Genomic DNA, 56,788 nt, shown 5'->3' on the forward strand with positions numbered 1-56,788 from the left:
GCGCACGGCGATCTCGGTCTCCCGCAGGACGTCGTCGGACGCGGGCCGCAGCACCGGCGGCACGGTCAACGGCGCGCTGTAGGGCGTCAGTTCGCCGGGCGCGGTGGTGGCGCGGTCCGGTGTGCGGGTCGTCGTGCGGTCGGATATCCCGATGGTGCCAGTGGTGCCAGTGGTGCCAGTGGTGGCAGTAGTGCCAGTGGTCTCAGTGGTCTCGGTCATGGAAAGAACACCCCCGTGTGTTCTCGTGGAGTCCCCCGGTCTTACGGCCGGTCAGTGGCCGTCTCGCCCTGTAAGACCGCGGACGGCCCGGCAAAGTTCCCTGAATCCGTCATTCCGGACGCGGAGATCCGGAAACCGGATCCGGTGCCCGGTGTCAGGAGCGGGACGGGCGAGGCGGGGATCCGGTCCGGCAGGAAGCCGTGGGCGCGGGACGCGAGGTGCTCCGCGCGGTAGCGGTCCACCTTCCGGTGCCAGTGGAGGATGCCGGCCAGCCAGTTCCGCAGCTGTCCGACGTAGCCGTCGATGGCGTCGCGCGCCGGGCCGTCGAGGCGGAAGTCCTCGTACAGGACGGGGAGTTCGTGCGCGACCACGTGTTCGAACTGCTGGAGGCGCTGGGTCATCAGGTCGTGCACGATGTGCAGGGCCGTGGGGTAGTCGACGCCGAAGAAGGTCTGCACGACGAGGATCGCGTTGTGCAGCTCGCCCTCGTACTCGATCTCCTTCTGGTACGAGAAGACGTCGTTGATCAGGCAGGCGTAGTCGACCGCCGCGTTCTCCAGGGAGCGGACGGGTCCGCTGCGGTACACCTCGGGCGGCACGGCCGGGCCGTGGCCGAGCCGGCACAGGCCCATGGTGAGGTCGGAGCCGAAGGTGGCGCGGCGCATCTCCAGGTAGTCGACGGGGTCGGGGACGCGGTGCTGCATCTGGTTGGCCAGCTCCCACAGCCAGCTCTCCGTCATCACCTCGACGGCCGCCTTCAGGGTGCGCCGCTGGTCGGCGCTCATCCCGCCGGCCGTGCGCGCCCACAGGTCGACCAGGCCGCGCTCCATGGCGTTGACCGGCGGCGGCGCCGGTTCGCCGTCGATCGTCATGCAGGCCGAGAGGCGCTCGGTGCAGAGCTTCGCGGCGGCCATGTCGCGCCGGTTGCCGAAGACGAGGGGGTAGTAGTCGTCCCCGTACGTCCCCCAGGTGAGCCAGGCCGCGTTGAGGTCGAGCGCCTCGGGGGTGCCGTCCGGGTCGATGCCCGCCGAGCACAGCGGGAGGTCGGCCGCGGCGAGCCGGTCCTCGTCCCAGACGCCCTCCGCGAGGATGCCCATGCGGCGCGCCCACGGCACGAGCCGGGCGCGCGCGCCGTCGAGCCCGGGGTTGAGCCGCAGTTCGAACGGCAGGGCGAGGTCGGGGATCAGTGAGGGGCCGACCTTCTGGAACGGCACGTGGGTGTACGCCCGCAGCCGCTCGACGCCGAGGGCGTCGAACAGCGCCCGCACGTCGGTGCCCCTGGTCCCGACGCCGGTGGGGCCGTCGAGCGGGCCCCGCTCGCGCACCGCACCCTTGTTCATGTAGCGGCTGGAGCGCAGGTGCCACTCGTGCCCGCCGGACTGCCAGTCCTGGAGGCCCCGGGTGTACGCGGCGACGGCCGCGATCTGGTCGGGGGTCAGCCCCTGCGCGGCGGCGAGCGCGGGCACCTCGGTGAACGCGGTGTGCTCGAACTGGTGCAGCCGGGACGTGAGGACGTCGTTGACGGCCTCCGCCGCCTCCTGCGTGGTGCAGCCGAAGAAGGTCTCCAGGACCAGCACGCCGTTGGAGAGCTCCCCCTCGTCCCGGACCTCGCGCTCGTACGAGAAGAGGTCGTTGCGCAGGTGGACGCCGTCGGAGAAGGTCTCCATCAGCACGCGCAGCGGCCTCGACCGGGCGACCGGCGCGGGGACCTCCGCGGTGGCGTACTCGACGAGCCCGGCCGACCAGGGGGCGCCGCCCACCTTGCGGCGCATCTCGATGTACTCGACGGGGTTGGCGATGCGGCCCTCGTCGATGTTGGACAGTTCCCACATCGACTCGTTGAGGAGGTGTTCGGTGGACTCGGCGAAGCGGCGGCGCCAGTCCAGGGACATGGCGGGCACGGTGCGCCGCCACAGGTCGGCGAGCCCGGCCTCGACCGGGTTCTCCGGCTCGGGCATCGGGGTGGCCGGGTCCTCCAGGTCCATGGGCATGAACAGGGGCAGGCGTTCGAGGTGGGCCTTGCCGGACGCGCGGTCGTTGGTGCGCTTGAACATGTCCAGGAAGTGGTCGTCGAAGAAGAAGACCCACACGTACCAGTCGGTGATCAGCGACAGCGCGGGACCGTCGCAGTCGGGGTGCGTGTACGCGCACAACAGTCCGTAGTCGTGGGCGTCCAGGTCGCCGCGGTCCCACACGCCGGAGCCCGCCAGCATGCCCATCTCCTCGGCCCAGCCGGCGGAATGGGCGCGGGCCTCGTCGAGGTGGGGGTTGAGGCGTGCCGTGTACGGCATGTAGAAGCGCGGCAACTGGAAGGGCTGCGAGGCCGCGTCGAGGGACTGCTCAGTCATGTGCGCGGCACTACCCGCGAGTTCCGACGGGCATCCGCCCGGGGCGAGATGATCGCACTATCGCGTGAACGAGGAGTGATCCGGCCCCGGACGGGGAACGCGCCCGGATCAGCCGCCCGCGCGCTCCCGCGAGGCGCTCCAGTGGCCGGGGCGTTCCAGCTCGGCCGGGAGGCGGGTGGCCGTGTCCCCGCGCGCCGCGTTCAGCTGGGCCTGGGTGAGGAAGAGCGCGCCGCGCAGGTCGGCGCCCCCGATCCGGGCGTCGCGCAGGTCGGCGCCGATGAGGTCCGCGGTGCGCAGGTCGGCGCCGGTCAGGTCGGCGGCGACGAGCAGGGCGCCGCGCAGATTGGCGCCGCGCAGGTCGGTCCCGCGCAGGCGGGCGCCCATCAGGTCGGCGCCGCGGTGGTTCTTCTTGCGGCCCGGAACGGCGGCACGTTCCAGTTCGCTCGCCTTCAGGAGCAGGGTGTTGACCTCGGCGCGGACGGTGGGGACGTCGGCGGCGAGGAGTTCGGCGGCGGACGCGCGCGTGAGCAGGTCGATGTCCTCGCGGGCGCGGCGCGCGTCCCGGTGCACGGGGGCGGCGCGCGGCAGTTCCAGCACGTCGGTCAAGTAGCGCAGCAGTTCTTGCAGTTGACGCATGACGGGGAAGACCTCGTACATGGTCCGCGCGGTCTTCGGCCGCTCGCGCCAGCCGATGCCCTCGAAGGTGACCTGCGAGACCTTCTGTCCGGCGCCGAAGCAGTCGAAGACCGTGCAGCCCCGGTAGCCCTCGTCGCGCAGCGTCGCGTGGATACCGCAGCGGAAGTCCTCCTGGAGGTTGCGGCAGGGCGTGCCGGCGTTCTTGTCCGCCGCGAAGTCCTGGGACCTGGCGAAGGGCAGCGCCACGCAGCACAGGCCGAAGCAGCTGCCGCAGTCCGCGCGCAGCTCGGTGCGTGCGTACGGGTCGGGATCGGTGTGCGGGTCGCCGGGCGGAGTGGAGCGGGAGGAGGCGGGCTCGGGGGCGGAGCCGGACTCGGGGGCGGAGCCGGAGGAGATCACGCCCCCATTGTCACCGATCGGCGGTGTACGCCCCCTTGTGGGGGGCCCGGGCGCGCGCGACCGTGGACGCGACCGGCACCGCCCCCGTCCCCCAGGAGTCGACGTGGCCCCCTCCCGCTCGCCCCTGTTCCCGTCGTCGTCCCCGTCGCCGGGCTCGTTCCACCTGCCTCACGAGCTGCACGGCGACGGGCCGCACAAGGTGATCGCGGTGCACGGCTGGTTCGCCGACCGTGCCGCGTTCGCGCCGGTCGTGCCCGACCTGGACCGCGCGGCGTTCCAGTACGCGTTCGTGGACCTGCGGGGCTACGGCGAGGCGCGGGACGTGCCGGGCGCGTACACGACGGCCGAGGGCGCGGCGGACGTGCTCGACCTCGCGGACCGGCTCGGCTGGCACCGGTTCTCGCTGCTCGGGCACTCGATGGGCGGCAGCGTGGCGCAGCGCGTGGTGGCCTCGGCCGAGGAGCGGGTGCGCCGGCTCGTGGGCGTCTCCCCGGTCCCCGCGTCGGGCCTGCCGCTGCCGCCCGAGCAGTGGGAGCTGTTCTCGACGGCGGACACCCGGCCCGAGCACCGGCGCGCGATCCTCGACGTCACCACGGGCGGCGTGCGCCCGGGTGCGTGGCTGGACCGCATGGTGGCCCGCTCGCTGGCATGCAGCGACGCGAAGGCGTTCCGCAGCTGGCTGGACTCGTGGTCCGGGGACGACTTCCACGACGGCCTGGAGGGCTCGACGGTCCCGGCGCTCGCGGTGACCGGCCAGCTCGACCCGGCGCTGTCGGCGGACCTGATGCGGGCGACGTGGCTGCGCTGGTTCGTCCGCGGCGAGCTGGTCGACCTGCCGGTGTGCGGGCACTACGCCATGGACGAGGCGCCGCTGGCGCTGATCCGGGTCGCGGAGGACTTCCTGCGGGCGGACGCCGACTGACGACTGCCGACCCCTGGCCCCTGACCCCTGGCCCCTGGCCCCTGACCGACGGCTGCCGGGTGCCGGGTGCCGGGTGCCGACCACCGGGTGCCCGTTCCGGTAAAGCCCGGTTGCCGAACGGTCGTCTTCGGGCGAACACGGGCAAGATGCGCGAGTCCCGCTCGCCCGCCCCTCGTGCGTCCTAGATTGGCCGCTCGGTCCGCGCACGACGGCGGACCGCGGGGGAATCGGGGGACACACCATGGATTCGGTGACGGCTGTCGCCGCCGCGAGCGCCGCGCTCGTGGCCGGCGGGGCACTGGAGAGCGCCGCCCAGGAGGCGGGGCGCGCGGGCTGGGCCGGGGGCGTCCGGCTCGTGGAGCGCATCCGCGCGCGGTTCCGCGGCGACCACGTCGCCGAGGCCGCCCTCGCCGGGGTGACCCGGGCGCCCGACGACGCGGACGCCCGAGCGGACCTGGAGCGCCTGCTCGCCGTGCACATGCTGCGCGACCGCGCCTTCGCGGACGAGCTGCGCCGCGCCGTCGACGAGGCCGCGACCGCGACCGCCCGGGGCACGGGCCCGCAGGTCAGCGCCGCGCTCATCAAGAACGCCACGGTGTTCCACGACAAGGTCGAGATCCAGGGCGACTGGAACGTCTCCTAGCCCTCCCCCGCCGTCCGCATTCCGCATTCCGCATTCCGCATTCCGACCCGCCCGCCGCCGGGCGCGCCCACGACGCGCGCCCGGGCGGGACCGGTGCCACGCCACGGAAGACCAGAACCCTTGGACGAGGAAGCAGCAGCAGAATCCCGGCCGGCCGGCGGCAGTGCCGCCGACGGCGCCCCGGCCGACGCCGCCCCGGCGGCGCGGGAGGCCCCGGAAGCGGCGCCCCGCCCCTTCGACGAGGAGCGCGACGGGCCCGTCAGCGAGGAGGAGGCGCTGCGCTCGCTCGCCGCGGGCGCCGGGGCCGACGCGGCGGAACGCTCCGAGGCGCGGCGCGCCTCGGCCATCGCCGACCTGATCGCGGCCCGGCTCGGCGACGACGCGGCGGGGACCCGGATCGGCACGCTCGCCCTGTTCAACGACTCCGTCAGCTTCGGCGGCGGCTTCCACCCCGGCGGCGGGCGCGGCCCCGGACCGGCCCGGGGCACCGGCGCTTCCGTGGCCCTCGACGCCACCGAACTCGCCGACCACACCGCCCTGTTCGTGCAGCCCGAGGGGTACGACACCGCCCTGGACGAGCTGTGCGAGCAGGCGCTGCTCGTGCTGACCGGGCCGCCCGGCAGCGGACGCGCGGCCACCGCCGTGAACCTGCTGTCCGAGTCCATGGCGCTCGGCGGGTCCGGGGGCGGCGGCTGCCACCGGCTGCTCGATCCGGCGGTGCCCGCCGATCCCGGCTGGGAGCCGCCCGCGAAGGACCGCGGCTATCTCGTGGAGGTCGACGAGGGCCCGTCGGGCGCCGGACCGTTCGGGGTGCGGCGGCTGACGTCGCTCGCCGCCACGCTGCGCGCGTCCGGCTGCCGGCTCGTGCTGACCGGCGGCCACGACCTGGCGCGCGCCGCCGCCGGGGAGGCGGGCGCCGCGCCGTACGCCCGGTTCGCGCTCGCGCCGCCCGACCCGCTGGCCGTGCTGGAGCGGCGGGTGCTCGGCCACGGCCCCGACCTGCGGGCGCGGTCCCGGCTGCGCGCCCTCCTGGACACCTGCGGCGCCACCCGCGCGCTGCGCGAGCAGCCCGCCGCCCGGCACGCGGTGCGGCTGGCCTCGGTGATCACCGCCGACGGCGACCTGGCCGCGGCCGTCGCGGCGCTGCGCGATCCGAGCGAGCAGGTCAGGGGCTGGTTCCAGCAGCACCGGGCACCCGCCCCGGTGGCGTTCGCGCTCGCCGCGGCCGTGCTGGAGGGCAGCGGCTATCTGACGGTCGCCGAGGCGGCGGTCGCCCTGCACACCGCGCTGGCCCCGCCCGAACCGGCCCCGGCCGACCTGCGGTTCACCGACCGGCTCGGCCACGAGCAGCAGTGGCTCAAGGTCGACACCGCGGCGGACGGCCCGCCCCGGGTGCGGTTCCGCAGCCCGCTGCTGGGCCGGGCGGTCCTGGTGCACGCGTGGAGCACTTTGGACGGGCGGCGGGACGCCGTCCTCGACTGGCTGCGGCGGCTGCTCGGCCACCGTGACCTGGAGGTGCGGGCCCGCGCCTCGGTCGCCGCCGGGGTGCTCGCGTGGGCCGACCACCACTACGCGGTGCACCGGTTCCTCACCGCGTGGGCGGGCAGCACGTCCTGGCCGCAGCGGCAGGGCGCGGCGACCGCGCTCGGTGTGGCGGGCAGCCGTCCCGGGTCCGCCGACGCCGTCTGGGAGCTGCTGGACTCCTGGGCGCGCGGCGGGAGTTCGGCGTACGAGCGACGGCTCGCGGGAACCGCGGCCGACGCCGTGGGCACCCTCCTCGGCCGCACCGCGCCGGACCGCGCCGTCGGCGTGCTGCGCGCGGCGCTCGACCGCGGCGACGACTGGGGCACGCTGCCGTACGTGGCCTGGGGCGGCGTCCACCTCGTGCACCAGGGGCAGGCCGCCTCGCTGCTGTCGGCGCAGCTGGAGTGGTCCGCGCCGCAGGACCACTCCCCCATGGTCAACAAGACGCTCTCGGCGTTCGTCTTCGCGGTGTCCCGGCCGTACGAGCGTCCGGCCGGCGTCGCGGAGACGGTCAAGGGGATTCCGGGTGTCCCGGTGCTGCTCAGCCGGTTCTCCTCGTACAGCGAGCAGTTGACCGAGCTGTGGGCGCGGGCGCTGGCCCGCCGCCCGGTGCAGGACGCGGCGCTGCCCGCGCTGCGGGAGTGGATCGACACCTTCGCGCCGCTGTGCCCGGGCGCGCTCGACCACATCGCGGAGCTGCTGCGCGGGGTGGCCCGCAGACCGGGCAAGCACCGCGAGCGGCTGCGCTGGTGGCTGGAGAAGTGGGCGGACGACCCCGACCGGCCGTCGGCGGGCGCGGCCGTGCTGCGCCACCACGTCTGAGCCGCGTAAACCGACCGTCCCGCCTGCGCGCGGGCCACACGAAAGACATGCAAGACGCGAGAGACGCGAGAGACGCGAGAGAGAGGGAGGTGGCGGACCGACCGTGCGGGAACAGACCTACGACCCCGTCCTGGAGGTCACCGAGCTGTCCAGATGGCGTCTGACGAGCCCGCTGCGCCCGCCCGACCCCGGCCGGGCGCTGGTCCTGGTGCGCGACAGCGGCCCGTCGCTGACGGTCCGCTGCGGCGAGGACGTCCCGTCGGCGCGGTACGGCGCCTACCGTTCGGTGCACACCGTCGACGTCGGCGAGCACCGGCTCGTCCTGGACATCCCGCTGCTCAGCCGGGACCCGGCCTTCTCCTTCCGCAGCCGCGTCGACCTGGTCTGCGCGGTCGTGGACCCGGCGGAGATCGTGGCCCGCGGCATCCGGGACATGAGCGGCGCCCTGTACGCGTTCCTGCGCACGGCGTTGCGCGAGGTGGCCCGGGACTACGACATCGCAGAGTTCCACCGGGCGGAGCGGGCGCTGAACGACGCGATGGCGGTGTTCGGCGGGGACGACGCTGTGCGACTGCGTTCGGTGCACGTCGAGTTGCTGGTCGACGAGGACGAGATCGCCACCAGCGGGCGGGAGTTCCGGAAGGTCGAGCGGGAGACCCGGCTCGCGCGCATGCGGCGCACCCGGCACGTCGAGATGATCCGCGAGGAGGGCGTCGACGGCCTGATCGCGGAGATCGTGGAGAAGGAGGGGCCGCGCGCCGCGCTCGCCTGGATCGAGAAGAGCGACGCGGAACAGCGCGAGGTCGAGCGCGAGGTCATGCGGATGGTCCTGGAGCGCGGCGACGCCGACCGGGAGCCGTTCGAGCAGACCGAGCTGGAGCGCGCCGTCCTGGACCGGGTACTGCGCGGCGGCGGGGACGGCCTGTTCGGGGCGGCGTCCCGGCGCGGCCGGCTCACCGGCTCGCTCTCCCGTGCCCTGGAGCCGGGCGCCGGAGATCCGCCCGACGCGCCCGCGCCCGCTCCCGACCCCGCCGCGCTCAGGGGCGAGGTGCTGCGGGACGGGCCCCGGCCGCGCGGCACCGGCCGCCGCCCGGCGCCGGACGCCCCACCGGAGGACGAACCGCTGCCGCCGCCCGACGGCACCCCGCCTCCCCCGCACCGGCCTGGACAGGCCCCGGCCGAGCCGTCGGCGCCGCGGGTGAGCCGGGTGCGCGGCACCGCCACCCGCCGGCCCACCGACCCCGGCAGGGAGCCCCGATGAACCAGCCCGCCACGCACCGCCCTGCGGCGAGTCGGCCCGCCACGGACCAGTCCGCCGTGGGCCAGTCCGCCATGCACCGCCCTGCCGTGGACCAGTCCGCTATGGACCAGCCCGCCACGCACCGGCCCGCCGTAGACCAGCCCGCCATGCGCCGCCCCGCCATGGACCAGCCCTCGATGGACCGGCGCCCGCTAAACCCGCCCTCGTTGAACCAGCCCGCCACGACCCCACCCCCGATCGACCACCCACTGACGAACCAGCCCCCAGTAGACCCGCCCACCACGACCCAACCCCCGACGGACCGGCTCGCCATGAACCAGCCCCCGATGGACCCCTCCGCCACGAGTCACCCCCCGCTCAGCCAGCCCCCAAACGGCCACCCCCCGAACAGCCAGCCCCCGACGAACGACCCCGCGACGAACCCCCAACCGCAACCCCCCTCGCCCCCGCCACCCTGGCCCCCGGCGACACCCCGGCCCTCCGTGGCCGGGGCCGTCGGTGACGGGCCCCCGCCGGAGCGGCCGCCGACGCCTCAGTTGTACTGGGGCGCCGGCCGGGGCCCGCTCCAGGCGGTGTCCGTGTGGACCGAGCGGGTAGCGGGCCGCGGTGAGGACGCCGAGCCGTTCGTCTGCCACCACTGGGACACGACCCAGGGACTGCTCGCCGTCTTCGACGGTTCGGGCGGCGCCGGCGCGTCCCCCGCCTGGCAGGCGCCCGACGGCACCGCGCGGACCGGCGCCTGGGTCGGCGCGCGGGCGGCACGGCTCGCCACCGACTGCTGGTTCCACGACGTCGTACGGGAGGGCCAGGAGCCCGACGGGCACACCCTGCACACGTACGTGAAGTACTTCCTCGAACAGGCGCCGAAACGGCAGAGCAAGATCAGCGGGACCATGCGCCGCCAGTTGCCGACCACGCTGGCCGGGCTGCACTACCAGGTCGACGGGGACGAGACGGAGGTCGAGGTGCGCCCGCTGTGGACGGGCGACTCGCGGGCCTACGTCCTGCTGCCGGACAGCGGGCTGCACGTGCTGACCCGCGACCACACCCGGGAGAGCGACGCGCTGGAACTGCTGCGCAGCGACCCGCCGATGACGAACCTCGTCTGCGCCGACCGGGAGTTCGAGATCGCCACGCGGCGGCTGACGCTGCCGCTGCCGTGCGTGCTGGTCGTCGCCACGGACGGCTTCTTCGGCTACGTGCACACGCCGGGCGAGTTCGAGCGGCTGCTGCTGCGCACGCTGGAACAGGCGCACCACGCGCTCGACTGGTCGGATCTGCTGCGCCGCGAGGTGCAGGCGTACACCGCCGACGACGCCTCGCTCGCGCTGCTGGCGCTCGGGCACCGGGACTTCGCGGACCTGCGGGCCGGCTTCGCGCCCCGGCTGCGGCAGCTCACCGACCGGCTGACGCGGGACCGGCCGGACGCGCTGACCGGCCCGCCGGGCGACGGCGCCGACCCGCGGGAGGCGGCGGCCGCGGTCAAGGCGTGGCAGGAGCGGACCTGGCAGGAGTACCGCCCCGCCTACGAGAGGTACCTGCCGCCCGCGTCCGAGGAGTCCGCATGAAACAAGGAGAGGTGATCGCGGGCTACCGCATCACCACCGCGCCCACCAACGCGGGCGGCGGCAAGTGCATCTGGGCCTTCGCGGAGAGGGCCGGGACGGCGTACTTCATCAAGCAGTTCCTGGAGCCGAAACGGCCCAAGGACGACGCCCGGCAGACGCCGAGCCTGCGGATCAGGCGCCAGCTCGCCCTGGAGTTCGAGGAGCGGCACCGCACGATCATGGCGCGGCTGCGGCCCGACGCCCGGGGCGGCGGGAATCTCGTCCTCGCCACGGACTTCTTCCACGAGGGGAGCACGTACTACAAGGTCACCGAGCGCATCGACACCTCCAGCCTGGAGAAGCCGCAGGCCCTGGAGCCGCGGCAGAAGATGGTGCTGCTCAAGACGCTCGGGACCTCGCTGACGCAGCTGCACGACATCGACGTGGTGCACGGCGACCTGAAGCCGCTGAACGTGCTGGTGCAGAAGCGGGACGACGCGGCGTTCCACACCGCGAAGCTGATCGACTTCGACGACTCGTACGTGGCCGGGAAGCCGCCCGCGCCCGCGGACATCTCCGGCGACTCGCTGTACGGCGCCCCGGAGTGGCGCCGCTATCTGCGGGAGGACGGCTCGTGCCGCGCCGAGGACCTGACCTGCGCGGTCGACGTGTACGCCCTGGGCCTGATGACCCACCTGTACCTGACCGGTGAACTGCCGGGCCACGACGCGCGGTTCGGCTCACCGGCCGACGCGGTCGACGGCGGCGACCCGCTGCGTCTCGACCCCCGCCTGTCGGACGAGATCCACGCGCTGCTGGGGGACATGCTCCAGGGTGACCCCGGGCGCCGCCCGCGCGTGGCGGCGTACCTGAAGGCGCTGTCGGACCCGGACGTCTGCGCGCTGCGCCACCGGCGCCCCGGCACCGCCGCGCCGGGACGGAGGGCGGCCCCCGCGAAGACGCCGACGCGGACGAGCCGGATCCGCGTCAACGGCAAGCCCCGGCCGGGCGAACCGGCGCCGCCGGCCGCGCCCGCCCCGGACCCGGCGGCCCCGCCCGCGCCCCGCCCGCCCCGCTCCTCCCGGGTCCGCATCAACCTCGGCGACCGGCGCCGGGACCGCAACACACCGTGAACCAGGAGTCGTCCATGAACGCCAGCAACGAGCAGTACCAGGGCAATCTTCAGTACGCCGTCGACATCGTGTTCTGCATCGACGCGACCGGGAGCATGTTCCCGGTCCTCGACACCGTGAAGGCGAGCGCCCTCCAGTTCCACGACCGGCTGAACGACGTGATGGCGAAGAAGGGCAAGGCGATCAGCCAGCTGCGGCTGAAGACCATCGCCTTCCGGGACTTCGGGGACGACCCGGGGTCGGCGATCGAACAGACCGAGTTCCTGCGGCTGCCGGAGCAGGCGGCGGACTTCGAGCGGTTCGTGCGCGGCATCGACGCGGGCGGCGGCGGCGACATCCCGGAGTCGGGTCTCGAAGCGCTCGCCCTCGCCATCAACTCCCGCTGGGAGACGGGCCTGGACCGCAGGCGGCACGTCATCGTGATGTTCACGGACGCGCCCGCGCACCCGCTCGGCACCGTCGGCGCGTCCGCGCAGTCGTACCCGGCGCACATCCCCCGCAGCATCGACGCCCTCTTCGAGCAGTGGGGCTACGCCCGCAGCCAGACCGCCGTCATGGAGCAGTCGGCGAAGCGGCTCGTGCTCTTCGCGCCGGACCAGGACCCGTGGAAGGACCCGATCTCCGAGGAGTGGGACCTCACCCTGCACTTCGAGTCCAAGGCGGGCGAGGGGCTGGAGGAGTTCGAGATGGACGAGATCATCGAGACGATCGCGAACAGCCTGTGAAACGGGAGCTGAGCTGGCCCGGCTGCGAGATCCTGCTGGCCGAGGGGGCCGTGGAGTTCGCGTGGCCGGGCATCGCCTTCGTCCAGTTCGCGGTCGCCGAGTGCGCCGAGGCGTCGCTGCGGCCCCGGTCACCGGACGGCGAGGGGCAGTTGGTGTTCCGCTTCCGCGCGGCCCGCCCGGACACGGCGGACCTGATCGTCGTCCGGGTCGCGGTGCCCGCCGCCGAGGTCCCGGAGGCGCGTGACCTCGTGGCGGAGCTGCACCACGACCACGGGGTGCCGGACCGGCCCGCCGACGAGGACGGGGCGGCGCGGCTCGAACAGGTCCCCGACGAGGCGCGGGACTGGCTGCTCGCGCCCTCGGGTCCGGCGTCCGCCGAGCTGTTCGCCCACGTCATGGACCGGATCGAGAACGATCCCCGGTGAGGCGGCGGCCGGGCCGGGAGAGGTGACCGAGAGTGGCGGCGACGGACAACTGGCGCTGCGGGGACTGCGACACGTTCAACGTCCCGGCGGAGACGACCTGCGCGGTCTGCGGCGGCACGCGCCGCGCACCGGCGCCCGCTCCCGCCCCGCGCCCCGCGGTGAAGCGGCCCGCACCGGCCCGGCCGGCCGGGGCCTGGCGCTGCACCAGGTGCGACACGAACAACACCGGGGACGACACGGCCTGCCTCGTCTGCGGCGCGGGCCGGCGGTCGGCGGCGAAACCGGCCGCCCGGAGGAAGGGCCCGGCCAAGCGCGCCACCGGGAGACCGGCGCCCAGGAGGTCCGCCCCGGGCCCGCGCGCCGAGAGCCTGTTCCACCCGCCGCCGACGACGGCGGCGGGCTACGTCCCCACGGCCTCCCCGGCGCCGCCGACGGTACCCGCGGCCCCGCCGCCCGTGCGGCGTCCCCGGGCGGCGCCCGCGCCGAGGCGGCCGGCGAAGAGCGCGGGCGGCTGCGGCGGCTGCCTGATCGCGCTCGCGGTCGGGGGCGCGCTGCTGTTCGGGGCCCAGCACTACTTCGCGTCGCACGACTCCGGCACCGGCGGCGCGGACGGCCCGGCCGCGACCGGTGCCTGCCCGGCGCGGGTGGCGGACGCGCTGTCCTCGGGCGGCGGCGCGGAGCTGGTCGACGCGTACCGCACGGAGAACAAGCAGATCACGCTGTGCCGCACGACGGCCGGGGCGCTCTACTACTACGGCGAGTTCAGCGACCACCGCGAGGCGGGCATCGCCATGCGGGCGACGCGGACGAGCGACGGCTACGAGGCGACCAACGGCCCGTACCGCTACGTCGTCCACGGCGACCTGGTGACGATCTACCAGTCCGGCGAGAAGATCGGCGAGGAGACGGTGACACCCGACCCCTCGCCCCGGTGACCGGCGGGGACGCGCCGGTCAGGCCCTAGCCCTCCTGCGCGGGCTCCAGCTTCAGCGAGATCGAGTTGATGCAGTACCGCTGGTCCGTGGGGGTCGCATACCCCTCGCCCTCGAACACGTGACCGAGGTGGGAGCCGCAGCGCGCGCAGCGCACCTCGGTCCGCAGCATGCCGTGCGACCGGTCCTCGATCAGCTCCACGGCCGCCGAGTCCTTGGGGTCGTAGAAGCTCGGCCAGCCGCAGTGCGACTCGAACTTCTCGGTGGACGTGAACAGCTCCGCGCCGCAGGCACGGCAGGAGTACACGCCCGTCGTCTTCGTGTCGGTGTACTCACCGGTGAAGGCGGGCTCGGTGCCGGCCTGGCGCAGCACCGCGTACTCCGCCGGGTTCAGCTCCGCGCGCCACTGCTCGTCCGGCTTCTCGACGTCGTACGTCATGTCGCTCATCCCTTCAGACGGTCCAGGATCCGCGGGCCGAGGTCGGTGACGTCGCCCGCGCCCATGGTGAGAACAAGATCCCCGGGCTTGGCCATTCCCGCGATCGCGGCGACGGCCGCGTCCTTGTCCTCGGCGGCTCGCACGTCGGCGCCCGCGGCCCGGGCCGCGTCGACGATCAGGGCGCTGGTGACGCCCGGCACCGGGTCCTCGCGGGCCGGGTAGATGTCGAGGACGACCGAGGCGTCGGCGAGGGCGAGGGCGTCGCCCATCTCCTTGCCGAGTTCCTGGGTGCGGGAGAACAGGTGCGGCTGGAAGAGGACGAGCAGCCGGGCGTCACCGACGGCCGAGCGCATCGCCTCCAGGTCCGCGGACATCTCCGTGGGGTGGTGGGCGTAGGAGTCGACGACCTGCACGCCGCTCTCCTCGCCCTTGAGCTGGAGGCGCCGCTTGACGCCCGTGTAGGACTTCAGCGCGCCGGCCAGGTTCCGGGACGGGATGCCCATGGCGACGCCCGCCGCGAGCGCCGCGACGGCGTTGTGCGCGTAGTGGCGGCCGGGGACGGAGACGGTGAAGGTGAGCAGCTTGCCGTCGAGCAGGACCGTCACTTCGCTGGCCAGCCCGCGCGGGGTGATCTTGTGGATGCGGATGTCGGCCGCCTCCGACTCGCCGTACGTGACGACCTTCAGGGAGGTGGTGTCGCGGATGCGGCGGGTCAGCTCGGCGGCGCCCGCCTGGTCCGCGGCGATGACCAGGGTGCCGCCGGGGACGATCTTCGTCGTGAAGGTCTCGAAGGACTCGTAGATCTCGTCCATCGACGCGTAGTTGGCGTGGTGGTCGAGCTCCACGTTGAGGATGATCGCGACTTCCGGGCGGTACTTGTGGAAGCTGCGGTCCGACTCGTCGGCCTCGGCCACGAAGAGGTCGCCCTCGCCGTGCAGCGCGTTCGAGCCGGGGACGTCGAGGTCGCCGCCGATCGCGTAGGAGGGGTTCAGGCCGAGCGAGGTCAGCGACACGGCGAGCATCGACGTCGTGGTCGTCTTGCCGTGGGTGCCCGCCACGGCGATCGGGCGCAGGCCGTCCATGAGGGAGGCGAGGGCGTCGGAGCGGTGCACGACCGGGATGTCCAGCTCCCGGGCGCGGGCCAGCTCGGGGTTGTCCTCGCGGATCGCGGAGGAGACCACGACGCAGCTGGTGTCGGGGGCCACGTGCGCGGCGTCGTGCCCGATGTGCACGGTGGCGCCGAGCGCGCGCAGGGCCTCGGCGGTGCCGGACTCGCGCGCGTCGCTGCCCGCCACGCGCGCGCCGCGCTGGGCGAGGATCTTGGCGATGCCCGACATCCCGGCGCCGCCGATGCCGATGAAGTGCGGTCGCTCCATGGCGGCGCTGGAATGCGGAAGGCCGGGTGCCATGCGTGTTACTCCCCTGAGGTTCCGATGCGTCCTGGTCCGCGGCGTCCGACCACGGCCCCGACCCAGCCTATTGCCTCCGGACCGGCCGTCCCGCACCCCGTTCGGCGCGGGTCACGCCTTGCTGTGCGAGAACAGCTTCAGGACCGGCACGCCGACCTTGTGGCGGGCCTGCGAGGCCCAGTCCCGGTGGAAGAACTCCTCGACGTAGTGCGGGTCGGTGAGCACGATGACCTCGTCCGCCCGCACCTCGTCGACCAGCGCCTTGAGGGCGTTCAGCGGGTGGTCCTCGATGAGCCGGCCCCGGGCGGCGCTGCCCGCCTGGTGCAGGGCGGCCAGGGAGACCTGGAGCGCCTGCTCGGCGGGGCCCTTCGCCTCGTCGCCCTCGGGGACCTCGCCCTCGCGGGCGGCCTCGTCCAGCTCGCCCATCGCCACGTCGTCGATGGCGCGCAGCAGCCGGTCGGCCTGGTCGCCGCGGGGCTGGAGCAGCACGTGGAAGATGACGTCCTCGTCACCGTGCAAGGTGGTGACGAACTCCACGTCGGCAGACGTCAGGGCCTTCTCGATCATCAATACGCTCGTGAACACGACGGGCGCCCTTCTTCTCCTACCGTGGGCCGTCCTTCGACGGGGGCCCTGCGGACTGCGGAAACCATCCTGCCCCGTGGCCGCACGGGGTCTGCGAGTTTTAGTGTGCCCAGCGAAGACTAAACGGAACAGATCATTCCGTTCCGTGTCGCCTCCGACCGTATCGGGTGAACAGGAAACCGTCCTCCTCCAGCAGAGAGAGCAGCTCGAAACGTTCCGGCACGGGCAGGGCAGGGCCGCCGGCGATGCGCTGGGCGGCGCCTGCGGTGAGCGTCGGCGACACCGTGAGGCACAGCTCGTCGAGTACCCCGCCCGCGATGAATCGACCGAGCGTGCGCGGCCCGCCCTCGGTGAGCAGCCGCCGGTGCCCGCGCTCGGCGAGGACGGCGACCACGCGGTCCGGTTCGACGTCCGCGCCCGCCCCGGCGTACAGCACCTCGACGCCGGCCCCGCGGGCCGCCTCGACCCGCCCCGCTGGGGCGTCCGAGCCGGTGATCACGTACGTGGGGGCCAGTGGCTCGGTGAAGAGCGGGAGGGAGAAGTCCAGGTCCAGGCGCGCGCTGAGCACCGCGATCGACGGGGCGGGGTCCTGACCGGCCGCGGCGCGGCGGGCGGCGAACGCCTCGCGCGCGCGGGCGGGCCGGTACCCCTCCTGGCGGACGGTCTGGGCGCCGACGACCACCACGTCGGCGAGGGCGCGCAGAGTGCCGAAGATCCGCATGTCGGTGTCGTTCGAGATCGGCTGGGAGCGGCCGTCGTGCTGGGCGGCGCCGTCCAGCGTGGAGACCATGTTGGCCCGCAGCCACGGCCGCCCGGACGCCTCCGGCGGATAGGCGTAGGCGTCGGCGAGCGCGTCGAGACTCCACTCGCGGCCGCCGGGCGCCGCGGGGCGCGGGACTTCCCCGGCGCCCTCCCGGCCCACGTGATCTGCTGTTTCGTACGTCACAGGGAACAGGCGTCGCATGACGTGCAGTGTGGCACGGCCATTAAGCTGATGAGTTGTGTCGTCCTCCAGCCAGCCGCCCGCCCCGTCGTCCTCCGCCCACGGGTCCGCCGTGCCCTCCCCGACGGGCGCCGCCGCGCCGCAGTCCCTGTGCGCGCGTGAGCCGCACGTCCCCGCGGAGCGCCTGGTCGCGGAGCTGGTGCCGCCGCCCCGCTTCGCGTCGGCCCGCTTCGACACCTACCTCCCGGACCCGGACCAGCCGAGCCAGACCCAGGCCGTCGAGGTCCTCTCCTCCTTCGCCGCCGGGCTCGGCGCCGCGCACTCCGCGGGCTCCGGCCGGCGCAAGTGGTTCGCCAGGAAGCCGGCCGCCCCCGCCGGACCGCGCGGGGTCTACCTCGACGGCGGCTACGGCGTCGGCAAGACCCACCTCCTCGCCTCCCTGTGGCACGCGACCCCGGCCGAGCCCGCGCTCAAGGCGTTCGGCACCTTCGTCGAGCTGACGAACCTGGTCGGCGCCCTCGGCTTCCAGCAGACGGTGAAGACGCTCGGCGGCCACCGCCTGCTGTGCATCGACGAGTTCGAGCTCGACGACCCGGGCGACACCGTGCTCGTCTCGACCCTGCTCGGCCGCCTGGTCGAGTCGGGCGTCGCGCTCGCCGCCACCTCGAACACGCTGCCCGGCAAGCTCGGCGAGGGCCGGTTCGCCGCCGCGGACTTCCTGCGCGAGATCCAGGGCCTGTCCGCGCACTTCCGCCCGCTGCGCATCGACGGCGAGGACTACCGCCACCGGGGGCTGCCCGAGGCCCCGCCGCCGTTCTCCGAGGAGCAGGTCACCCGGGCCGCGTCCGCCACCGCGGGCGCCACCCTCGACAGCTTCCCGCGGCTCCTGGACCACCTCGCCCGGGTGCACCCGAGCCGCTACGGCGCGCTGACGGACGACCTGACGGCGGTCTGCCTGACCGACGTGTCCGCCGTGCCCGACCAGTCCACGGCGCTGCGCCTGGTCGTGCTGGCCGACCGGCTCTACGACCGGGAGATCCCGGTGCTCGCGGCGGGCGAGCCGTTCGACCGGCTGTTCAGCGAGGAGATGCTGAACGGCGGCTACCGCAAGAAGTACTTCCGCGCGATATCCCGGCTGACCGCGCTGGCCCGGGACGCCAAGGGGCTCGTCGAGGCCTGAGGAACCCTGAGGAACACGGCGCTCCGGCCGTCTGCCGGAGCGCGCGCGTACGTGGTAGACACAGCCGGGTCACAGTTCCTGTCCGCCAACAGGAGGTTGCACCCATGTCTCGCACCACTGACGCATGCACCGACGACGCACGCACCACTGATGCACGGCAGTCCGCGACACGACGTCAGATCCTGGCCCGCACCGGCGCGTTGGGGGTGGGGATCGCCTTCGCCGGGGAGCTGTCCGAGCTGTTCGCCGGCTCGGCCGCGGCGCAGGGGCGCGCCGGGTACGGCCCCCTGGTCGAGGACCCGGCCGGGCTGCTCGACCTCCCCCGGGGATTCCGCTACCGGGTGCTCTCGCGCGAGGGCGACGCACTGCGGTCGGGCGAGGGCAGGGTGCCGAGCAACCACGACGGCATGGCCGCCTTCGCGGGCCGCCGGGGCCGCGACCGTGTCGTGCGCCTCGTGCGCAACCACGAGAACCGGGTCACCGCCGCCGTCCCGGTCCCGGTCGTGGAGGGCCTCACGTACGACCCCGCGGCCAAGGGCGGCTGTACGGTGCTCACGCTCGGCCGGGACCACGACGTCCTCGACGAGCGGGTCGGCATCGCCGGCACCGCCACCAACTGCGCGGGCGGCCGCACCCCCTGGGGCACCTGGCTGACCTGCGAGGAGACCGAGGACCGGGCCGGCACCAACGGCTACACCAAGGACCACGGCTTCATCTTCGAGGTCGACCCGGCCGACCCGCGCCGCTCGGGCGCCGTGCCGCTGACCGCGATGGGCCGCTTCCAGCACGAGGCGGTCGCCGTCGACCCCGGACGCGGGGTCGTGTACGAGACCGAGGACGCCTTCGACAGGCCGTTCGGCCTCTTCTACCGCTTCCTGCCCCGCCGCCCCGAGGGCGGCCTCGGCTCGCTGCGCGCGGGCGGCCGGCTCCAGGCGATGCGGGTGCCGGGCGTGCCCGACCTGTCGGCGGTGCAGGAGACGGGCGCCTCCTTCGCCGGCGTCGAATGGGTCGACGTGCCCGACCCGCTGGCCACCACCACCCCGATCCGCAACCAGGACTTCGGGCCGAAGGGCATCACCCACGGCCAGAAGCTGGAGGGCTGCTACTGGGGCGGCAGCTGCGTCTACTTCGTCTCGTCGTACGCGCGCAGCCGCGAGGGCTCGGCCGCCGACCACTTCGGCCAGATCTGGCGCTACGACCCGTCGGCCCGGCGGCTGACCCTCGTCGTCGTCTTCGGCCCCGACACCGACGTGCAGCTGCCGGGCGAGGAGCCCGACAACATCTGCCTGGCGCCGGGCGGCGGCCTGATGGTGTGCGAGGACGGCGAGGGCGCCCAGCACGTCTTCGGCGTGACCCGCAAGGGCGCGGTCTACCCGATGGCGCGCGGGCGGCAGAACATCGGGACCGCCGCGGAACCGGCGTGGGGCGAGTTCGCGGGCGTCACCTTCTCCCCCGCCGGGGACACGATGTACGTGAACGTGTACACCCCCGGGACGACCTTCGCGGTGACGGGGCCCTGGCACGAGTAGCGGCGGCGCCGGGACGGACGCAGGATCGTAGGACCTGACCGAGAGGGGCGCGCGGTGGCGAAGGGCAAGAGCGGGAGAGGCGGGGCGCGGAAGGCGGCGCCCGCGCTGCGCGAGCTGCTGCGCGTCCCCGGGGACGACCGCGTCGACCTGACGGCGTACGACCCGGCCGGCACCCCGGGCGGCCCGGCGGACAAGGCGTCGGGGGTCGCGGCCACCGCGGCGCTCGGCGAGCGCCTGGCCGGACTCCAGGAACGCCTGTGGGCCGCGGGCTCGGCCGGCGACCGGCGCCGGATCCTGCTCGTCCTCCAGGGGATGGACACCAGCGGCAAGGGCGGCACGGTCAAGCACGTCATCGGCCAGCTCAACCCCTCGGGCTGCCGCATCAAAGCCTTCAAGGCGCCCACCCCGCAGGAGCTGAACCACCCCTTCCTGTGGCGCGTGGTCAAGGCGCTTCCGGAGCCGGGCGAGATCGGCATCTTCGACCGGTCGCAGTACGAGGACGTGCTCGCCGCCCGGGTGCGGGAGCTGGTCCCGCGCGCGCAGCTCAACCGCCGCTACGGGCAGATCAACCGGTTCGAGCGGACTCTCGCCGACGACGGCGTGACCGTCGTGAAGTGCTTCCTGCACATCTCGTACGCGCAGCAGAGGCGCCGGCTCCTCGAACGGCTCGACAACCCGGACAAGCACTGGAAGTTCAGCCCCGGGGACATCGAGGACCGCGCGCTGTGGCCCGCCTACCAGGAGGCGTACGAGATCGCCCTGGAGCGCTGCTCGACGGACGCGGCCCCCTGGTTCGTGGTCCCCGCCGACCGCAAGTGGTACCGCGACTGGGCGGTCAGCACGCTGCTCCTGGAGCATCTGGAGGCCCTCGACCCGCGCTATCCCGAGGCGCGGTTCGACGTGGCGGAGTGCCGGCGGCGGCTGCTCGCGGGCGACTGAGCCCACCCGGCCCGGCGGGCGGCGGCGGCCCGGACATGTCCGCCGCGCCGCGTGGGAAGGGTGCCCTCATGAAGCAACCATCCGCACAGTCATGGGAGTTCACGGACGACCGCGGGCATCTGGCCGCCTCACCCCGCACCCCGGAGCGCGTCGTCGCCTACATCCAGGCCGGGGCGAGCCTGTGGGACCTCGGGACCCGGCCCGCGGGGATCTTCGGTTCGTACCACGACGGGGACAGCCCCGACCGCGCCAAGTCGGGCGCGCTGCCGCTCGACGAGGTGCCGTACCTGGGCGCGGGGGCCGGGCTCGGCCTCGACGACGTGCTCGCCGTGCGGCCGGACCTGGTGGTCGCGCTCACCTACGGGGGCGGGCAGGTCTACGGGATCGAGCCCGACACGGCGAAGCACCTGGAGGAGCACGTCCCGGTCGTGGTCGTCGACGTGGGGCAGGGGCGGACGCTGGCCGCGGTGCGGGAACGGTTCGCCGAACTCGGCCGCTCGCTCGGCGCGGAGGAGGGCCCGGACGCGCTGGCCGCGCTGACCCGGGCGGAGTCGGGGCTCGCGGCGCTGGCCGGGTCCGCGCGGGGCACGGCCCGGGTGCTGGCCCTGTCGCCCGGCGGCCCGGACGCCGTCCACCTGGCGCGGCCCGCCAAGTGGCCCGACCTGAGCGCCCTGACCGGACTCGGGGTGCACACCGTCGAGCCGCCCGAGGGGCCGGGCGCCAACTGGCACACCGGCACCTGGGCCGACGCGGCCGCTCTCGCCCCGGACGTCGTCCTGCTGGACGCCCGGGCGAACGCGGCGCCGGCCGCGCAGTACGCCGGTGACGCCCACTGGGCGGCCGTGGCCGAGCGGGCCGCCGTGCTGCCCTGGAACCCGGAGACGCCGGCCAGCGCGGCCGCGCACGCCGCGTTCTTCGAACGGCTGACCGGGGCCCTGCGCCGGGACGGCTGAGGCAGGTTTCACCTCCTGGGGCCCGGGGCACCCGCGCGGCAGTCCTGATGCCGTTGAGGGAGACGGAAATGCAGTGGTTGGACTGGGCCGCGTGCACCCACGAGGACCCCGAACTGTTCTTCCCGGTCGGTTCGGCCGGGCCCGCCGTGCAGGACGCCGAGGCCGCGAAACAGGTCTGCCGCCGGTGCCCTGTCGTCACCGAGTGCCTCGACTGGGCGGTGGCCACGGGCCAGACGAACGGCGTGTGGGGCGGCACGTCGGAGCGCGAGCGGGCCCGGCTGATCAGAGCGGCGCGCCGGGCCCGGACCGGCCGGGAGGTGCGGGCCCGCTGACCGGGTGAGCAAACCGCGACGATGACCGAATAATCCCATTTACACAGTTATCGTCGCGGCGTGATCAGCAACCGCTCCCTACACCGCGCCCTCCTGTCGTGCGCCCTCGGCGCCCTCGCGCTCGGCACCGCCGCCTGCTCCGGCGATCCCGGCCACCCGCCCCCGGGGCAGGCCGGGCGGCCCGCCGCGAGCCCCTCGGCCGCGGCCGCGCCGACCGCGCCGCCCCGGCTCGCCCCGGGGCCCTCGGGCCTCACCCCCGTCTTCAGGAGCGCCCGCGGCGACGTGGGCGTCCGGGACGCGCGGGAGAAGACCGTCGCCCTCACCTTCGACGCCGACATGACCGCCGACCAGGGGCCGCGGGCCGCCGCGGGCGAGCGCTTCGACAACCCGCGGCTCATCGCGACGCTGCGCCGCCTGAAGGTCCCGGCGACCGTCTTCATGACGGGCCGCTGGGCCGAGGAGTACCCGGCCGAGGCCGAGGACATCGGCGGCGACCCGCTCTTCGAGGTCGCGAACCACTCGTACAGCCACTACGCCTTCACCGGCGACTGCTACGGCCTGCCGACCGTGCCCGCGGCGCGGATGCGGGCGGACGTGGAGCGGGCGTTCACCGCGTTCCGCAGGGCCGGGGTGCGGCACGTGGTGCCCTACTTCCGCTTCCCGGGCGGCTGTTACGACCGCGGCGCGCTGCGGGCGCTCACCCCGAGCGGCGTGACGGCGATCCAGTGGGACGTGGTGAGCGGCGACGCGTTCGCGACCGACGCGGGGGCGGTGACCCGGCAGGTGCTCGACGGGGTGCGGCCCGGCTCGGTGGTCGTCATGCACTGCACGCGCAGCGCGGCGCCGACGACGGAGCGCGTGGTGCGGGACGTGGTGCCGGCGCTGCGGGCGCAGGGCTACCGGTTCGTGCGGGTGTCGGAGCTGGTGGGGGCCGCGGCCCGCAAGCGCTGACGCGCCGCCGTACGCTGGCCGGCATGACCGCAGCCCACCGCTCCACCGCCGCACCCGCCGCCGCACCCGCCGACGCGGGGCCGTTCGCCGAGTGCGTCCTGTGCCGGGAGCCCACGGAGCACCCGGAGTCCACGAAGGGCGCGACGCTGTGCCCGGTCTGCGCCTGGCAGGAGGCGCAGCGCACCGCCTGCTCCGGCTAGCTCCCCGGCGGACGGCGGCGGGCGGCGGCGGGCTGGCAGACTGGAGGGCGTGACCAGCGACGACACCGCCACCGACAGCCCCTTCCGGTCCGAGCCCACCGCGCGTGACGAGGCCCCGCAGTTCGTGCTGCCCCTCGTCGTGCGGATCGAGCGGGCGGCGCCGCCGGCCCGCACGGACGCGCTGGAGACGGCGGCCCGTGCCGTGCTGACGATCCTCTCCGACGAGCGCTCGCTGGGCGACGGGGAGTGGGCGCGGGCGATGCGGGACTGGCAGGACGCCCGGATCCGCAAGGTCGTGCGGCGGGCCAGGGGCGCCGAGTGGCGGCGCGCCGAGGCGCTGGACGGCATCACGGTGACCGGGGCCGCCGGGGCCGAGGTGCGCGTCTTTCCGCCGGTGCCGCTCGACGGCTGGCCCAAGGACCTGGCCCGGCTCCAGGTGTCCGGCACCGATCTCGACGACCCCGAGCCGCCCGCCGCGCCCGCCGCGACGGGCGTGACGCTCTGGCTCAACCCCGACCTGGACATGACCGCGGGCAAGGCCATGGCGCAGGCCGGGCACGGCGCGCAGCTCGCCTGGTGGGAGCTGTCGGAGGCGCGCCGCAAGGAGTGGCGCGAGGCCGGCTTCCCGCTCGCGGTGCGGGTGTGCGGGGACCGCGCGCGCTGGGCGGCGCTGACCGGGTCCGGGCTGCCGGTGGTGCGCGACGCGGGGTTCACGGAGATCGCGCCGGGCTCGTGCACCGTCGTCGCCGAGGGCCCACAAGACGGCGGCCTGCTGCCGGACCTCGGCCACGTGTGAGACACCGGAGCACCCCGGGAAACCGGAGCACGCGGAGCACCCCGGGTCCGCGGAGAAACCGGGGAACGCAGCGGTCACAGCCCTGAAAGCGGCCGGATCGGACCCTGGCGGCGCGGCCCGCGGGGGCCTAGCATCGGTCGGGCAGAAGCAGCGTCGGACGCGCGCGGCACCACAGCGCGGCCTCCCGACGGGGCGGCCCCTCGCGCCGCCCGCACCGCCCCCGAGACCCCGGGTTTCTCCGTCCGCCGTCACCCGTGCGGCCGGGGGCGTTCACGCCGTCGATCGCCCCCCGCCGCTGGTCCCCACCGATGCCCCGGGGTGGTCTCCCGCCCGCCCCGGGCGGCGGGGACGGTGAGCACGCGAACCGCGCTGGGGGAGGCGCAGGTTCCCGTGCTCATGGGCCGCCGCCGATGCCGGCCTCGCCGCCGGCGGCGGCCCCTTCGACGCGCGGCGCCGGTGCCCGGCGCGGAACCTCAAATGTTCCTCTGAACGTCTCCCCCGGGGGGTTCGGCCGGTCGTGCCGGGGCCATGACACCTGGACAGTGTCGGCGTGGCGGAGGGGGACGGACATGGGGCGGCTTCCGCGGCTGGGTACGGGGATCGGATGGCGGCCGGAGATCGCCGGGGTGGTCGAGGCGATGCCGGGCATCGACTGGGTCGAGGCGGTCGCCGAGAACGTCTGTCCCGGACAGCTGCCCGACTCGCTGCGGCGGCTGCGCGAGCGCGGCGTGACCGTCGTGCCGCACGGGGTCTCGCTGGGGCTCGGCGGCGCCGAGCGGCCCGACGAGGGGCGGCTCGCCGAACTCGCGGCGCGGGCCGAGGCGCTGGGGGCGCCGCTGGTCACCGAGCACATCGCGTTCGTCCGGGCGGGCGGCGAGCGCACCGCGTCGCCGCTGCTGGAGGCCGGGCACCTGCTGCCGGTGCCGCGCACCCGGGACGCGCTCGACGTGCTGTGCGAGAACGTCCGCATCGCGCAGGACGCGCTGCCCGTGCCGCTCGCGGTGGAGAACATCGCGGCGCTGTTCGGCTGGCCGGGCGAGGAGATGACCGAGGGGCAGTTCCTGTACGAGCTGGTGGAGCGCACCGGTGTCCGGCTGCTGATCGATGTGGCGAACCTGCACACGAACCACGTCAACCGGGGCGAGGATCCGGCCAGGGCGCTGGGCGAGCTGCCCGTCGAGGCGATCGCGTACGTGCACGTGGCGGGCGGCTTCGAGCGGGACGGGGTGTGGCACGACAGCCACGCGCACCCGGTGCCGCGGCCGGTGCTCGACATCCTGGCCGACCTGGCGTCGCGGGTGACGCCTCCGGGGGTGCTGCTGGAGCGGGACGAGAACTTCCCCGAGGACACCGGGGAGCTGGCGCGCGAGGTGGAGACGATCCGGGCCACGGTCCGGGCGGCCGGCGGACCCGCGCCGGCCGGCGCGGGGGACGCGGCGCGCGCGGAGGTGGCCGAGGCCGGCGACTCCGTGCGGGGCCGGGTCGCTCTCGCCCAGGCCTCCCTGCTCTCCGCGCTGGTCGCGGGCACGCCCGCGCCGGAGGGCTTCGACCGGGTCCGGCTGGGCGTGCAGAGCCGGGCGCTGGCGGGCAAGCGTGCCGACGTCGTCGCCAAGGTCGCGCCCGAACTGCCGCGGATCCTGGGCCCGTCGGCGTACCGCACGGCGTTCCTCGCGTACGCGGCGCGGCGCCCGATGACCGGCGGCTACCGGCGCGACGCACTCGACTTCGCCGAGGACCTGCTCCTGGAGCAGCGGGTCGCGCGGCCCGGCCCGCGCCGCGAGCTGACCGCCTGGTGGCTGGAGCGCTCCGGCCCCGCCCCGCTGGCCGGGCGGCCGGTGGCCCGGGCGCTGCGCGCCGCGCGGTTCGCGCTGCGCGGGAGCCGGCGGACGGCCGCGTACGCACCGGGGCGGGGCGCGCGGACCGCACAACCCCCGCGTCCCGTCCACCGGTTGACGTAGTCGGTGCCGATGGCCGGTACCCGGTGCCGGGGGCGCACTAGCGTGCGGTGCCGCACCAGGAGGCACCATGCGACCGCTCTCGACCCACGGTTCCCGCCCGAACGGGACCCTGCTCATCATCACCGGGCTGCTGGCCACCCTGGCCGCGCTCGCCTTCCCCCTCTGGTCCTCCGCGGACCGGTCGGCGACCGGCCCGGACACCCTCGACGCGCAGAGCGTGCCGACCGCGTTCGGCCCGCTGTCCGCGACCGACCGGCTCTTCGTCACCAAGGTGCGGCTGGCCGGGCTGTGGGAGCTGCCCGCGGGGCGGCAGGCCGAGGAGCGGGCCCCGACCGGGGCGATCGCGACGGCGGGCGAGCACCTGGTGCGGGGCCACACGTTCCTGGACGCGCGGGTGCGGGAGGTCGCGGCGCGGCTGCGCCTCGACCTGCCCGACCGGCCCACCCCGCAGCAGCGGGGCTGGCTGCGCACGCTGACGGCGGCGCGGGGACCGGACTACGAGCGGGCGTTCGCCAACCTGCTGCGCGCCGCCCACGGCCAGGTCTTCGCGCTCGTCGCCCAGGTGCACGCCTCGACCCGCAACACGCTCGTACGGGATCTCGCGGACGACGCCAACACCACGGTCCTGGACCACATGGAGGTGCTGGAGGCGACCGGCCTGGTGGACTTCGACGCGCTGGCGCGGAGCGCGGCCACCGCGGCCCCGCCGCCCGGGACCCGCTCCCCCGCCCCGCCGGGTCCGGCCGCGTCCCCGGCCCCGGCGGCGCCCGTCGCCCCGGCGCCGGCGTTCCCGCTGCCGCCCGCCGCGTCCAGCCCCGCCGCCGGGCGGTGAGCGCCGCCGGTGTCCGTATGGTGAATGCGCGGTGGCGGAACGCGGCACACCTGTCGTAGAAACACCCCATGTTCTGGGTGCTCTTCCTCCTCCTGGCCTGCGCGGCCGCCGTCGCCTCCTGTGCCCGGCTGTGTCTCACCGCGGTGCGCGCCGCCGCCGGTGAGCGCGCGGGGGACCCGGCCGGTGCGGGGGCGCGCGTCCTGCCGGAGCGCGAACTGTCCCTGTACGAGACGGCGTTCCTGGCCGGCGGGCCGGGGCGGGTCGTGGACGTGACGCTGGTGTCGATGGCGCGGGCCCGCAGGCTGCTGCTCGCGCACACCGGCTGGGTGACGGTGATCGACCCGGTGGCCGGGGACGCCATGGAGCGTGCGGTGCTCGGCGTCATCGGGCCGGCCGGGCAGACCAGGACCGCGCCGCTGCGGACCGCGACGGCCGCGGGCGACGCGGTCCGCGCGCTGGCCGACGGGCTCGTCGCGGCGGGCCTCGCGGTGCCCGACGCCGTCCGCGTCCCCTTCACGGGCGCGGTGCGGCAGGTGCGTGCGGCGGCCGTCGCCGTGGTGGTGCTCGGCGCGCTCGCCACGTGCACGCCGAGCGGCGGTGCGCAGCCGCCGCGCACGCCGGTGGCGCTCTGGTTCGCGCTGCCGCTGCTGCTCACCCTGGGCTGCCTGGTCATCGCCCGGATCGAGGCACGCGCGCAGCTGGACCGGGCCTCCCCGGCCGGGCGGCGGCTGCTCGCCGCGCGGGCGGCGGCCTGCGACGGGCTGTTCGCGGTCGCCGTGCGCGGGCTGCGCGCGGTGGACGATCCGGGGCTGCGGTCCGCGCTCCCCGAGTGAGCGGGGAGCGCGGGCCGACGCATCGGAGTCATTGATCCGACACCGGCGACCCGGTGCTTTACTTCGCCGACGGCCGCACGAACCATCCCCCTATGAGACACGCGATGCGAGCCACGTCCGTCCTCTGCGCCGCCGCGGGATCCCTGGTCCTGACCGCGCCGGCCGGTGCGGGCGCCGCTCCCGTCCCCTCCCCCGCGCCCGTCGCCGCCGCGGAGCGGGCGGGTGTCGCCGTCGCCGCCGCGCGGGCCGCCGTCGCGGGCATCACCTGGGGGGCGTGCCCCGCGGTGGAGGACCTGGACGACCCGGTGCGCTGCGGCACGGTCTCCGTCCCCCTGGACTACGCCGATCCGGGCGGCGAACGGATCGAGCTGACGGTCAGCCGGATCGCCGCGCGCGGGAAGAAGGGCGAGCGGCAGGGCGCGTTCGTGTTCAACCCGGGCGGCCCCGGCGGCAACGGCATGTACTTCCCGCTGGCCGGCTCGCTGCCGGAGTGGAAGCGGATCGGCGCCGCCTACGACCTGATCGGCTACGCGCCGCGCGGGGTGGGCCGCTCCGCGCCGCTCTCCTGCCAGGACCCGAAGCGCTTCGCGAAGGCGCCGACCCAGGCACCGGCGCACCCCTCGGCCTCGTACAAGAAGGAGCGGGTGGCGCGGGCCAGGTCGTACGCGGCGGGGTGTGCGAAGCATCCCGGGATCGCGCACTACACGACGCTGGACAACGCCCGTGACCTGGACGTGCTGCGGGCCGCGCTGGGCGAGCGGCGGCTGACGTACATGGGTGCCTCCTACGGCACCTACATCGGCGCCGTGTACGCGCGGCTGTTCCCCTCGCACGTGCGGCGCATGGTGTTCGACTCGGCGGTCGACCCCGCCCCGGAGCGGATCTGGTACCGCAACAACCTGGCGCAGTCGGCGGCGTTCGAGGTCCGCTGGCGGGACTTCCGGACGTGGGTCGCCCGGCACGACAGGACGTACCACCTGGGCGCGACGCCCGGGGCGGTGCTGCGCTCGTACGAGAAGGTGCGCGCGGAGCTGGCGCGCGAGCCGGCCGGCGGGAAGGTCGGCCCGGGGCAGTTGCAGGCGGCGTTCCTCCAGACCGGGTACTACGACGACTACTGGCCGACGCGGGCCGCCGCGCTGTCCGCGTACCTGAAGGGCGACCCGAAGCCGCTGATCGGCCAGGCCACCCCGCCGTCGGGCGAGCGCGCCGAGCGGGAGAGCGAGAACAGCGCGGCCGTCTACACGGCCGTCGAGTGCAACGACGCGCCCTGGCCCACGGACTTCCGCGTCTGGGACCGCGACAACACCGCGCTGGCGAAGAGGGCGCCGTTCGAGACGTGGGACAACGCGTGGACGAACCTGCCGTGCGCGTACTGGTCGACGCCCCGGCAGCGGCCGGTCGACGTGCGGACGGCCCCCGGTGAGCTGCCGCCGACGCTGATCCTGGCCGCCGAGCGGGACGCGGCGACCCCGTACGCGGGCGCGCGGGAGCTGAACCGGCGGATCGCCGGGTCGGTGCTCGTGACCGAGCGGGACGCCGGGACGCACGGGATCGGCGGCGGCGCCAACGCGTGCGTCAACGGGCACTTCGACCGGTACGTGCTGGAGGGCCGGGTGCCCGGCGGGCGCGGGGCGTCCTGCGCGGCGCACGCGGAGCCGACCCCGCTGCGGTAGCGCACCGCGTGCGCCCCTCCCGGTCGCCGGGAGGGGCGCACGCGCAGGCCCTAGGCGAGCCCGGCCACCAGGTCGGCGACGCTCTTGCGGCGACCCGTGTAGAACGGCACCTCTTCGCGCACGTGGCGGCGGGCCTCGGAGGCGCGCAGGTGACGCATCAGGTCGACGATGCGGTACAGCTCGTCGGCCTCGAAGGCGAGGATCCACTCGTAGTCGCCGAGCGAGAACGAGGCGACGGTGTTGGCCCGCACGTCCGGGAAGCCGCGCGCCATCTTGCCGTGGTCGGCGAGCATCGTGCGCCGCTCGTCGTCGGGCAGCAGGTACCACTCGTAGGAGCGCACGAACGGGTAGACCGAGACGTAGTCGCGCGGCGTCTCGTCGGCCAGGAAGGCCGGGATGTGCGAGCGGTTGAACTCGGCGGGGCGGTGCAGCGCCATGTTCGACCAGACCGGGTCGAGGGCGCGGCCCAGCCTCGTGCGGCGGAAGAGGTTGTAGGCCTCCTGCAACTCGTCGGCCGTCTCCGCGTGCCACCAGATCATGACGTCGGCGTCGGCGCGCAGGCCCGACACGTCGTAGGTGCCGCGGACCGTGATGTCCTTCGCCGCGAGCTGGTCGAACAGCTCCTGGACCTCGTCGGCGAACCCGGCGCGGTCCTCCGGGAGGACGTCCTTCAGCTTGAAGACCGACCAGAGCGTGTAGCGGATGGTCTCGTTGAGATCCTTCGCCAACTTGCCCTTGTTCGGGATGCGGGCTGCCGCCGCGTCGGGGGTGGTGTTCTCGTCGCTCATGTCCGTCATTCTCCCGCGCCGCCGTGCAGGCTCTGCACCGGGTGCGCCTTCAGCTCCTCGCGGGCGCCGGTGTCCCCGCGGACCTCGTCCACGGCCGCGTACGCGCTCGCGATGCAGGCCGGGATGCCGACGCCGTCGTACGCGGCGCCGCACACGGCGACTCCGGGCAGCCGTCCGATGTGCTCGCGGACGCGGGTGACGCGGTCCGCGTGGCCGACGGGGTACTGGGGCAGGCCGTCCCGCCAGCGCGTGACGTGGGCGTCGAGCGGGGCGGCGGTCAGCCCGGTGGCCTCGCGCAGGTCGTCGCGGGCGATGCCGACGAGGTCGGCGTCGTCGCGGGCCAGGTCCTTGTCGTCGCCGTACCGGCCGACGGAGGTCCGCACGATGCGCAGGTCGGGGTTCTCGTCGGCGATCCAGCCCCACTTGTGGGAGGCGAAGGTGGCGGCCTTGATGGTGCGGCCGTCGACGGGCGGGACGAGGAAGCCGCTGCCGGGCGGGAGGCCGGCCTCGCTGGTGCGGTAGGCCAGCGTGATCAGGGCCATGCTCGCGTACTCGATCGACCGGAGCTCCTGCGCGGCGTTCGGGGAGGCGGTGCGCAGGAAGCCGGCCGCCGCCGGGGCGGGGAGGGCGACGATCACCCGGGGGGCGCGGAAGGTGCGGCCCGATTCGGTGACCACGCGCCACAGGGGGGTGCGCCGGTCCGTCGGGTGCGCGTCGTCGGCGGCGGCCGCCGTGGTGCCCCGGGCCCCCAGCTGAACCGCGCGCTCACCGAGGACGATCTCGCCGCCCCGGGCGCGGACCGACGCCGCCACCGCTTCGGGGAGGGTGCCGATGCCGCCCTCGATGCCCATGAAGACCGGGGCGGGGCGCTCCGCGGGCTGGGGGGTGCGGGCCTGGAGGGCGCGGACGGCCGCCGTCAGGGAGGTGTGGCGGCGGGCCTCCTCGAAGAGCTGGGGCACCGCGCTGCGCAGCGAGATGCGGTAGGCGTCGCCCGCGTACACGCCGCCGAGGAGGGGTTCGACGAGGCGGTCGACGACCTCACGGCCGAGCCGGGCCGCGACGTACTCGCCGACGGCGATGTCGTCGCCGATCGGGGTGGGCGGCAGCTCCGCGTCCTGCGCGATGCGGGCGAGGCCCTCGTCGGAGAGGACCCCGGCGAGCGCGTCGGCGGAGCCGGGGACGCCCATGACGTGCCCCTTGGGCATGGGGCGCAGCGCGTCGCGGGTCCAGATCGAGGCGGTCGCGGTCGACGGCGGCCGGAGCCGCTCCCCGAGGCCGACGTCGGCGGCGAGGCCGACGGCCTCGGGGCGGCGGGCCAGCATCGACTCGGCGCCGAGGTCGACGCGCGCGCCGGCGATCTCGCCCGCGCGCAGTTTGCCGCCGAGCCGGCCGGAGCTCTCCAGGACCGTGACCCGGACACCGGGATCCCGGTCGAGCAATCGGTGGGCGGCCGCCAGGCCGGTGATGCCGCCCCCGACCACCAGGACGTCCCTGACGGTCGCTGTTTCCGTACGTGTGTCCGCTTCGCGCATTCTTCCACTCTCTCAGAACGCGGGGCCCGTCTCCGCCGAGTCCCGACCGTTACCGGTTCGCGGCCGCGCGGCAATCACCGAATGGCCCACTCGCCCGTCGAAGGAGGTGTCGGACAACGGGCTTTTCTCTGGGGGTACGTTCATGCGGGATTCCGGTTCGTCCACGGCGCGGCGGGTGCCGCGCGTCCTGGCTCCGCTGCTGCTCGTCGCGGCGCTGGCGCTCACCGGCTGCTCGGGCTCGTCCGCCGACGGGGACACGGCCGACGCCAAGGTCCGCCGGGCCGGCGCGGCGGACTCCGGGGCGGGGGCCGCCGGCTCGGCGGCCGAGCGGCCGGGCGGGAGCGGCACGGCGGCGCCGAAGCCGCCGAAGCCGGCGGCCACGCACATCATCCGCACCGCCTCCCTGTCGGTCCGCGTCCGGGACGTGCCGGACGCGCTGGCCGCGGCCCGCACCGCCGCGGAGAACGCGGGCGGCTACGTCGGCGACGAGACCACCGACCGCGACGGCCACGGGCACGAACGCACCCGGGTCACCCTGCGGGTGCCGCAGGAGTCGTACGAGGAGGTGATCGGGCGGCTCTCGGGCACCGGCCGTCTGCTCTCCCGCGTCCAGGACGCCAAGGACGTCACCGATCAGGTCGTCGACGTCGACAGCCGGGTCGGGTCGCAGCGGGCCAGCGTGGCGCGGGTGCGGGAACTCATGGACCGGGCCACGAAGTTGAGCGACGTCGTCGCTCTTGAGGGCGAGCTGTCCAGCCGCGAGTCGGAGCTGGAGGCGCTGCTCGCGCAGCAGGCGTCGCTGAAGGACCGCACGACGATGGCGACCATCTCGCTGAAGCTGTCCGAGGCGCCGCCCGCGAAGAGCGGCGGGGACGACGGCGGGACCGGCTTCCTGGACGCCCTGGCGGGCGGCTGGGGCGCGTTCGTGGCGTTCCTGCAGTGGGTCGCGATCGTGCTCGCCGCCGTGCTGCCGTTCGCGGTCCTGGTGGCGCTGCTGATCCTGCTGTGGGTGCGGGTGGTCCTGCCCCGGCTGCCGCGGCGGTCCGCGCCGGAGCCGGGGCGGACCGCGGTCGGCCCGCTGCCCGCACACCCCCGGCAGCGGCCGGACGAGCAGGACTGACGGGTACCGGCGGGTGCGGTCCACGTAGCGTGGGCCCATGACTGCTGAGCGACTTGTGGTGATCGGCGGCGACGCGGCGGGCATGTCCGCCGCGTCGCAGGCACGCCGTCTGCGGGGCCCGGACGAGCTGGAGATCGTGGCGTTCGAGCGGGGGCACTTCACCTCGTACTCGGCGTGCGGGATCCCGTACTGGGTGGGCGGACAGGTCGGCGGGCGCGACGAGTTGATCGCGCGGTCGCCCGAGGAGCACCGGGCCAGGGGCATCGACCTGCGGACGCGGACCGAGGTGGTGGAGCTGGACGTCCGGGACCGGCGGGTGCGCTCCCGCGACCTGGCGAGCGGGGCCGAGTCCTGGACCCCGTACGACAAGCTCGTGATCGCGACGGGTGCCCGGCCGCTGCGCCCGGAGCTGCCCGGCATCGACGCGCCCGGGGTGCACGGGGTGCAGACGCTCGACGACGGGCAGGCGCTGCTCGACACCCTGCGGGCCACGCCGGGGCGCCGGGCGGTGGTCGTCGGCGCCGGGTACATCGGCGTGGAGATGGCCGAGGCGCTGCTGAACCGGGGTTACGAGGTGACGGTGGTCAACCGGGGCGCCGAGCCGATGTCCACGCTCGACCCGGACATGGGCCGTCTCGTGCACGAGGCGATGGCGGGCCTGGGCATCACGCTGGTGAACGACGCCGAGGTGACCGGGATCCGCACCGGTGACGACGGGCGGGCGCGGGCCGTGGTGACGCGGGACGCCGAGTTCCCCGCCGACGTCGTGGTGCTGGGCCTCGGGGTGCGGCCCGAGACGGGGCTGGCGCGGGCCGCCGGGCTGCCGCTCGGTGAGCACGGCGGCCTGCTCACCGACATGGCGATGCGGGTGCGCGGGCCCGCGGCGGGCGGGGTCGTCTGGGCGGGCGGCGACTGTGTCGAGGTGCTCGATCTGGTGTCGCGGCGCGAGCGGCACATCGCGCTGGGCACCCATGCGAACAAGCACGGGCAGATCATCGGGGCGAACGTGGGCGGCGGGTACGCCACGTTCCCCGGTGTCGTCGGGACGGCCGTGAGCAAGGTGTGCGCGCTGGAGATCGCCCGGACCGGGCTGCGCGAGAAGGACGCCCGGCGGGCGGGGCTGGACCACGTGACGGTGACCATCGAGTCGACGAGCCGGGCGGGCTACTACCCGGGGGCCGCGCCGATGACGGTCAAGATGCTGGCCGAGCGGCGCACCGGGCGGCTGCTCGGGGTGCAGATCGTGGGCCGGGAGGGCGCCGCCAAGCGGGTCGACGTGGCGGCGGTCGCGCTGACGGCCGGCATGACGGTGGAGGAGATGACGACGCTCGACCTGGGGTACGCCCCGCCGTTCTCCCCGGTGTGGGACCCGGTCCTGGTGGCGGCCCGCAAGGCGGTCGCGGCGGTGCGGGCGCGGGGCTGACGCCCCGCGCCGCGCTCAGTCGGTGCCCTCGATGATGCGGAAGTCGCGCTCGACCCCGTCGGAGAGGGCGGCCAGCGCCTCCTGGTAGGCCGCGCTCTCGTGCGCCGCGACGGCCTGCTCGAAGCTGTCGAACTCGATCAGGACGGTGCGCTCGGCGATTCCGGCGTCGTGCGCCACGACCCGGCCGCCGCGGGCGAGGATCCGGCCGCCCCCGGCCTCGACGGCCGCGGGCGCCAGCCGGTTGTACGCGGCCAGCTTCTCGGGGTCCGCGATGGTGCGGTAGGCGCTGACCCAGTAACCCTTGGGCATGGAACCTCCGGAGTCGGGAGCGCCTCTAGCGGGCGGTCCGGGTGTGGACGTAGTCGACGAGGCGGGTCAGCGCCTCGGGGTCGGTGGTCGGCAGGACGCCGTGGCCGAGGTTGAAGATGTGGCCCTCCAGGCCGGCGGCGGCGTCCAGGACCTCGCGGGCCTTCTCCTCGACCGCCTCGGGGGTGGAGAAGAGGATCGCCGGGTCGATGTTGCCCTGGAGCGCCTTGCCGGGACCGACCCGGCGCGCGGCCTCGTCGAGCGGGACGCGCCAGTCGACGCCGACGACGTCCGCGCCGGCCTCGCCCATCAGGCCGAGCAGTTCGCCGGTGCCGACGCCGAAGTGGATGCGCGGCACGCCGTAGTGCGCCACCGACCGGAAGACCTTCTCCGAGGCGGGCATGACCGAGCGGCGGTAGTCGGCCGGGGAGAGGGCGCCGACCCACGAGTCGAAGAGCTGCACGGCGCTCGCGCCGGCCTCGATCTGGACCTTCAGGAACGCGGAGGTGATCTCGGCGAGCCGGTCGAGCAGGTCGGCCCACAGCTGCGGGTCGCCGTACATGAGGGCCTTGGTGTTCTCGTGGTTGCGGGACGGGCCGCCCTCCACGAGATAGCTGGCGAGGGTGAACGGCGCGCCCGCGAAGCCGATGAGCGGGGTGCCGCCGAGCTGGGCGGTGAGCAGGCCGATGGCCTCGGTGACGTAGGAGACGTCGTCGGGGGTGAGGTCGCGCAGCTGGGCCAGGTCGGCGCGGCTGCGGATCGGGTGCGCCACGACCGGGCCGACACCGGGCTTGATGTCGAGGTCGATGCCGATGGCCTTGAGCGGGACGACGATGTCGCTGAAGTAGATGGCCGCGTCGACGCCGTGGCGGCGCACCGGCTGCATGGTGATCTCGGCGACCAGCTCGGGCCGCATGCACGACTCCAGCATCGGGATGCCCTCACGGACCGTGCGGTACTCGGGCAGCGACCGGCCCGCCTGCCGCATGAACCACACCGGGGTGTGCGGCACGGGCTCGCGCCTGCATGCCTTCAGAAAGGCTGAATCCTTGACTGCGTCGGTCGTCGCTGACGGCTGCTGGCCCGTGGCCTCGGTGTTGGCACTCACACGGGAGAGTTTCGCACGCTCGCGCCGCCCGCCGGGAACGGCGTCTGCGCCGGGTGTCCTTACCCGCGCCCGGCGCCCGTTCCCCTTAACCTTCCCCCGATGCCGACGACGCCGAACAGGATGAGTGAATCAGTGAGGGACGGGCAGAACGCTCGGGACATGAACGCTGCACAGAAGAAGGACGACACGGCGCCCGCTGCCCCTCCTGCCTTTCGCACGGCGGTCGACGCCCTGCGCGTCGCACGGCTGCGCCCGGAGATCGAGATCGACCCGACGCGCCCGCCCCAGCGCCTGGCTCCTTTCGCGTACGCGCTGGAGGCCGCGGTCATTGAGCCGGGCCCCGACTCGGACGATGCGGAGGCGCTGGCCGACGGTCGTCTGGTGCTGCTGCACGATCCGGCGGGGCACGAGGCGTGGCACGGCACGTTCCGGCTGGTGACGCTGGTGCGTGCGGAACTGGAGCCGGAGATGGCGGCGGATCCGCTGCTCCCGGACGTGTGCTGGTCGTGGCTGACCGGTGCGCTGCGGGCGCGGGGGCTCTCCTACGGGGAGCCGTCGGGCACCGTCACCCGGGCCAGTTCGCACTACTTCGGCGGGATCGGTGACCGGCCGGCCGCGTCGCAGATCGAGATCCGCGCGTCCTGGACGCCGCGCGAGGGCCGGGGCGGGGTGCCGGACACGGCGGCGCACCTGGCCGCGTGGTGCGAGCTGTTGTGCCAGCTGGCGGGGCTGCCGCCGGTCACGGCCGGTCCGCAGGGCACGGAGGGCGGAGCGGTGGTGACGCTGCCGCAGCGCAGGGGCCCGCAGACCCACTGATTCGAGGGGCGGTTTTCGGCCGCATAGGCCGTACCGCCCCTCTCGCATGTCCGCTGTCCGGGCGAATCCATTCGGTTCGATCTTCGGATGATCGATAACTTGTCCGAATTGGGTGAATTGTTACTCACCAAATCGTGATCTTTCTCTAAAGGCGGGCGGGTTTGCTGCCGAAGACCTCAGTGACCTTGAAAGCACGGTTCGTCCCGGCTTCACCCCCCGAGCCGGCTCCGTCCCGCACCCCAGGAGGCCTGGTGTCCGTTCTCCTCGAGCAGCCCGCAAGCCTGGTCGCCTACCGCCCGAACAAGCCGACCGCGATGGTCGTCGTGGCCGATCCGCGCGTACGTTCCACCGTGACCCGCCATCTGTGGGCGCTCGGTGTGCGCGATGTGATCGAGGCCTCGTCCGTCGCAGAGGCTCGTCCCCGCATCGGCAACCCCCGTGACATCTGCGTCGCCGACGTCCACCTCCCCGACGGGTCAGGACTGACGCTTCTCTCCGAAACGCGAGCCGCCGGCTGGCCCAACGGTCTCGCCCTCTCCGCCGCCGACGACATCGGTGCCGTACGCAACGCCCTGGCGGGCGGCGTCAAGGGCTACGTCGTCACCGGCACCCGTACCAACGTCGGCCTGCCGACCCGTCCCGGTGCCGCTCCGATCGGCTCAGCGGCCGCCCGGATGCACCGCCGCCCCCCGGGTGCCCCGAGCCACCCGGGCGGCTACCGCGAGCTCTCCGGCCGTGAGGTCGAGGTGCTCCGGCTCGTCGCCGAGGGCCAGTCGAACAAGGCCATCGGAGTCTCGATGGGCCTGTCCGCCCTGACCGTCAAGAGCCACCTCGCCCGGATCGCCCGCAAGCTCGGCACGGGTGACCGCGCCGGGATGGTGGCGGTCGCCCTGCGCACCGGAATCATCCACTGACCCTCCTCCGCACCCGCTGGCCGGATCTTTCCGGTTTACGCACCTCGAGCGCCCGTCGACGGAACGTTCCGTCGACGGGCGCCGTCCGTTCACAGATACCCTTGACAGGTGACCGACGCCCAAGAAACCGCAGCAGACAGCCCCCTGCGCACCTCCGGAGACCCGCGGCAGCGGCCGCACACGCCCTCGGCTCCGGACACCGACGTCACTGCTGACGGGGCACCGGTCCCCCTGCTCGAACCCCGCGAGGGCATCCCCGAGGTGATCGCCGACCCGGCCGCGCTGGCCGACGTCGTCGCCGCCTTCGCCGCGGGCACCGGGCCGGTGGCCGTCGACGCCGAGCGCGCGTCGGGGTACCGCTACGGGCAGCGCGCGTACCTGGTGCAGCTGCGCCGCGAGGGCGCGGGCACCGCGCTCATCGACCCCGTGGGCTGTCCCGACCTCTCCTCCCTCGGCGACGCGCTCGCCGACGCCGAGTGGGATCTGCACGCCGCCACCCAGGACCTGCCGTGCCTGCGCGAAATAGGCATGCGGCCCTCGCGGCTCTTCGACACCGAGCTGGCCGGGCGGCTCGCCGGGTTCCCCCGGGTGGGCCTGGGCGCCATGGTCGAGAACGTGCTCGGTTACGTCTTGGAGAAGGGGCACTCCGCGGTCGACTGGTCGACCCGGCCGCTGCCCGAGCCCTGGCTGCGTTACGCGGCGCTCGACGTGGAGCTCCTCGTCGACCTGCGGGACGCCCTGGAGAAGGAGCTGGACCGGCAGGGCAAGCTCGAATGGGCGCACGAGGAGTTCGACGCGATCGCCTCGGCGCCGCCCGCGCCGCCGCGCAAGGACCCGTGGCGGCGGACCTCCGGCATGCACAAGGTGCGGCGCCGCCGGCAGATGGCGGTCGTCCGGGAGCTGTGGACCGCGCGGGACGCGGTGGCGCAGCGGCGCGACGTCTCCCCGGGCAAGGTGCTGGGCGACGGGGCGATCGTGGAGGCCGCGCTGGCGCTGCCGCTGAACGTGCAGGCGCTCTCGGCGCTGCCCGGGTACGGGCACCGGATGGGGCGGCGGCAGCTGGAGCAGTGGCAGGCCGCCGTGGACCGGGCGCGGGAGCTGCCCGAGTCCGAGCTGCCGCAGCCCGGGCAGCCGGTCGCCGGGCCGCCCCCGCCGCGCGCCTGGGCCGACAAGGACCCGGCCGCCGCGGCGCGGCTGTCCGCGGCGCGGGCCGGGGTGACGGCGCTCGCCGAGACGCTGAACATGCCGCAGGAGAACCTGATCACGCCGGACACCGTGCGGCGGGTCTGCTGGGAGCCGCCGGCCGCGGCCGACGCCGAGTCCGTCGCGGCGGCGCTGGCCGGGCACGGGGCGCGGCGCTGGCAGATCGAGCAGGTCACGCCGGTGCTGGTGGCCGCGCTGTCCGCCGCGCAGGCCTGACCCGGCGCCGTCCGCGGCCCGCGTCGCGGCCGGTCGCGCCGCTCCCCGCGCCCCGGGTGGCCGTTCGCCCGCGGGGCGGGAGCGGGGCCGGGCGGGGTGTGACGTTCACCGCTCCGGCCGAGGGGGCTGGGCAGCATGGTTACCCACAAGTAGCATGTGGGTGAGCGCGCGCTCAGTCGCGCGCCGTGGCAGTGCCGTCCCGCATCTTGGAGGAGAGCCATCGTGCCTCGTACCGTCAGGGACGTCGTCTTCGTCGACGGCGTCCGCACCCCGTTCGGCAAGGCGGGCCCGAAGGGCATCTACCACGAGACCCGCGCCGACGACCTCGTCGTGAAGTCCATCCGGGAGCTGCTGCGCCGCAACCCGAACCTGGACCCGGCGAAGATCGACGAGGTCGCCATCGCCGCGACCACGCAGATCGGTGACCAGGGCCTGACCCTGGGCCGCACGGCGGGCATTCTCGCGGGGCTGCCGCAGTCGGTCCCCGGCTACTCCATCGACCGCATGTGCGCCGGCGCGCTCACCGCGGTGACCGCCACGGCCGGCTCCATCGCGTTCGGCGCCTACGACGCCGTCATCGCCGGTGGCGTCGAGCACATGGGCCGCCACCCCATGGGCGAGGGCGTCGACCCCAACCCGCGCTTCGTCAGCGAGAAGCTCGTCGACGAGTCGGCCCTGTTCATGGGCATGACCGCGGAGAACCTGCACGACCGCTACCCGCACATCACCAAGCAGCGCGCCGACGAGTACGCCGTGCGCTCGCAGGAGAAGGCGGCCAAGGCGTACGCGAACGGCAAGATCCAGCAGGACCTGGTGCCGATCTCGGTCCGCAACACCAACGCCGACGTGGGCGAGACCGGCTGGGGCCTGGTCACCGCCGACGAGCCGATGCGCCCGGGCACGACCCTGGAGAACCTGGCCGGTCTGAAGACACCGTTCCGCACGCACGGCCGCGTCACGGCCGGCAACGCGGCGGGCCTGAACGACGGCGCCACCGCGTCGCTGCTCGCCAGCGAGGACTTCGCCCGGGAGAACGACCTCCCGGTCCGGATGCGCCTCGTCAGCTACGCCTTCGTCGGCGTGGAGCCGGAGGTCATGGGCTACGGCCCGATCCCGGCGACGGAGAAGGCCCTCGCCAAGGCGGGCCTGACCATCGACGACATCGGCCTGTTCGAGATCAACGAGGCGTTCGCCGTCCAGGTGCTCGCCCTGCTCGACCACTACGGCATCGCGGACGACGACCCGCGCGTCAACCAGTACGGCGGCGCCATCGCCTTCGGCCACCCGCTGGCCTCGTCCGGCGTCCGGCTGATGACCCAGCTGGCCCGGCAGTTCGAGGAGCAGCCGGACGTCCGCTACGGCATCACCACCATGTGCGTCGGCTTCGGCATGGGCGCGACCGTCATCTGGGAGAACCCGCACTTCGAGGGGGACAAGTGAGCACCACCGCTGAGCTTTTGAAGGGTGCGGCCGAGCTGTTCCCCGGTGAGGTCGTGACCTCCGCGCACGTACGTCACCTGGAACTGCCGTACGCCGCCGGCCGGTTCGCCCTGATCACGCTGGACAACGGCTTCGACCACACCAAGCCGACCACCTTCGGCCCCGGCTCGCTGGCGAACCTGAACGTCGCCATCGACCAGGTGGAGAAGGAGGCGGCGGCCGGCGACATCGTCGGTGTCGGCATCACCGGCAAGCCGTTCATCTTCGCCGTCGGCGCCGACCTCAAGGGCGTCGAGCTGCTGAAGAACCACGACGACGCGCTCGCCATCGGCAAGGGCGGCCACGAGGTCTTCAAGCGCCTGTCGGGGCTGGCCGTGCCGACGTTCGCGTACTACAACGGTGCCGCCATGGGCGGTGGCGTCGAGGTCGGCCTGCACTGCTCCTACCGCACCGTCTCGAAGGCCCTCCCGGCCTTCTCGCTGCCCGAGGTCTTCCTCGGCCTGGTGCCCGGCTGGGGCGGCTGCGCGCTGCTGCCGAACCTGATCGGCGCCGACCGTGCGGTCTCGGTCATCATCGAGAACTCGCTCAACCAGAACAAGCAGCTCAACGGCAAGAAGGTGCACGAGCTGGGGATCGCCGACGCGATCTTCGAGGGTGCCGACTTCCTGGAGCAGTCGCTGATCTGGACGGCGAACGTCCTCAAGGGGGACGTCACGGTCGAGCGCCCGGACGTCGACCGCGGTGAGGCCTGGGACCAGGCCGTCGCGCGCGGCCGGTTCATCGCCGACTCCAAGGTGCACGGGGCGGCCCCGGCCGCGTACCGCGCGCTGGACATCATCGCCGCGGCGAAGAGCGGCGACCTCCAGGCCGGGTTCGACGCCGAGGACCAGGCGCTCGCCGACCTCATCATGGGCGGCGAACTGCGCGCCGGCATCTACTCGTTCAACCTGGTGCAGAAGCGGGCCAAGCGGCCCGCCGGCGCCCCGGACAAGTCGCTCGCGCGTCCCGTCACCAAGGTCGGCGTCGTCGGCGCCGGTCTGATGGCCTCGCAGCTCGCCCTGCTGTTCCTGCGCCGTCTGGAGGTGCCGGTGGTCCTCACCGACATCGACCAGGAGCGCGTCGACAAGGGTGTGGGCTACGTCCACGCCGAGATCGACAAGCTGCTCGGCAAGGGCCGCGTCAACCAGGACAAGGCCAACCGCCTCAAGGCCCTGGTCTCGGGTGTCCTCGACAAGGCGGAGGGCTTCTCGGACGCCGACTTCGTCATCGAGGCCGTCTTCGAGGAGATCGGCGTCAAGCAGCAGGTGTTCGCCGAGGTCGAGGCCGTCGTCCCGGCGCACGCCATCCTCGCCACGAACACCTCGTCGCTGTCGATCACCGAGATGGCGTCGAAGCTGAAGCACCCCGAGCGGGTCGTCGGCTTCCACTTCTTCAACCCGGTCGCGATCCTCCCGCTCCTGGAGATCGTGCGCGGCGAGCGGACCGACGACGCGGCGCTGGCCACGGCGTTCGGCGTCGCCAAGAAGCTGAAGAAGACCGCGGTGCTCGTCAAGGACGCCCCGGCGTTCGTCGTGAACCGCATCCTCACCCGCTTCATGGGCGAGATCCAGAACGTCATCGACGAGGGCACGCCGGTCGAGGTCGCCGAGAAGGCGGTCGAGCCGCTGGGGCTGCCGATGTCGCCGCTGGTGCTGCTGGAGCTGGTCGGCCCCGCGATCGGGCTGCACGTCTCCGAGACCCTGAACCGCGCCTTCCCGGAGCGCTTCACGGTGTCGCCGAACCTCGCGGCCGTCGTCAAGGCGGGCAAGCGCGGCTTCTACGTCTACGACTCCGGGAAGCCGGAGCTGGACCCCGAGGTCGCCGCGCTCCTCAAGCAGGGCGATGTCGTCCTGACCGAGGAGCAGGTCCGCGACCGGGTGCTCGATGCCGTCGCCCAGGAGATCGGGCTCATGCTCGACGAGGGGGTCGTCGCCGAGGCGCAGGACATCGACCTGTGCCTGATCACCGGCGCGGGGTGGCCCTTCCACCTGGGTGGCATCACGCCGTACCTGGACCGGGAGGGTGTCTCGCAGCGGGTGAACGGCAAGGCGTTCCTGGAGCCCGGGGTCGCCAGCGTCCCGGCGTAGTCCCGATCCGCCCGGTGATGGCCGCCCCCGCACTTCCGGTGCCGGGGCGGCCATCGCCGTTCCCACCCGCGCCACCGTCGTGGCTGGTCGCGCCGTTCCCCGCGCCCCTAGGTGGCCTTTCGCCCGCGCGCCGGTGGCCGCTTCTCGCGCCGTTCCCCGCGCCCCCGGGTGGCCTTTCGCCCGCGCGCCGGTGGCCGCTTCTCGCGCCGTTCCCCGCGCCCCGGGTCGCACCTCGTCCGCGCGCCGGTGGCCGCTTCTCGCGCCGTTCCCCGCGCCCCGGGTCGCACCTCGTGCGCGCGCCGGTGGCCGCTTCTCGCGCCGTTCCCCGCGCCCCCGGGTCGCACCTCGTCCGCGCGCCGGTGGCCGCTTCTCGCGCCGTTCCCCGCGCCCCTGGGTCGCATCTCGTCCGCGCGCCGGTGGCCGCTTCTCGCGCCGTTCCCCGCGCCCCTGGGTCGCACCTCGTGCGCGCGCCGGTGGCCGCTTCTCGCGCCGTTCCCCGCGCCCCTGAGGCATGCGCTGCGCGCAGCCTCTCCTCGGGGCTGCGCTTCGCGCGTCTCCTCGGGCCGGTGGACGGTGGGGTGTCTCGCTGATGAGATGGCGCACGCAGTGCGCATCTCAGGGGCGCGGGGAACTGCGCGACCAGCCCCCGCCGGGCCGCAGACGAAAGGCCACCCAGGGGTGCGGGGTGGGTCAGAAGGTGGGGGTCCAGGGGGTCAGGGCCAGGGCGGGGTCGGGCTTGCGGTGGGCGAGGAGGAGGCGGGGCTCGGCGCCGGGGAGGAGCACGGCGGCGACCACCCGCCCGCGGGCGTCCTCGGTCAGGGCCAGCCGGGCATCGGCCGGCAGCACGTCGCCGGACTCCGTCCACCAGGCCCCGGCACTCTCCGTCTCCGTCGGATACGCGGCGAACGCGACCCGCCCACCCCGGCTCCGCTGGGCCAGCAGCGTGCAGTCCACATCGTCCAGCCGGCACCGGACGGCGACAGGCGCACCGTCCCCCGCGGCCTCCACCAGGCGGACCGGCTCCTCGTCGCCGCGCCAGGCGTACAGGCCGCCGTCCTCGGTGACGTAGAAGAGCGTGGTGTGCCCGGCCGAGGTCGCCAGGGCGCACAGGCTGTCGGGGCGGACGGCGGCGGGCCGCGGCGCGTCGTCGAGGACGAGTGCGGCGCCCGGCTCGGGCTGCCGCCAGCGCAGCAGGCCGTCGCCGGTCGCGGCATAGAGCGTGATCAGGCCCGATTCGCCGGTGACGGCGGCCGGGCGGCCCCGGACCCCGCGGCCCTTCAGGTCGCGCCAGGCGCCCCAGCCGCCCTTCTCCGCCTGGATGCGCAGGCTCATGCCGCCGCCGTTGTTGCGGACGAGGACGTGGGCGCGGCCCTGCGCGTCCACGGCGACGGCGGGCGGGCCCGTGCGGTCGCCCTTCTTGTTGGGGTGGCCGATCGCGGACCAGTCGAGCGCGGACAGGTGCGGCTGGTAGTGGGTGGAGTGGACCAGCCCCGACTCGCCGGGGACGGTCGGGCGCCAGGCGGCCAGATGGGTGTATCCGAGGGCGCTGCGGGCGAGCGCGACGGTGTCCGGGTGGACGCGCTGGTCGCCGCCGACGGTGCGCGGGGCCGTCCAGGGGCCGCCGGGCGCGCGCTCCGCGCGGCAGACCACCGCGTCGCCCTCCGGTGCGGGTGCGTAGGCGCGGAGGCCGCCCTCGCGCCCGCGTATCAGCCAGTCGCCGTTCACGTGGTCCAGCTTAGGCGGGGGTGCGGGGGCGGCTCGTGCGACCCTGGGTCCATGGACGCAGTGCTGGTGGTCGACGGTGCCAATGTCGTGGGGTCGGTGCCCGACGGCTGGTGGCGGGACCGGCGCGGCGCCGCCGAGCGGCTGCGGGCCCGGCTCGCGGCGCACGCGGAGCGGACCGGCGCCGAGGTGGTCCTCGTGGTCGAGGGAGCGGCGAAGGGCGTGGAGTCGGTGCCCGGCGTCCGGGTCGAGTCGGCCGCGGGCAGCGGGGACGATCACATCGTGGAGCTGGTGGCGCGCCTCGGGCGGCCCTGCACCGTGGTCACCGCCGATCGTGAACTGCGGCGCAGGGTCGAGGAGTTGGGTGCCGGGTGCGCGGGTCCGCGCACGGTCTACGACGGGTGAGCCCGGTCCACGGCCCGGCCGGCCGGCAGGACCACGATCGCGTTGGACACCGGGCGCTCCTCGGAGCTCGAACCGGGGCCGTCCGTCGGGGTGTTGCGGACCGTCCCGGAGACCACCATGGTGCTCGACCCGCCGCCGTCGAGGTTGACGGCGTCCCGGGCCCCGAGACCCACCAGGACGCGGGCGGCCTCGGTGAAGGTGGCGCCGACACTGCGGCCCGGGCGGCGTCCGTCGATGACGACCAGCAGCAGCGTGCCGTCGGCGGTGACCCCGGCGACCGTGCGCGGGTGCCGGGTGCGCTGCGCCGACGGGGGGAAGCCGCTCGCGGCGGCCTCCACCCGGATCCGGCCGTCGCGGACCAGGCGGGGCCCGCCGCCGATCAGGGAGACCTCCGGGCCGCCCAGGCCGTCGCCGTTCGGGTCGGTCACCCGGGAGGAGACCTTCAGCACGCGTCCCTCGGCGGCGTGGGCGCGCAGCCAGGCCGCGCCCTTCCCGAGCCCGGTCAGGGTGCGTCCGCCGCGCGGGATGGGGCCGCCCGCCGGGGTGCGCAGCCGGGTCACCCGGCCGTGCGGGTCGAGGACCGCCTCGGCGCTGCCCTTCCCCGCCCTCGGGGAGTCCTCGCCCCACTCGGGGCGGAAGTCGACGATCTCGTCGGGGTCGGTGCACAGCCTGCCGTGGCGCGGAGCGGTCACCGGGCGGCCGTCGGCGCTGCCGCCGCAGTCGAGGATCCGCCCCGGCACCCGGTCGACCCCGCCGACGCGGGCGCGGGCGCCGTCGGACGACGTCACCCGGATCGAGGAGCGGGCCTCGGTGATGCGGGGCGGGGTGCCGGAGGCGTCGAGGACGAGCGCCGGGTTGGCGCCCTCCGACTCGCTGAGCAGCCGGCCGCGGTCGCCGTAGAGGCCGAGCGGGTCGCCCGGGTAGCCGCCGTGGTGGGCGCCGGTGTTGATGTCGAAGAGGGTGCCGTTGACGGCCGCGACGGCCCCGGCCCGCTGCGCCAGCTGCCGGACGGTGGCGGTGTCCTGGAGCCGGTCGCCGTGCGTGGCGGCCAGCGCGACCGAGGCGTCCGGCGCGATGGACAGCACGTGGAAGCGCAGGGGCCGGCCGTCGGCCAGAGTGCGCGCGGCGTGCTCGTAGCGCACTCCGTCGGGCAGCCCGGCGGACCGGGTCGGCGACGGGGTGGGGCGGGGCCGTCCGTCGTCGGACCCGGAGCCCGAGCAGCCTGCGGTGAGCAGCAGGGCCAGTGTCGCCGCGAGGCCGGCGCACCGCTTCCCGGGCCGGCTCACCCGGTCTCGGGCAGTGCGCCGGGCGCCTCGCCCAAGTAGCCCAGGTAGAGGGTGATCTCGGACCACACGGTGTGCCCGCCGACCGCTTCGTAGGACAGCGCGAAGCGGTCGTAGCCGCGGTGCACGGGGTCGGCCAGGTAGGTGACCTCGCCGTTCGGGGCGCAGGTCACCGTGCCGTGCCGGGCGAAGGTGGCGCCGGTCGGGCGCAGGCCGGGTTCGGGGCTGTACCCGGCCGGGATGGTGATGCGCGCGCCGGGGCGCACGGTCATGCCGCGGCCGGGCAGCCAGCCGGTGCGCACCCGGAAGCCGCGGTCGTTGAGCCGCGCCGACGAGACCAGTTTGTCGCCCTGGTTGGCCATGAGGCCGAGGACGAAGTGCGGCAGGACGACGGCGCCCTCGGGGGCCTCCGCGTCGATCTTCAGCTGGCAGGTGACCGTGCGCGGTTCGGCGCCGGAGGCGTATGCGGCGTAGCGCGCCTTCTCGGCCATGTGGGCCATGCCCTGCACGCGGGCGACGGTGGCGGGGCCGAGGCCCTCCTCCATCAGGTAGCCGTAGGTGCGGTAGGGGGTGCCCGTGGGGTGCAGGGTGAGGGCGAGCGTCAGCTGCTGTCCGGGGACCACCGGGTGCAGCGGGTCGGTGTCGGCGGCGAGTTGGAGCAGGCCGCCGAGGCCGGGGGTGCGCGGGTGGGCGACGCGGGCCTCGCCCAGCGGGTACCAGTCGGTCATCGTCCGGCCACCCGCTCCTTGGTCACGTGCGCGTAGGTCTGGTCGTCGAGGTAGCGCAGGGCGTCCTCGGGGACGGCGTCGCCGAGGTGCTGGATGCGCTCGGGCGGCAGCAGGCCCTGCCGGCCGAGGCGGTCGGCGACGAAGCGGGCGCACTCGATGGCACCGGCCGGCCGCAGGTGCGTCCGGTCCTCGATGCCGTCGGGGTAGTGCGGGTGCTCCCCCGCCTCCAGGCTGAGGAAGACGCCCCGGGTGCCGTCGAGCCCGGCCTGGCTCCACCACTGCGAGGACCAGTGGTTGAGGTCGATCAGCGGGACGGTGCAGGCGGCGGCGAGTTCGCGCACGGCCTGCGGGTAGAGGCCGAGGCTGCGCCGGAAGTTGCCGTGCGGGTCGAAGACGCGGCGGTCGTGGCTGGTGACCAGGACCGGGTGGGCGCCGCGGTCGCGGGCGGCGTGGACGTGCCGGCGCAGGTACCACTGGAAGTCGGTGAACGCGGAGGTGCCGCGGCCCGGCTGCTTCTTGTGGTCGATGAGGCCGAAGGAGATCAGGAAGAGGTCGCCGGGGGCGATGTTCTGCTCGATCCACGCGAGCCGGCCGCGCTCCACGAAGCTGCGCGAACTGGCTCCGGCGCGGGCCGCGTTGATCACTTCGGTGGTGGGCAGGAACAGCGGCAGCGCCTGTCCCCAGCCCGCCATCGGGGCCTGGCTGTAGGGCCGGTCGGTGACGGAGGAGTCCCCGGCCAGGAATACGCGGGTCATTCGGCGACCACCCCCGGGTCCATGGTGTCGATCACGTCGAAGGCGCGCTCGCAGTTGAAGGTGTCGCGCAGGACGAAGAACTCCTCGGCGCGCCGCGTGTACTGCGGTTCGACCTGGAAGTCCCGGCTGATGGAGGCGATGATCTCGTCGACGGCCCGCTCCACGGTGCCGCAGGTGGGGCCGAAGCCGTCCCGTGCGAGGTCGAAGTAGCCGCGCTTGTAGTGCTTGCTGTAGAAGGCCTCGTCGTCGAAGTTCGTGTAGACGATCGGCTTGCGCATGTAGGCGACGTCGAAGAACACCGACGAGTAGTCCGTCACCAGCATCGAGCACTCGCGCATCGCCAGCTGTACGTCGCGGCCGGTGGTGGAGACCGTGATCGAGGGGTGGTCGATGCGGAAGTGCTTGAGGTAGGGGCGGATCTCGTAGTGCGGCATGAACTCCAGTTCCACGTTGTAGTACTGAAGGGCCTTCAGGAGGCGTTCGTCGCGCAGCAGGGACGAGAAGAAGCGGTAGTACTCGGAGGCGGCGAACGGGATGTCCGGCTTGGCCGCCTTGTTGTACGAGGGGGCCACGATGTCGCGGCGCCAGGTGGGCATGACGAGGACGCGGCGCAGCCCGGGGACGGGTTCGAGGGCGTCGAAGCGCGGCAGGCCGGTGGCGGCGACGCGGTCGTAGCCGTACCCGCAGTGCTCGGCGTAGTAGGCGCGCTCGCTGCGGCCGGTGGTCAGCACCATGTCGACGTTGGTGACCTGGGCGTGGATCGACGGTGCCACGTCGTTGTAGACGACGCCGTGCTGGAGGAAGACGCGCTGGTAGCGCAGGAGGTCGCCGTAGCCGCGCAGGAACGCCCGCTTGGACAGGCCGGGGAAGCCGAGGTAGGCCTCCAGGTCGTAGGCGTTGATCAGGCGGCGGGCGTGCAGCAGGTAGACCCGGTACTTCCAGGACAGCCGGTCGATGACGTGGCCGTAGGGGTCGATCTTGGCGCGGTCCGCGGCGTCGCCGTTGATCGCGTAGTAGACCTTGCGCTTGGGCTCGTTCCGCCGGATCCACTTGAACAGGTGGTACGAGTTGTCCTGCGCGGTGTCCTCGCGCTCGCCGATGATCCAGATGTTCTTGCGGTGCAGCCACGGGTGGGTGAGCCAGTACAGCAGGCGGGTGCGCCAGCCGGGCCGGCCGGGCAGCGCGGCCCGCAGTTCCGCGCGGAACCGGCCGAGCTTGCTGGTGCCGCGGCGCAGCAGGCCCGTGATCCGCCGCACGGCGATCTGTTCGTCGTCGTCGATGGCGAGCAGGACCGTGGCGCGGCCCGCCCGGTGGACGCCCTTGAAGCGGTGCAGCATCTGCCGGGCCTCGACGGGCGTGTCCAGGTGCCGGTCGCCGTCGTGGACGCGGACCGCGACGGTCAGGTCGCGGCTGCGGAGGCGGCCGAAGTCGCCGGGCCGGACGACGGCGCGCCAGCCGGAGAACCAGTCCTGTTCCTTGCGGGTGCGCCAGCGGTCGCGGCGGTAGACCTGTTCGACGGGGACCGTGGCCTCGGACCGGCCGTCGCTGAGGACGAGTTCGACGCGGTTGCTGTACTCGTGGGCGATGTCGACGCCGGACAGGACGAGGAGTCCCTCGAAGGTGATCGCGTCGCGGGTGACGTCGAAGGTCTCCAGGACGACCTTCTGGCGGTCGACGCGCAGGAGGGCGGTCTCGGTGGTGTCGGCGGTGAGCCGGCGGAACAGGCCGGTGTCGTCGATGTACAGGTGGGGCGCGTAGTCGGGCCGCTCGTGCGGGTCGCAGAAGAGCGCGAAGTTGCCGGTGCGCACGGCGTGGTGCTGGAGCCGGGCCTGCGCGGCGACGGCGTACTGGAGGATGAGGTCGTCGGGTATCTGCGCGTAGACGTCGTGCAGGGCGTGGAAGACCGCGGCGATCTCGGCCCGGCTCATGATGCGGTGGATGTTGCGCAGGTACGGCTGGAAGGTGCGCACGACGAAGCGCTGGGCGAGGCGGGCGGCGCGCGGGGAGAGCGCGCTGCTGCGGCCCAGGAGGTGCCCGCACAGGCGGATGAGTTCCTGGGTCTTGACCGGGTCGTTCCAGGGCAGGTCGAAGAGGGAGTCGCGCTGTTCGCGGTCGCGTTCGTAGGTGCTCGCGGTGGGTGCGATCGCGACGCGGCGGGCGTGCAGCAGCGCGGGCACGGTGACCCAGGCGTCCTCGTGGCCCGGGCCCATGCCGAGGCGCAGGTTCTGGCGGCGCACGAGGTCGGTGCGGAGCAGCTTCGCGCCGAGGCCGGTGGAGAAGATCAGGTAGGGCGCGTCGTGGAGCTGGGTGACGGTGGACTTCTGCTTGCCGAAGTAGCGCTTCCACGGGGCGTCGGTGTCGCGGCGCGGTCCGGGGAAGTTGTCCTGGTCGCCGACGACGACGTCGGCCCTGGTGCGCTCGGCGGCGGCCAGCAGCCGGCCGATGACGTCCTCGCCGAGGATGTCGCGGGCGCGCGCGAACATCACGTAGGGGGCGCCGACGTAGCGCAGGCCGTGGTCGAAGGCGGCGCGCATGCCCATGAGGGCCTGCGGGACGACGGTGACGTTCGGGTAGTGCGTCGCGAAGCCGGCGAGCCGGCGTCCGGTGCTGTCGGCGGAGCCGTCGTCGACGAGGATCACCTGGGTGCGGGCGAACTCCTGCTGGGCGGCGAGCGAGTTGAGGAACTCGTACAGGTTGTACTCGTCGTTGTGGCAGTGCACGACGAGGGAGGCGGCGAACTGCTCCGTGGTGGCGCCGGGGGTCGGCGCGGGCGCCTGGGACCACCAGAGCCAGGGGGTGCCGCGGTCGTCGGTGCGCTCGGCCTGGGCGGTGGTCTCGGGGCGCAGGGCGAGGTTGCCGCTGACGGTCTCGTAGATCTCGTAGGTCTCGTCGTCGCCGTGGTAGCGCTCCCTCGACATGTCGAGGCCGCGGATGCACACGGTGGTGGTGGTCCGCTCGCCCGCGTGCCGGATCTGGACGAAGAGGTTCCAGATGGCGCCGCGGGCCTGGCCGGAGCGGCCGACGGTCTCGTCGAGGTCGACGGTGGTGTGGAAGTTGATGTACTCGTCGTCGACCTCGACGCCGCTGACCGGGAAGGTGTGGTCGGTCTTGGGGCTGCGGCGGCGCAGGACGGCGATGAGTTCGAGCTTGTCCTTGGGGGCGACGCGGCCGAACTGGTTGCGGATGCGGCCGGTGACGTGGAGTTCGCCGTCCTGGATCTCGACGCGGGTGGCCTGGTTGAACAGCCGGGCGTCGTTGAGCTTCTGGCCGGTGAGGTCGAGGTCGGTGACGTCGAGGAAGTAGTCGGCGTGCGGGCGGCCGAGCAGCGCGCCGGACCAGAAGACCTTGCCGTCGCGCTCGACGAGGTCGCTGCTGAGGACGGAGCGCCGCTGCACGTAGTCGGCGACGGTCAGGGCGACGTCGACCCGGCCGTGCATCAGCCCGAAGGCGCGGACGCGCTCCAGGGGGCCGGCCAGTTCGTACGTGTCCGGGGGCAGGGAGCGCAGGTAGGGGGCGACGGCCGCGACGAACGCCTCCCGGTAGGCGTCGCCGCCCTCGCGCAGCTCGGGGGTGTACAGCTTCAGGTCGTGCGAGAGGAACTTGGCCGCCTTGTGGGCGATCAGGTCGTGGCCGCCGTTGTGCGCGAGGAACGCGTCGGTCCACTGGTGCACGAGGACGCGGTCGCGGATGCTGCGCAGTTCCTCGCGGCGGTTGGTGATCGAGGGGGTGTCGGTCTCGCGCTCCCAGATCCAGCGGTAGACCGGCGCCGTGAGCAGGGTGATGGTGCGGGCGCAGAACCCGGCGACCGTGGAGAAGTACGTGTCCTCGAAGTACACGTTCTCCGGGAAGCGGATGCCGTTGTTGAGCAGGAAGTCCAGCCGGAACAGCTTGGCGGCGGCGATCGGGTCGTCGACGAGCTCGGGCGCGGCGGCCAGGCCGCCGGCGACGGTGCGGTCGGTGCCGTAGAGCTGGGGCTGCCAGATCGTCGTCTCGTCCTTGGCGAGGTTGACCCGCAGGGCGCGGCCCGCGGTGATCTCCGAGCCGGTGTGCAGCGCGGCGGCGAGCAGGGTCTCGACGGCCTTGTGCGGCAGTTCGTCGTCGGCGTCGAGGAACATCAGGAACTGGCCGGTGGCGGCCTCGATGCCGTTGTTGCGGGGCGCGCCGACGCCGCCGCTGTTCTGCGGCCTGGCGATGATCCGCACCCGGCCGTCGCGGTGCGCGTACCCCTGGGCGACCGTGATCGTGCCGTCGGTGGAGGCGTCGTCGACGACCAGCACCTCGACGCGCTGGTGCGTCTGCCCGAGGGCGGAGCGCAGGGCGCGGTCGAGGGTGGCGCCGGCGTTGTAGGCGCCGACGACGATCGTGACCGTGTACGCGGACGGGTCAGGACGGGGCGCTGGATGCTGGTTCATCGCAGGCGCCCGTCGCCCTCCGTCCAGGGCTGCTCGACGCGCTGGACGACCTGGACGGGGATCTGCTGGGTGGCCTGGTGGTCGGCGGGGAGGTAGCCGCCGAGCGGGGAGACGTACGGGGGGTCCTGCTGGTGCCGCTGGTACGGGTCGGGCCGGTACGCGTCGGGCTCGGGCTCGGGCTGCGGGTACGGGTGGAAGCCCGGGTCCTCGTACGGCTGGGGCGCGGGGAACCGCTCCTCGACGTCGGCGGGCGGCATCGCGGCGGCGGGCACCCGGCCGCGGTGGCGTCCGGCGAAGAGGTGGTCGGCGACCGTGCCGACGGTCTGCGGGGCGGGCGCCAGCTCGTCCATGACGCGGGTGAAGTCCCGGGTGGAGAGCCAGAACTTGTACATGATCACGAGCTCGAAGAGGCCGAGCAGCACCGCGGAGGCGGCGGTGGTCCACAGGATCTGGCCGATCAGCGGGCCCACGATGAAGATGAACATCTGGAACTCGATGCCGCTGATCAGGTGCGGCCTGATGCGGCTGCGCAGCAGGGCCTGGCGGACCCGGGTGTACCAGGGGAAGCGGCCGCGGAACTGGGCGTGCAGGTCGACGACCTCGCCGGTCCCGGCGTGCTCCTTGAGGACGTCGGCCTCGATGCCCGGGTTCTCGCGCAGCAGGTCCTCCATGAAGACGACCTTGGGCTCGGCGTTCGCGGCGGCCTGGGGCTGCTGCGGGACCGGGCGGCCCTGCGGGGCCTGGTGGCCCTGCGGAGCCTGGTGGCCGGGCTGCTGGGGGATGTGCGGGTGGTGGGCCTGCTGCTGGGCCTGGCGGGCCCGCAGCAGCCGCTGGTTCTGTTCGAATTGCCGCTGGGCCTGCTCGGCGGCGGCCCGGGCCTCCGCCTCGGCCTCGGCGGCCTTGCGCTCGGCGGTGACCTTCTCGATCTTCGTCCGCATCGACATGCGCATCTTGTAGATCTGCAACGCGTCGACGTAGCGCAGCATGTCGAGGAAGACGACGACGAGCGCGGCCAGCAGGAAGTAGGCCTCGTGGGTGCGCAGGTACTGTCCGCCCATCAGGGCGAGCGCGCAGAACAGCACGCGGATGCGGTCGAAGACGTAGTCGAGCCAGCCGCCGAAGACGGAGCCGTTGCCCTTGAGGCGGGCCAGCTTGCCGTCGATGCAGTCGAGGATGAAGCTCAGGTGGTACAGCGCGGCGCCGATGATCAGCGACGTGCGGTCACCGCGCAGGAAGAGCCCCGCGGAGCCGAGGCCGACGAACAGGGCGGCCCAGGTCACCCGGTTCGGCGTGACGAAGCGGAACCGGGCGAGCCAGCACAGCATCCGGGTGGCCACCGGGTCCACGAGCAGTACCGTCCACCACGCGTCACGCTTCTTGCACGTGAGCTTCTGGACGGCCCGTACGGACAGCTTTCTCATCGACCCTCTGCGACTCTGCTGACTTCACTTGGTGTTCACAGCACATTCGGTCGCTATTCGGACAGTGACCGCGCGGAGGATCTTTGCTGGTTTCCTTGATTTCAGTCAAACCTCAGAACAAAAACGACATAGCTTCTTAAAATTAAGCCAACTCTCACCTTTCATAAGGGACATAAGGTCTAGACCTCCCCGCATCGCGAGGAAACCGACGGCCAATCGTTGCCAGATCGATGGGGAGACATGCATCACGTCCCCTCTCCTACAGCCATCGGCGGTCGAAGTGCGTCCGCGAACCGTCCGGATCCGTCGCGCTCCGAGGCGTGTCGAAGCGGTGAAATGCGTTTATAGTGCTGCGACGTCCGGCTGACCCCACGCGCGCCGGCACGGCACGACCGGACCCGACCCCGCTACGGCGATCCCCCACTCCGGCTCTCACGTGCACCCATCTGACGTCCGCCGCCCCGGAGGATTGCGAACCCATGAGTCATGCCACCGCCACGCCCAGCCGACGACGCGGCAAGGCCCCACGGCGCGAGCGCACCCGCGGTCAGCGCATCCGCCGCATCATCCTCTGGTCGCTGCTGGTCCTGGTGCTGGCCGCGGGCGGTACGGGCTACTGGCTCTACAGCAACCTCAACGGCAACATCGACGGCGTCGACCTCGACAAGGCGCTCGGCACCGACCGCCCCGAGAAGCTGCCGACCAGCGGCACGAACGTGCTGGTCCTCGGCTCCGACTCGCGGGCCGGGGCCAACGCGGCGCTGAAGACCGGCAAGGTCTCCGGCGCCCGCTCGGACACCGCCCTCGTGATGCACATACCAGAGGGCCGCAAGCAGGCCACGGCCGTCAGCATCCCCCGCGACACCCTCGTCACCCGCCCCGAGTGCACCAAGTCGGACGGCACCACCCTGCCGTCGGCGAAGCGCGTGATGTTCAACTCCGTGTACTCCGTCGCCGGGCCCGCCTGCGTGGTCAAGACCGTCGAGCAGATGTCCGGGGTGCGCCTCGACCACTTCATGGAGATCGACTTCGCGGGCTTCAAGGGCCTCGTCGACGCCATCGGCGGCGTGGACGTCACCGTCGACCAGGCGATCCACGACAAGTCCAGCGGGCTCGACCTGACCAAGGGCACCCACAAGCTGGACGGCGCCCAGTCCCTCGCCTTCGTCCGCACCCGGCACGGCATCGGCGACGGCAGCGACCTCGGCCGCATCGGGCTCCAGCAGCAGTTCATGATCGACCTGCTGAGCGAGATCAAGAAGCAGGACCTGCTCGGCAGCCCCACCAAGTCGTACAAGATCGCGGACAGCCTGACCTCCTCGCTGACCACCGACTCCGAGCTGGCGAACCTCAAGGCGCTCGCCGAGTTCGGCCGCAGCCTCAAGGGCGTCGACCCGGAGACGATGGAGACGATCATGCTGCCGGTGGCCTACGACACCGTCGACCGCAACCGGGTCGTCGCCGCCGAGCCGCAGGCCACGCAGTTGTGGAAGGCGCTGCGCACCGGCGCCGACATCCCCGAGTCGGCGAAGAAGTCCCCCGCCACCGGCGGGAACTGAGCCGTCGAAGGGGCGGGCGCCCACGGCGCCCGCCCCTTCGGCGTTCCCGGACCGGGCCCCGCCTCAGATCCGGTACCAGTCCCCCAGCGAGAGTCCGGAACCGGCTGTCTGATGAGTGATCCACACCGTGCCCGACTCGTCGACCGCGGCCAGCGTGAGCGCGCCGCGCCCGTCCACGGCGAGCCCGGGCCCGCCGACGCCACCGCGCCCGGTGTCCGACCACCACACGCCGTTCGCCTCCGACTCCGAGACGAACGCGGCCAGTTGGATCGTGCCGGTGACACCGCGGTGGGCGAGGACCGTGCAGTCGTAGCCGTCGACGTACGCGCGCACCGCCGCGACCTGGCTGTCGTCGGCGCCGCCGCCCACGGCGACCGGCCACACGCCCGGCCGCTGGGCTATGAGCCCGCCCGCCCGGTCCGCCCAGTAGTACGTGATCCGCTCCCGCGCCGTCTCCACGCCGCTGACCGTGCCCACGGCGGGCGTCTGCGGGATGTCGTAGCCGCGCAGGAACTCGCCGCCGGGCTCGGTCTGGTACCAGTGCAGGGCGGCGCGCCGGCCGGGGACCAGCAGTTCCACCCGGCCCGAACCGGTCACCGCGGGGGCCAGCCCGTGCAGGGCCTGGTCGCCGCCGAGGTCCTGCCAGGGCAGCCACTTGCCGCCCTTGCCCTCGCGGCGCAGGTGGACCCCGCCGGCGCCGTTGCGCACGAAGATGTGGACGTTCCCGTCGTGGTCGACGGCGCCCGCCGGACGGCCGAACTTCCGCGCGCTCTCCAGGTCCTTGAACGGGGTGCCGAGACCCCGCCACTCCGACAGCGGGCGGCCCGTCTGGTACTGGATGGCGTGCACGATGTCGACGGTCAGCGCGCCGTCCGCGCGCCGGCGGTCGCGGCGGCCCAGGAAGTGGACGTAGCCGTCGGCGCCCTGCGCCAGCGACACGAAGCGGACGTTCGGCGCGGGCAGCAGCACCGGCTCGCTCCAGCGCGGCACCCCCGGGCGCTCCTGCGTCCAGCGCCGGATGCCGTCCTTCACCGGGAGATAGACGGTCAGCCGCCCGTCCTTGCCGAGGAACAGCCAGCGGCCCCCCTCGACGCCGACCGGCTCGGGCGCCCGGCTCGACGACTCCCCGCTCACGCTGCTCCTCGGCATGACCGGTGCCACCCTCCCACTGAGATCGATCCCGGCCCTGACGCCCGGAACCTGAAATTTACTATCATATGCAGCTGAGTCTTGACAGGGGAGGGTCAAGCAGGACGCCCCGGCTCTCAGGAAGCGGAACCGCGCGGCCGGTAGAGCACGGCCCCGTCGACTCCGCCGACCCTCTCGTAGCCTGCCAGCAGCCGCCGCAGCGCCCCCACCCTCCCCACCCCGTACGGCCCGCCCCGCGAGTCGTCCACGACGAGACCCGGCGGCCGGACCGCGAACTCCGCGCGGAAGGTGCGCCAGGTGCCCGGCACCGCCCACCGCTCCCCCACGCGCGGACCGTCCCGGCCGCCGCTGTAGTTGGTCAGGAGCCCCGCCGTCAGGAAGCGGCTCGCCGGGGGCCGGTCCGCCAGCCAGTACGTCTCCGGGTGCATGCCCCAGATCAGGACCGGCTCCCGGGGCGCTGTACGGGCCCGTACGGCGTCGGCGACCCGCTCGGCGTGGGCGAGGTCGGGGCGCGGCGCGAGCAGGCCCCAGGCGACGAAGAGGCCGCCGCAGCAGGCCGTGACGAGCAGCGCGCGGGCCACCCGTGCGCGCGGCAGGTCCCGCAGCGCCGCCGCGCCCAACAGGGCCAGCGGCGGCGCGAGCTGGAGGTAGTAGTGGCCGAAGAAGTGGAATCCGGCGAGGACCGCCACCGCTGACGAGCCGAGCCAGACCCACAGCCACGCGGCGGGGCGGCGCGGGGCGCGGGCCAGCGACGGCAGGAAACCGGCGCAGGCCGCGCCGAGCAGCGCCGCGTTCACCGCTCCCCGTCCCAGGACGTGGAGTTCGGAGCCGGTGAAGGAGGCGTAGCTGCCCGAGCCGGTCACCGTCCAGAACAGGAAGCCGCCGGGGTCGGTGGCGCAGGCCGCGGCGAGGACCGGTACCGCCACGCCCGCCGCGCAGCGCACGACCGCCGCCCGGGGCGCCCGGCACCGCCACATCATCCACAGCACCGGGCCGAGGACGGCGGCCCCGGTCTGCTTGGTCAGGAAGGCGCCCGCGACGGCGGCCCCGCACCATCCCCAGCGGCGCCGGTCGGCGCACCAGAGGGCCGCCGCGGTCCACGGCAGTATGAACACCTCGAAGGTCGCCGCCTGGGTGTCCTCCGGGTTGAGCCCGACGGAGACGAGCAGGTACAGCACGCCCGCGGTGCGGCCGGCGCCGTCGCCCCAGCGGCGCCGGGCGGTCGACGCGAGCAGCACGGCCGTCAGCAGGTGGGCGGCCACCGCGCACCACTT

49 protein-coding genes (2 of these 49 only partly in view) are annotated in these 56,788 nt (G+C 74.1%); 30 read left to right on the forward strand and 19 right to left on the reverse strand.

Annotation, left to right across the window (positions count from 1 at the left end):
* The 3 genes from phsA to ACIP5K_RS17395 form a co-directional block, all read right to left on the reverse strand.
* Positions 1–219 carry the 5' portion of an O-aminophenol oxidase PhsA gene (gene phsA / locus ACIP5K_RS17385; RefSeq protein WP_401410337.1) on the reverse strand. The gene continues 1,719 nt to the left of window position 1, outside the view, so only the first 219 of its 1,938 coding nucleotides appear in the window; the start codon lies at positions 217–219; its stop codon lies beyond the left edge, outside the window.
* 41 nt (positions 220–260) lie between these two features.
* Positions 261–2,567, reverse strand: coding sequence for a germacradienol/geosmin synthase Cyc2 (gene cyc2 / locus ACIP5K_RS17390; RefSeq protein WP_401410339.1), 2,307 nt, complete (start codon positions 2,565–2,567; stop codon positions 261–263).
* Between the two features lie 108 nt (positions 2,568–2,675).
* A complete protein-coding gene (locus tag ACIP5K_RS17395) occupies positions 2,676–3,488 on the reverse strand; it encodes a pentapeptide repeat-containing protein (RefSeq protein WP_401410821.1) in 813 nt (270 codons plus the stop codon).
* Between the two features lie 217 nt (positions 3,489–3,705).
* On the opposite strand from ACIP5K_RS17395, the gene ACIP5K_RS17400 reads away from it, so the two are divergent.
* From ACIP5K_RS17400 to ACIP5K_RS17440, 9 genes are all read left to right on the forward strand, one after another.
* Positions 3,706–4,524 carry an alpha/beta fold hydrolase gene (locus tag ACIP5K_RS17400; RefSeq protein ID WP_401410341.1) on the forward strand — a complete coding sequence of 273 codons (819 nt, stop codon included), beginning with the start codon at positions 3,706–3,708 and terminating at the stop codon, positions 4,522–4,524.
* A gap of 241 nt (positions 4,525–4,765) precedes the next feature.
* Positions 4,766–5,167 (forward strand): hypothetical protein, encoded by a 402-nt coding sequence (locus ACIP5K_RS17405; protein WP_401410343.1) that lies wholly within the window; start codon positions 4,766–4,768, stop codon positions 5,165–5,167.
* 120 nt (positions 5,168–5,287) lie between these two features.
* The gene (locus ACIP5K_RS17410; protein ID WP_401410345.1) at positions 5,288–7,513 is read left to right on the forward strand and encodes a hypothetical protein; all 2,226 of its coding nucleotides are present in this window, start codon (positions 5,288–5,290) and stop codon (positions 7,511–7,513) included.
* Between the two features lie 103 nt (positions 7,514–7,616).
* Positions 7,617–8,774 (forward strand): hypothetical protein, encoded by a 1,158-nt coding sequence (locus tag ACIP5K_RS17415; RefSeq protein ID WP_401410347.1) that lies wholly within the window; start codon positions 7,617–7,619, stop codon positions 8,772–8,774.
* A 572-nt stretch (positions 8,775–9,346) separates the two neighbouring features.
* Positions 9,347–10,342, forward strand: a complete 996-nt coding sequence (locus tag ACIP5K_RS17420; protein WP_401410349.1) for a serine/threonine protein phosphatase — start codon at positions 9,347–9,349, stop codon at positions 10,340–10,342.
* Positions 10,339–11,454, forward strand: coding sequence for a lipopolysaccharide kinase InaA family protein (locus tag ACIP5K_RS17425; RefSeq protein WP_401410351.1), 1,116 nt, complete (start codon positions 10,339–10,341; stop codon positions 11,452–11,454). The genes ACIP5K_RS17420 and ACIP5K_RS17425 overlap by 4 nt, the downstream gene beginning before the upstream one ends.
* Before the next feature lie 14 nt (positions 11,455–11,468).
* Entirely contained in the window at positions 11,469–12,179 is a 711-nt protein-coding gene (locus ACIP5K_RS17430; protein WP_401410353.1) for a vWA domain-containing protein, read from the forward strand.
* Positions 12,176–12,604 carry a hypothetical protein gene (locus ACIP5K_RS17435; protein ID WP_401410355.1) on the forward strand — a complete coding sequence of 143 codons (429 nt, stop codon included), beginning with the start codon at positions 12,176–12,178 and terminating at the stop codon, positions 12,602–12,604. Before ACIP5K_RS17430 ends, ACIP5K_RS17435 begins: the two co-directional genes overlap by 4 nt.
* A 32-nt stretch (positions 12,605–12,636) precedes the next feature.
* Positions 12,637–13,539: a hypothetical protein gene (locus tag ACIP5K_RS17440; RefSeq protein ID WP_401410357.1), complete on the forward strand. Its 903-nt coding sequence runs from the start codon at positions 12,637–12,639 to the stop codon at positions 13,537–13,539.
* 25 nt (positions 13,540–13,564) lie between these two features.
* Here the strand turns inward: ACIP5K_RS17440 and msrB are convergent, their stop codons facing one another.
* The 4 genes from msrB to ACIP5K_RS17460 all read right to left on the reverse strand — a co-directional run bounded on the left by msrB (position 13,565) and on the right by ACIP5K_RS17460 (position 16,933).
* Entirely contained in the window at positions 13,565–13,975 is a 411-nt protein-coding gene (gene msrB / locus ACIP5K_RS17445; protein WP_401410823.1) for a peptide-methionine (R)-S-oxide reductase MsrB, read from the reverse strand.
* 5 nt (positions 13,976–13,980) lie between these two features.
* The gene (gene murC, locus ACIP5K_RS17450; RefSeq protein ID WP_401410359.1) at positions 13,981–15,384 is read right to left on the reverse strand and encodes a UDP-N-acetylmuramate--L-alanine ligase; all 1,404 of its coding nucleotides are present in this window, start codon (positions 15,382–15,384) and stop codon (positions 13,981–13,983) included.
* A gap of 111 nt (positions 15,385–15,495) precedes the next feature.
* Complete coding sequence (locus ACIP5K_RS17455) at positions 15,496–15,969, reverse strand: indole-3-glycerol phosphate synthase (protein ID WP_401410361.1); 474 nt, start codon at positions 15,967–15,969, stop codon at positions 15,496–15,498.
* A 133-nt stretch (positions 15,970–16,102) separates the two neighbouring features.
* Positions 16,103–16,933 (reverse strand): pyrimidine reductase family protein, encoded by an 831-nt coding sequence (locus tag ACIP5K_RS17460; RefSeq protein ID WP_401410363.1) that lies wholly within the window; start codon positions 16,931–16,933, stop codon positions 16,103–16,105.
* A 91-nt stretch (positions 16,934–17,024) separates the two neighbouring features.
* Between ACIP5K_RS17460 and zapE the strand changes: the two genes are divergently transcribed.
* The 12 genes from zapE to ACIP5K_RS17520 all read left to right on the forward strand — a co-directional run bounded on the left by zapE (position 17,025) and on the right by ACIP5K_RS17520 (position 29,088).
* On the forward strand, positions 17,025–18,092 hold the full coding sequence (gene zapE / locus ACIP5K_RS17465; protein ID WP_401410825.1) for a cell division protein ZapE: 1,068 nt from the start codon (positions 17,025–17,027) through the stop codon (positions 18,090–18,092).
* 104 nt (positions 18,093–18,196) lie between these two features.
* Positions 18,197–19,621 carry an alkaline phosphatase PhoX gene (locus tag ACIP5K_RS17470; protein ID WP_401410365.1) on the forward strand — a complete coding sequence of 475 codons (1,425 nt, stop codon included), beginning with the start codon at positions 18,197–18,199 and terminating at the stop codon, positions 19,619–19,621.
* 54 nt (positions 19,622–19,675) lie between these two features.
* Positions 19,676–20,560, forward strand: a complete 885-nt coding sequence (locus tag ACIP5K_RS17475; protein WP_401410367.1) for a PPK2 family polyphosphate kinase — start codon at positions 19,676–19,678, stop codon at positions 20,558–20,560.
* Positions 20,561–20,628: 68 nt separating this feature from the next.
* Entirely contained in the window at positions 20,629–21,513 is an 885-nt protein-coding gene (locus tag ACIP5K_RS17480) for an ABC transporter substrate-binding protein (RefSeq protein WP_401410369.1), read from the forward strand.
* Between the two features lie 68 nt (positions 21,514–21,581).
* Positions 21,582–21,845 (forward strand): WhiB family transcriptional regulator, encoded by a 264-nt coding sequence (locus ACIP5K_RS17485; protein WP_401410371.1) that lies wholly within the window; start codon positions 21,582–21,584, stop codon positions 21,843–21,845.
* A gap of 60 nt (positions 21,846–21,905) precedes the next feature.
* On the forward strand, positions 21,906–22,796 hold the full coding sequence (locus ACIP5K_RS17490) for a polysaccharide deacetylase family protein (protein ID WP_401410373.1): 891 nt from the start codon (positions 21,906–21,908) through the stop codon (positions 22,794–22,796).
* 23 nt (positions 22,797–22,819) lie between these two features.
* Positions 22,820–22,996, forward strand: a complete 177-nt coding sequence (locus ACIP5K_RS17495) for a hypothetical protein (RefSeq protein ID WP_401410375.1) — start codon at positions 22,820–22,822, stop codon at positions 22,994–22,996.
* 49 nt (positions 22,997–23,045) lie between these two features.
* On the forward strand, positions 23,046–23,792 hold the full coding sequence (locus ACIP5K_RS17500) for a peptidyl-tRNA hydrolase (RefSeq protein ID WP_401410377.1): 747 nt from the start codon (positions 23,046–23,048) through the stop codon (positions 23,790–23,792).
* A 569-nt stretch (positions 23,793–24,361) separates the two neighbouring features.
* A complete protein-coding gene (locus ACIP5K_RS17505; protein ID WP_401410379.1) occupies positions 24,362–25,750 on the forward strand; it encodes a DUF692 domain-containing protein in 1,389 nt (462 codons plus the stop codon).
* Between the two features lie 67 nt (positions 25,751–25,817).
* Positions 25,818–26,582: a DUF4142 domain-containing protein gene (locus ACIP5K_RS17510; protein WP_401410380.1), complete on the forward strand. Its 765-nt coding sequence runs from the start codon at positions 25,818–25,820 to the stop codon at positions 26,580–26,582.
* A 68-nt stretch (positions 26,583–26,650) separates the two neighbouring features.
* A complete protein-coding gene (locus ACIP5K_RS17515; protein WP_401410382.1) occupies positions 26,651–27,415 on the forward strand; it encodes a TIGR04222 domain-containing membrane protein in 765 nt (254 codons plus the stop codon).
* A 104-nt stretch (positions 27,416–27,519) separates the two neighbouring features.
* Positions 27,520–29,088, forward strand: coding sequence for an alpha/beta hydrolase (locus tag ACIP5K_RS17520; protein ID WP_401410384.1), 1,569 nt, complete (start codon positions 27,520–27,522; stop codon positions 29,086–29,088).
* A 50-nt stretch (positions 29,089–29,138) separates the two neighbouring features.
* On the opposite strand, the gene hemQ is transcribed toward ACIP5K_RS17520, so the two are convergent.
* Both hemQ and hemG read right to left on the reverse strand, forming a co-directional pair.
* Entirely contained in the window at positions 29,139–29,876 is a 738-nt protein-coding gene (gene hemQ / locus ACIP5K_RS17525) for a hydrogen peroxide-dependent heme synthase (protein WP_401410386.1), read from the reverse strand.
* A gap of 5 nt (positions 29,877–29,881) precedes the next feature.
* Positions 29,882–31,408 (reverse strand): protoporphyrinogen oxidase, encoded by a 1,527-nt coding sequence (gene hemG / locus ACIP5K_RS17530; protein WP_401410388.1) that lies wholly within the window; start codon positions 31,406–31,408, stop codon positions 29,882–29,884.
* 142 nt (positions 31,409–31,550) lie between these two features.
* Between hemG and ACIP5K_RS17535 the strand changes: the two genes are divergently transcribed.
* The gene (locus ACIP5K_RS17535) at positions 31,551–32,528 is read left to right on the forward strand and encodes a DUF4349 domain-containing protein (RefSeq protein WP_401410390.1); all 978 of its coding nucleotides are present in this window, start codon (positions 31,551–31,553) and stop codon (positions 32,526–32,528) included.
* Between the two features lie 37 nt (positions 32,529–32,565).
* Positions 32,566–33,951, forward strand: coding sequence for an FAD-dependent oxidoreductase (locus tag ACIP5K_RS17540; protein ID WP_401410392.1), 1,386 nt, complete (start codon positions 32,566–32,568; stop codon positions 33,949–33,951).
* Positions 33,952–33,966: 15 nt separating this feature from the next.
* On the opposite strand, the gene ACIP5K_RS17545 is transcribed toward ACIP5K_RS17540, so the two are convergent.
* Both ACIP5K_RS17545 and hemE read right to left on the reverse strand, forming a co-directional pair.
* A complete protein-coding gene (locus ACIP5K_RS17545; protein WP_401410394.1) occupies positions 33,967–34,260 on the reverse strand; it encodes a DUF1330 domain-containing protein in 294 nt (97 codons plus the stop codon).
* Positions 34,261–34,285: 25 nt separating this feature from the next.
* Positions 34,286–35,365, reverse strand: a complete 1,080-nt coding sequence (gene hemE, locus ACIP5K_RS17550; RefSeq protein ID WP_401410396.1) for a uroporphyrinogen decarboxylase — start codon at positions 35,363–35,365, stop codon at positions 34,286–34,288.
* Positions 35,366–35,524: 159 nt separating this feature from the next.
* Between hemE and ACIP5K_RS17555 the strand changes: the two genes are divergently transcribed.
* The 5 genes from ACIP5K_RS17555 to ACIP5K_RS17575 all read left to right on the forward strand — a co-directional run bounded on the left by ACIP5K_RS17555 (position 35,525) and on the right by ACIP5K_RS17575 (position 42,080).
* Complete coding sequence (locus ACIP5K_RS17555; protein ID WP_401410398.1) at positions 35,525–36,181, forward strand: DUF3000 domain-containing protein; 657 nt, start codon at positions 35,525–35,527, stop codon at positions 36,179–36,181.
* Positions 36,182–36,432: 251 nt separating this feature from the next.
* Entirely contained in the window at positions 36,433–37,095 is a 663-nt protein-coding gene (locus ACIP5K_RS17560) for a response regulator transcription factor (RefSeq protein WP_019073943.1), read from the forward strand.
* A gap of 108 nt (positions 37,096–37,203) precedes the next feature.
* The gene (locus ACIP5K_RS17565; RefSeq protein WP_401410400.1) at positions 37,204–38,514 is read left to right on the forward strand and encodes an HRDC domain-containing protein; all 1,311 of its coding nucleotides are present in this window, start codon (positions 37,204–37,206) and stop codon (positions 38,512–38,514) included.
* A 222-nt stretch (positions 38,515–38,736) separates the two neighbouring features.
* Positions 38,737–39,954: a thiolase family protein gene (locus ACIP5K_RS17570; protein ID WP_401410402.1), complete on the forward strand. Its 1,218-nt coding sequence runs from the start codon at positions 38,737–38,739 to the stop codon at positions 39,952–39,954.
* Complete coding sequence (locus ACIP5K_RS17575) at positions 39,951–42,080, forward strand: 3-hydroxyacyl-CoA dehydrogenase NAD-binding domain-containing protein (protein ID WP_401410404.1); 2,130 nt, start codon at positions 39,951–39,953, stop codon at positions 42,078–42,080. The genes ACIP5K_RS17570 and ACIP5K_RS17575 overlap by 4 nt, the downstream gene beginning before the upstream one ends.
* Positions 42,081–42,770: 690 nt before the next feature.
* On the opposite strand, the gene ACIP5K_RS17580 is transcribed toward ACIP5K_RS17575, so the two are convergent.
* The gene (locus tag ACIP5K_RS17580; RefSeq protein ID WP_401410406.1) at positions 42,771–43,805 is read right to left on the reverse strand and encodes a hypothetical protein; all 1,035 of its coding nucleotides are present in this window, start codon (positions 43,803–43,805) and stop codon (positions 42,771–42,773) included.
* A gap of 51 nt (positions 43,806–43,856) precedes the next feature.
* On the opposite strand from ACIP5K_RS17580, the gene ACIP5K_RS17585 reads away from it, so the two are divergent.
* Positions 43,857–44,207, forward strand: coding sequence for an NTP pyrophosphohydrolase (locus tag ACIP5K_RS17585; protein WP_401410408.1), 351 nt, complete (start codon positions 43,857–43,859; stop codon positions 44,205–44,207).
* Here ACIP5K_RS17585 and ACIP5K_RS17590 read toward each other — a convergent pair.
* The 5 genes from ACIP5K_RS17590 to ACIP5K_RS17610 are packed head-to-tail and all read right to left on the reverse strand — an operon-like array spanning position 44,195 to position 52,806.
* Positions 44,195–45,493, reverse strand: a complete 1,299-nt coding sequence (locus ACIP5K_RS17590) for a phosphodiester glycosidase family protein (protein WP_401410410.1) — start codon at positions 45,491–45,493, stop codon at positions 44,195–44,197. The genes ACIP5K_RS17585 and ACIP5K_RS17590 overlap by 13 nt on opposite strands.
* Positions 45,490–46,218, reverse strand: coding sequence for a hypothetical protein (locus ACIP5K_RS17595; protein WP_401410412.1), 729 nt, complete (start codon positions 46,216–46,218; stop codon positions 45,490–45,492). Before ACIP5K_RS17595 ends, ACIP5K_RS17590 begins: the two co-directional genes overlap by 4 nt.
* Complete coding sequence (locus tag ACIP5K_RS17600) at positions 46,215–46,973, reverse strand: rhamnogalacturonan acetylesterase (protein WP_401410414.1); 759 nt, start codon at positions 46,971–46,973, stop codon at positions 46,215–46,217. Before ACIP5K_RS17600 ends, ACIP5K_RS17595 begins: the two co-directional genes overlap by 4 nt.
* Entirely contained in the window at positions 46,970–51,385 is a 4,416-nt protein-coding gene (locus ACIP5K_RS17605; protein WP_401410416.1) for a glycosyltransferase, read from the reverse strand. The genes ACIP5K_RS17600 and ACIP5K_RS17605 overlap by 4 nt, the downstream gene beginning before the upstream one ends.
* The gene (locus ACIP5K_RS17610) at positions 51,382–52,806 is read right to left on the reverse strand and encodes a CDP-alcohol phosphatidyltransferase family protein (protein ID WP_401410418.1); all 1,425 of its coding nucleotides are present in this window, start codon (positions 52,804–52,806) and stop codon (positions 51,382–51,384) included. The genes ACIP5K_RS17605 and ACIP5K_RS17610 overlap by 4 nt, the downstream gene beginning before the upstream one ends.
* A gap of 479 nt (positions 52,807–53,285) precedes the next feature.
* Here ACIP5K_RS17610 and ACIP5K_RS17615 point away from each other — a divergent pair, with 479 nt between their 5' ends.
* Entirely contained in the window at positions 53,286–54,365 is a 1,080-nt protein-coding gene (locus tag ACIP5K_RS17615) for an LCP family protein (protein ID WP_401410420.1), read from the forward strand.
* Positions 54,366–54,428: 63 nt separating this feature from the next.
* Here the strand turns inward: ACIP5K_RS17615 and ACIP5K_RS17620 are convergent, their stop codons facing one another.
* Entirely contained in the window at positions 54,429–55,514 is a 1,086-nt protein-coding gene (locus tag ACIP5K_RS17620; protein WP_401410422.1) for a hypothetical protein, read from the reverse strand.
* Between the two features lie 116 nt (positions 55,515–55,630).
* Positions 55,631–56,788, reverse strand: the 3' portion of a protein-coding gene (locus ACIP5K_RS17625) for a glycosyltransferase family 39 protein (RefSeq protein ID WP_401410424.1). The gene runs 300 nt beyond the window's last position; only the last 1,158 of its 1,458 coding nucleotides appear in the window; the start codon falls outside the window, past its right edge — the gene reads right to left on this strand; its stop codon occupies positions 55,631–55,633.

Origin of the sequence: Streptomyces sp. NPDC088785 (genome assembly GCF_044750685.1) — a bacterium.
Lineage (GTDB): Bacteria > Actinomycetota > Actinomycetes > Streptomycetales > Streptomycetaceae > Streptomyces.

Excerpts from the sequence above, each read along its gene's own strand:
- cyc2 (WP_401410339.1), bottom strand. The coding sequence starts at position 2,567 with ATGACTGAGCAGTCCCTCGACGCGGCCTCGCAGCCCTTCCAGTTGCCG.
- ACIP5K_RS17405 (WP_401410343.1), top strand. The coding sequence starts at position 4,766 with ATGGATTCGGTGACGGCTGTCGCCGCCGCGAGCGCCGCGCTCGTGGCC.
- ACIP5K_RS17425 (WP_401410351.1), top strand. The coding sequence starts at position 10,339 with ATGAAACAAGGAGAGGTGATCGCGGGCTACCGCATCACCACCGCGCCC.
- ACIP5K_RS17430 (WP_401410353.1), top strand. The coding sequence starts at position 11,469 with ATGAACGCCAGCAACGAGCAGTACCAGGGCAATCTTCAGTACGCCGTC.
- msrB (WP_401410823.1), bottom strand. The coding sequence starts at position 13,975 with ATGACGTACGACGTCGAGAAGCCGGACGAGCAGTGGCGCGCGGAGCTG.
- murC (WP_401410359.1), bottom strand. The coding sequence starts at position 15,384 with ATGGCACCCGGCCTTCCGCATTCCAGCGCCGCCATGGAGCGACCGCAC.
- ACIP5K_RS17460 (WP_401410363.1), bottom strand. The coding sequence starts at position 16,933 with ATGCGACGCCTGTTCCCTGTGACGTACGAAACAGCAGATCACGTGGGC.
- ACIP5K_RS17470 (WP_401410365.1), top strand. The coding sequence starts at position 18,197 with ATGTCTCGCACCACTGACGCATGCACCGACGACGCACGCACCACTGAT.
- ACIP5K_RS17480 (WP_401410369.1), top strand. The coding sequence starts at position 20,629 with ATGAAGCAACCATCCGCACAGTCATGGGAGTTCACGGACGACCGCGGG.
- ACIP5K_RS17485 (WP_401410371.1), top strand. The coding sequence starts at position 21,582 with ATGCAGTGGTTGGACTGGGCCGCGTGCACCCACGAGGACCCCGAACTG.
- ACIP5K_RS17495 (WP_401410375.1), top strand. The coding sequence starts at position 22,820 with ATGACCGCAGCCCACCGCTCCACCGCCGCACCCGCCGCCGCACCCGCC.
- ACIP5K_RS17505 (WP_401410379.1), top strand. The coding sequence starts at position 24,362 with ATGGGGCGGCTTCCGCGGCTGGGTACGGGGATCGGATGGCGGCCGGAG.
- ACIP5K_RS17510 (WP_401410380.1), top strand. The coding sequence starts at position 25,818 with ATGCGACCGCTCTCGACCCACGGTTCCCGCCCGAACGGGACCCTGCTC.
- ACIP5K_RS17515 (WP_401410382.1), top strand. The coding sequence starts at position 26,651 with ATGTTCTGGGTGCTCTTCCTCCTCCTGGCCTGCGCGGCCGCCGTCGCC.
- ACIP5K_RS17520 (WP_401410384.1), top strand. The coding sequence starts at position 27,520 with ATGCGAGCCACGTCCGTCCTCTGCGCCGCCGCGGGATCCCTGGTCCTG.
- hemQ (WP_401410386.1), bottom strand. The coding sequence starts at position 29,876 with ATGAGCGACGAGAACACCACCCCCGACGCGGCGGCAGCCCGCATCCCG.
- hemG (WP_401410388.1), bottom strand. The coding sequence starts at position 31,408 with ATGCGCGAAGCGGACACACGTACGGAAACAGCGACCGTCAGGGACGTC.
- ACIP5K_RS17535 (WP_401410390.1), top strand. The coding sequence starts at position 31,551 with ATGCGGGATTCCGGTTCGTCCACGGCGCGGCGGGTGCCGCGCGTCCTG.
- ACIP5K_RS17540 (WP_401410392.1), top strand. The coding sequence starts at position 32,566 with ATGACTGCTGAGCGACTTGTGGTGATCGGCGGCGACGCGGCGGGCATG.
- ACIP5K_RS17545 (WP_401410394.1), bottom strand. The coding sequence starts at position 34,260 with ATGCCCAAGGGTTACTGGGTCAGCGCCTACCGCACCATCGCGGACCCC.
- ACIP5K_RS17555 (WP_401410398.1), top strand. The coding sequence starts at position 35,525 with ATGAACGCTGCACAGAAGAAGGACGACACGGCGCCCGCTGCCCCTCCT.
- ACIP5K_RS17585 (WP_401410408.1), top strand. The coding sequence starts at position 43,857 with ATGGACGCAGTGCTGGTGGTCGACGGTGCCAATGTCGTGGGGTCGGTG.
- ACIP5K_RS17595 (WP_401410412.1), bottom strand. The coding sequence starts at position 46,218 with ATGACCGACTGGTACCCGCTGGGCGAGGCCCGCGTCGCCCACCCGCGC.
- ACIP5K_RS17600 (WP_401410414.1), bottom strand. The coding sequence starts at position 46,973 with ATGACCCGCGTATTCCTGGCCGGGGACTCCTCCGTCACCGACCGGCCC.
- ACIP5K_RS17605 (WP_401410416.1), bottom strand. The coding sequence starts at position 51,385 with ATGAACCAGCATCCAGCGCCCCGTCCTGACCCGTCCGCGTACACGGTC.
- ACIP5K_RS17610 (WP_401410418.1), bottom strand. The coding sequence starts at position 52,806 with ATGAGAAAGCTGTCCGTACGGGCCGTCCAGAAGCTCACGTGCAAGAAG.
- ACIP5K_RS17615 (WP_401410420.1), top strand. The coding sequence starts at position 53,286 with ATGAGTCATGCCACCGCCACGCCCAGCCGACGACGCGGCAAGGCCCCA.
- ACIP5K_RS17620 (WP_401410422.1), bottom strand. The coding sequence starts at position 55,514 with ATGCCGAGGAGCAGCGTGAGCGGGGAGTCGTCGAGCCGGGCGCCCGAG.